46 protein-coding genes and 1 other RNA gene (1 of these 47 running past the window's edge) are annotated in these 57,671 nt (G+C 65.6%); 28 read left to right on the plus strand and 19 right to left on the minus strand.

The window, feature by feature from the left end; genetic code table 11:
• Positions 1-289 precede the first annotated feature (289 nt).
• From AC3WG5_RS12205 to aauR, 8 genes are all read left to right on the plus strand, one after another.
• Entirely contained in the window at positions 290-1,435 is a 1,146-nt protein-coding gene (locus AC3WG5_RS12205; RefSeq protein ID WP_008953804.1) for an ABC transporter ATP-binding protein, read from the plus strand.
• A gap of 10 nt (positions 1,436-1,445) precedes the next feature.
• Positions 1,446-2,366, plus strand: a complete 921-nt coding sequence (locus AC3WG5_RS12210) for an ABC transporter permease subunit (protein WP_492568882.1) — start codon at positions 1,446-1,448, stop codon at positions 2,364-2,366.
• Positions 2,359-3,258, plus strand: a complete 900-nt coding sequence (locus AC3WG5_RS12215) for an ABC transporter permease subunit (RefSeq protein WP_482582538.1) — start codon at positions 2,359-2,361, stop codon at positions 3,256-3,258. Before AC3WG5_RS12210 ends, AC3WG5_RS12215 begins: the two co-directional genes overlap by 8 nt.
• Positions 3,259-3,436: 178 nt before the next feature.
• On the plus strand, positions 3,437-4,819 hold the full coding sequence (locus AC3WG5_RS12220; protein WP_492568883.1) for a sensor domain-containing protein: 1,383 nt from the start codon (positions 3,437-3,439) through the stop codon (positions 4,817-4,819).
• Positions 4,820-5,404: 585 nt separating this feature from the next.
• Positions 5,405-7,294, plus strand: a complete 1,890-nt coding sequence (speA, locus tag AC3WG5_RS12225; RefSeq protein ID WP_492568884.1) for an arginine decarboxylase — start codon at positions 5,405-5,407, stop codon at positions 7,292-7,294.
• Between the two features lie 464 nt (positions 7,295-7,758).
• Positions 7,759-9,060, plus strand: a complete 1,302-nt coding sequence (locus AC3WG5_RS12230) for a dicarboxylate/amino acid:cation symporter (RefSeq protein WP_482582530.1) — start codon at positions 7,759-7,761, stop codon at positions 9,058-9,060.
• Positions 9,061-9,195: 135 nt separating this feature from the next.
• Complete coding sequence (locus tag AC3WG5_RS12235) at positions 9,196-11,058, plus strand: sensor histidine kinase (RefSeq protein ID WP_014086741.1); 1,863 nt, start codon at positions 9,196-9,198, stop codon at positions 11,056-11,058.
• Complete coding sequence (gene aauR, locus AC3WG5_RS12240) at positions 11,051-12,376, plus strand: two-component response regulator AauR (protein WP_014086742.1); 1,326 nt, start codon at positions 11,051-11,053, stop codon at positions 12,374-12,376. The genes AC3WG5_RS12235 and aauR overlap by 8 nt, the downstream gene beginning before the upstream one ends.
• Before the next feature lie 51 nt (positions 12,377-12,427).
• Here the strand turns inward: aauR and AC3WG5_RS12245 are convergent, their stop codons facing one another.
• On the minus strand, positions 12,428-14,581 hold the full coding sequence (locus tag AC3WG5_RS12245; protein ID WP_492568885.1) for a methyl-accepting chemotaxis protein: 2,154 nt from the start codon (positions 14,579-14,581) through the stop codon (positions 12,428-12,430).
• A 241-nt stretch (positions 14,582-14,822) separates the two neighbouring features.
• Between AC3WG5_RS12245 and mmuM the strand changes: the two genes are divergently transcribed.
• Positions 14,823-15,788, plus strand: a complete 966-nt coding sequence (gene mmuM, locus AC3WG5_RS12250; protein ID WP_492568886.1) for a homocysteine S-methyltransferase — start codon at positions 14,823-14,825, stop codon at positions 15,786-15,788.
• Positions 15,789-16,049: 261 nt separating this feature from the next.
• On the opposite strand, the gene kdpE is transcribed toward mmuM, so the two are convergent.
• From kdpE to kdpF, 7 genes are all read right to left on the minus strand, one after another.
• On the minus strand, positions 16,050-16,733 hold the full coding sequence (gene kdpE / locus AC3WG5_RS12255; RefSeq protein ID WP_492568887.1) for a two-component system response regulator KdpE: 684 nt from the start codon (positions 16,731-16,733) through the stop codon (positions 16,050-16,052).
• A 2-nt stretch (positions 16,734-16,735) separates the two neighbouring features.
• Complete coding sequence (locus AC3WG5_RS12260) at positions 16,736-19,408, minus strand: DUF4118 domain-containing protein (protein ID WP_492568888.1); 2,673 nt, start codon at positions 19,406-19,408, stop codon at positions 16,736-16,738.
• Between the two features lie 13 nt (positions 19,409-19,421).
• On the minus strand, positions 19,422-19,997 hold the full coding sequence (gene kdpC, locus AC3WG5_RS12265; protein WP_492568889.1) for a potassium-transporting ATPase subunit KdpC: 576 nt from the start codon (positions 19,995-19,997) through the stop codon (positions 19,422-19,424).
• Positions 19,998-20,097: 100 nt separating this feature from the next.
• A complete protein-coding gene (gene kdpB, locus AC3WG5_RS12270; protein WP_492568890.1) occupies positions 20,098-22,221 on the minus strand; it encodes a potassium-transporting ATPase subunit KdpB in 2,124 nt (707 codons plus the stop codon).
• 18 nt (positions 22,222-22,239) lie between these two features.
• Positions 22,240-22,315: non-coding RNA, sX9 sRNA (locus AC3WG5_RS12275), on the minus strand.
• A 62-nt stretch (positions 22,316-22,377) separates the two neighbouring features.
• A complete protein-coding gene (gene kdpA, locus AC3WG5_RS12280; protein ID WP_492568891.1) occupies positions 22,378-24,165 on the minus strand; it encodes a potassium-transporting ATPase subunit KdpA in 1,788 nt (595 codons plus the stop codon).
• On the minus strand, positions 24,162-24,254 hold the full coding sequence (kdpF, locus tag AC3WG5_RS12285) for a K(+)-transporting ATPase subunit F (protein WP_492568892.1): 93 nt from the start codon (positions 24,252-24,254) through the stop codon (positions 24,162-24,164). Before kdpF ends, kdpA begins: the two co-directional genes overlap by 4 nt.
• A 499-nt stretch (positions 24,255-24,753) precedes the next feature.
• Here kdpF and AC3WG5_RS12290 point away from each other — a divergent pair, with 499 nt between their 5' ends.
• The 3 genes from AC3WG5_RS12290 to AC3WG5_RS12300 all read left to right on the plus strand — a co-directional run bounded on the left by AC3WG5_RS12290 (position 24,754) and on the right by AC3WG5_RS12300 (position 31,555).
• On the plus strand, positions 24,754-26,625 hold the full coding sequence (locus AC3WG5_RS12290; protein ID WP_492568893.1) for a methyl-accepting chemotaxis protein: 1,872 nt from the start codon (positions 24,754-24,756) through the stop codon (positions 26,623-26,625).
• Between the two features lie 633 nt (positions 26,626-27,258).
• Positions 27,259-29,385, plus strand: coding sequence for an HDOD domain-containing protein (locus tag AC3WG5_RS12295; RefSeq protein WP_492568894.1), 2,127 nt, complete (start codon positions 27,259-27,261; stop codon positions 29,383-29,385).
• Between the two features lie 40 nt (positions 29,386-29,425).
• A complete protein-coding gene (locus AC3WG5_RS12300; protein ID WP_492568895.1) occupies positions 29,426-31,555 on the plus strand; it encodes a putative bifunctional diguanylate cyclase/phosphodiesterase in 2,130 nt (709 codons plus the stop codon).
• Between the two features lie 215 nt (positions 31,556-31,770).
• Here AC3WG5_RS12300 and AC3WG5_RS12305 read toward each other — a convergent pair whose 3' ends face one another.
• Positions 31,771-32,967, minus strand: coding sequence for an MFS transporter (locus AC3WG5_RS12305; protein ID WP_492568896.1), 1,197 nt, complete (start codon positions 32,965-32,967; stop codon positions 31,771-31,773).
• Positions 32,968-33,171: 204 nt separating this feature from the next.
• Here AC3WG5_RS12305 and AC3WG5_RS12310 point away from each other — a divergent pair, with 204 nt between their 5' ends.
• Both AC3WG5_RS12310 and AC3WG5_RS12315 read left to right on the plus strand, forming a co-directional pair.
• A complete protein-coding gene (locus AC3WG5_RS12310; protein WP_492568897.1) occupies positions 33,172-34,083 on the plus strand; it encodes a LysR family transcriptional regulator in 912 nt (303 codons plus the stop codon).
• A 216-nt stretch (positions 34,084-34,299) separates the two neighbouring features.
• Positions 34,300-35,430, plus strand: a complete 1,131-nt coding sequence (locus AC3WG5_RS12315) for a succinylglutamate desuccinylase/aspartoacylase family protein (RefSeq protein ID WP_492568898.1) — start codon at positions 34,300-34,302, stop codon at positions 35,428-35,430.
• Between the two features lie 16 nt (positions 35,431-35,446).
• Here the strand turns inward: AC3WG5_RS12315 and AC3WG5_RS12320 are convergent, their stop codons facing one another.
• The 3 genes from AC3WG5_RS12320 to AC3WG5_RS12330 all read right to left on the minus strand — a co-directional run bounded on the left by AC3WG5_RS12320 (position 35,447) and on the right by AC3WG5_RS12330 (position 37,390).
• Positions 35,447-36,037 (minus strand): uracil-DNA glycosylase family protein, encoded by a 591-nt coding sequence (locus AC3WG5_RS12320; RefSeq protein ID WP_492568899.1) that lies wholly within the window; start codon positions 36,035-36,037, stop codon positions 35,447-35,449.
• Positions 36,038-36,043: 6 nt separating this feature from the next.
• Positions 36,044-36,928 (minus strand): DMT family transporter, encoded by an 885-nt coding sequence (locus AC3WG5_RS12325; protein ID WP_482582502.1) that lies wholly within the window; start codon positions 36,926-36,928, stop codon positions 36,044-36,046.
• A gap of 102 nt (positions 36,929-37,030) precedes the next feature.
• A complete protein-coding gene (locus AC3WG5_RS12330) occupies positions 37,031-37,390 on the minus strand; it encodes a putative quinol monooxygenase (RefSeq protein ID WP_492568900.1) in 360 nt (119 codons plus the stop codon).
• Between the two features lie 322 nt (positions 37,391-37,712).
• Between AC3WG5_RS12330 and AC3WG5_RS12335 the strand changes: the two genes are divergently transcribed.
• Together AC3WG5_RS12335 and AC3WG5_RS12340 are read left to right on the plus strand one after the other, a co-directional pair.
• Positions 37,713-37,916: a hypothetical protein gene (locus tag AC3WG5_RS12335; protein ID WP_008953833.1), complete on the plus strand. Its 204-nt coding sequence runs from the start codon at positions 37,713-37,715 to the stop codon at positions 37,914-37,916.
• Positions 37,909-38,547: a 3'-5' exonuclease gene (locus tag AC3WG5_RS12340; RefSeq protein WP_492568901.1), complete on the plus strand. Its 639-nt coding sequence runs from the start codon at positions 37,909-37,911 to the stop codon at positions 38,545-38,547. The genes AC3WG5_RS12335 and AC3WG5_RS12340 overlap by 8 nt, the downstream gene beginning before the upstream one ends.
• 202 nt (positions 38,548-38,749) lie before the next feature.
• On the opposite strand, the gene def is transcribed toward AC3WG5_RS12340, so the two are convergent.
• The 7 genes from def to prpB all read right to left on the minus strand — a co-directional run bounded on the left by def (position 38,750) and on the right by prpB (position 48,193).
• Entirely contained in the window at positions 38,750-39,262 is a 513-nt protein-coding gene (gene def, locus AC3WG5_RS12345; RefSeq protein WP_492568902.1) for a peptide deformylase, read from the minus strand.
• Between the two features lie 139 nt (positions 39,263-39,401).
• Positions 39,402-40,124, minus strand: a complete 723-nt coding sequence (locus AC3WG5_RS12350) for a substrate-binding periplasmic protein (RefSeq protein WP_492568903.1) — start codon at positions 40,122-40,124, stop codon at positions 39,402-39,404.
• A gap of 248 nt (positions 40,125-40,372) precedes the next feature.
• Positions 40,373-41,824, minus strand: coding sequence for a bifunctional 2-methylcitrate dehydratase/aconitate hydratase (locus tag AC3WG5_RS12355; RefSeq protein WP_492568904.1), 1,452 nt, complete (start codon positions 41,822-41,824; stop codon positions 40,373-40,375).
• Between the two features lie 174 nt (positions 41,825-41,998).
• Entirely contained in the window at positions 41,999-43,186 is a 1,188-nt protein-coding gene (gene prpF / locus AC3WG5_RS12360) for a 2-methylaconitate cis-trans isomerase PrpF (protein WP_492568905.1), read from the minus strand.
• An 84-nt stretch (positions 43,187-43,270) separates the two neighbouring features.
• Positions 43,271-45,883 carry a Fe/S-dependent 2-methylisocitrate dehydratase AcnD gene (gene acnD / locus AC3WG5_RS12365; protein ID WP_492568906.1) on the minus strand — a complete coding sequence of 871 codons (2,613 nt, stop codon included), beginning with the start codon at positions 45,881-45,883 and terminating at the stop codon, positions 43,271-43,273.
• A 198-nt stretch (positions 45,884-46,081) separates the two neighbouring features.
• Complete coding sequence (gene prpC, locus AC3WG5_RS12370; protein WP_014086759.1) at positions 46,082-47,230, minus strand: bifunctional 2-methylcitrate synthase/citrate synthase; 1,149 nt, start codon at positions 47,228-47,230, stop codon at positions 46,082-46,084.
• An 87-nt stretch (positions 47,231-47,317) separates the two neighbouring features.
• On the minus strand, positions 47,318-48,193 hold the full coding sequence (gene prpB, locus AC3WG5_RS12375) for a methylisocitrate lyase (protein WP_482582491.1): 876 nt from the start codon (positions 48,191-48,193) through the stop codon (positions 47,318-47,320).
• A 369-nt stretch (positions 48,194-48,562) separates the two neighbouring features.
• On the opposite strand from prpB, the gene rpoE reads away from it, so the two are divergent.
• The 12 genes from rpoE to AC3WG5_RS12435 form a co-directional block, all read left to right on the plus strand.
• Positions 48,563-49,162: an RNA polymerase sigma factor RpoE gene (gene rpoE, locus AC3WG5_RS12380; protein WP_008953842.1), complete on the plus strand. Its 600-nt coding sequence runs from the start codon at positions 48,563-48,565 to the stop codon at positions 49,160-49,162.
• Between the two features lie 2 nt (positions 49,163-49,164).
• A complete protein-coding gene (locus AC3WG5_RS12385) occupies positions 49,165-49,668 on the plus strand; it encodes a sigma-E factor negative regulatory protein (RefSeq protein ID WP_014086761.1) in 504 nt (167 codons plus the stop codon).
• Entirely contained in the window at positions 49,668-50,627 is a 960-nt protein-coding gene (locus tag AC3WG5_RS12390; protein WP_482582489.1) for a MucB/RseB C-terminal domain-containing protein, read from the plus strand. Before AC3WG5_RS12385 ends, AC3WG5_RS12390 begins: the two co-directional genes overlap by 1 nt.
• An 8-nt stretch (positions 50,628-50,635) precedes the next feature.
• The gene (locus tag AC3WG5_RS12395; protein ID WP_482582487.1) at positions 50,636-51,103 is read left to right on the plus strand and encodes a SoxR reducing system RseC family protein; all 468 of its coding nucleotides are present in this window, start codon (positions 50,636-50,638) and stop codon (positions 51,101-51,103) included.
• Entirely contained in the window at positions 51,085-52,506 is a 1,422-nt protein-coding gene (locus AC3WG5_RS12400) for a DegQ family serine endoprotease (RefSeq protein ID WP_482582486.1), read from the plus strand. Before AC3WG5_RS12395 ends, AC3WG5_RS12400 begins: the two co-directional genes overlap by 19 nt.
• Entirely contained in the window at positions 52,503-52,742 is a 240-nt protein-coding gene (locus tag AC3WG5_RS12405; protein ID WP_008953847.1) for a glutaredoxin family protein, read from the plus strand. The genes AC3WG5_RS12400 and AC3WG5_RS12405 overlap by 4 nt, the downstream gene beginning before the upstream one ends.
• A 63-nt stretch (positions 52,743-52,805) precedes the next feature.
• Entirely contained in the window at positions 52,806-54,599 is a 1,794-nt protein-coding gene (gene lepA, locus AC3WG5_RS12410; RefSeq protein WP_008953848.1) for a translation elongation factor 4, read from the plus strand.
• Positions 54,600-55,574, plus strand: coding sequence for a signal peptidase I (lepB, locus tag AC3WG5_RS12415; RefSeq protein WP_492568907.1), 975 nt, complete (start codon positions 54,600-54,602; stop codon positions 55,572-55,574).
• Positions 55,575-55,586: 12 nt separating this feature from the next.
• Positions 55,587-55,973, plus strand: a complete 387-nt coding sequence (locus AC3WG5_RS12420; RefSeq protein WP_492568908.1) for a DUF4845 domain-containing protein — start codon at positions 55,587-55,589, stop codon at positions 55,971-55,973.
• Positions 55,970-56,686 carry a ribonuclease III gene (gene rnc, locus AC3WG5_RS12425; protein WP_492568909.1) on the plus strand — a complete coding sequence of 239 codons (717 nt, stop codon included), beginning with the start codon at positions 55,970-55,972 and terminating at the stop codon, positions 56,684-56,686. Before AC3WG5_RS12420 ends, rnc begins: the two co-directional genes overlap by 4 nt.
• Positions 56,683-57,573 (plus strand): GTPase Era, encoded by an 891-nt coding sequence (gene era / locus AC3WG5_RS12430; RefSeq protein ID WP_008953852.1) that lies wholly within the window; start codon positions 56,683-56,685, stop codon positions 57,571-57,573. Before rnc ends, era begins: the two co-directional genes overlap by 4 nt.
• A gap of 2 nt (positions 57,574-57,575) precedes the next feature.
• Positions 57,576-57,671, plus strand: the start of a protein-coding gene (locus tag AC3WG5_RS12435; protein WP_008953853.1) for an antibiotic biosynthesis monooxygenase family protein. The gene runs 255 nt beyond the window's last position; the window shows 96 of its 351 coding nt (coding positions 1-96); its start codon is at positions 57,576-57,578; its stop codon lies beyond the right edge, outside the window.

The following is a 57,671-nucleotide window of genomic DNA, read 5'->3' on the forward strand; positions in this document are numbered from 1 at the left end:
GCCGTGCTGCCGGGCGAGGGGGGCTGCCAGACTGGCATGGCGTTCGCTTATTGATTTCCATATGACCCCGGCAGATTAAAATGCGCCCTTTTGGGGCGGTTTTGGTATTCTTTCCCGGTTTAAGTGGAGGTGCATGCCGCCTGGTCGGCACGCGACGCCAGGCAAGAACGCAGGTGTACCGAATCCGGTAACAGACGATAACCAGCACCCCGACGAGAGCGGGGGCATTCGATGAATCGGCGTATCGACGGCGGTGGTCCGACGTGCGCCAGAGGGAGATTTGACCATCATGATGGATGCTGTCGCACAGCCCAAGACGGCGGCCGGGGCTCAGGTTGACGAGAAGCCCTATCTGCAGATATCCGGGATCGTGAAGAAGTTTGGCGATCACTTCGCCGTCGATCATGTCGATCTCACCATTCGCCGTAATGAAATCTTCGCCCTGCTGGGGAGCTCAGGCTGCGGCAAGTCCACGCTGCTGCGCATGCTGGCCGGCATGGAACGGCCGACCGCCGGCAAGATCATCCTCGACGGCCAGGACATCACCGCTCTCGCGCCGTACGATCGGCCCATCAACATGATGTTCCAGAGCTACGCGCTGTTCCCGCACATGACGGTCGAGCAGAACATCGCGTTCGGCCTCAAGCAGGACAAGCTACCCAAGGACCAGATCGCCGCACGCGTCACGGAGATGCTCGATCTGGTGCAGCTGCGCAAGTTCGCCTCGCGCAAGCCCTACCAGCTCTCCGGCGGCCAGCAGCAGCGCGTGGCGCTGGCGAGAAGCCTCGCCAAGCGTCCGAAATTGCTGCTGCTGGACGAGCCCTTGGGCGCGCTGGACAAGAAGCTGCGTCAGCAGACCCAGCTGGAGCTGGTCAACACGCTGGAAACCGTCGGCGTGACCTGCATCATGGTGACGCACGATCAGGAAGAGGCCATGACCATGGCCTCGCGCATCGGCATCATGAGCGAGGGCCGGCTGCTGCAAGTGGGTACCCCGACCGAAATCTACGACTTCCCGAATTGCCGCTTCACCGCGGAGTTCATCGGCGAAACCAATATCTTCGGTGGCCAGGTAGTGGTGGACGAGCCGGACGGCGTGGAAATCGAGTCCACCGAACTGGGCGGGCGCGTCCGGATCGATCACGGCATCACCGGGCCCAAGGGCATGCAGGTCTGGGCCAGCATCCGTCCCGAGGACGTGCGGCTCGATCGTGGCGAATTCACCCCGGCGCCGAACGCGGCGCGCGGCAAGATCGAGGACATCGCCTACCTGGGCAGCTACTCGATCTATCACGTGCGGCTGCCCAGCGGCAAGGTGGTGAAGTCGGTGGTGCCGTCGTCGCGCTGGTACGAGGCGGGCGAAGAGCCGCCGACCTGGGGCGAGAGCGTGAACATCCGCTGGCGTCCCGACTTGCCAGTCGTCCTGACCATGTGAGGGAAGGGTGATGACTATGCTGCGTTCCATTCTCGAGCGTTTCAAGCCGGGTAAGGGGGCCGTGATCTCGGTGCCTTACTTGTGGCTGCTGGTGTTCTTTCTGGTGCCGTTCCTGATCGTGTTGAAGATCAGTTTCGCCGATCAGGATCTGGCGATCCCGCCGTTCACGCACCTGCTCAAGTACGACGGCGACATGAGCACGCTGAACATCGCGCTCAACCTGTCCAATTTCCTGTTCATCTTCACCAACGAGCTGTATCTCGACACCTATGTGTCGTCGCTCGAGGTGGCGTTGTTCACCACGCTGGCCTGCCTGTTGATCGGCTACCCGATCGCCTATGCCATCGCCCGTGCCAACCCGGCCATCCGCAATGTGCTGCTGATGCTGGTGATGCTGCCGTTCTGGACCTCGTTCCTGCTGCGGGTGTACGCCTGGATGGGCTTGCTCCAGCCCAACGGCATCATCAACAACCTGCTGATGTCGATGGGGCTGATCAGCCAGCCCCTGGAGATGTTCCACAACCAGTTCTCACTCTATCTGGTGATGGTGTACGCCTACCTGCCGTTCATGATCCTGCCGCTCTACGCGCACCTGGTGAAAATGGACGTGACCCTGCTGGAAGCGGCCAACGATCTGGGGGCGCGACCGCTCAAGACCTTCTGGACCATCACCTTGCCGCTGTCCAAGAACGGCATCGTCGCCGGCGCGATGATGGTGTTCATCCCGGCGGTGGGCGAATTCGTGATTCCGGAACTGGTGGGCGGGCCGGACGTGCTGATGATCGGCAAGGTGTTGTGGAACGAGTTCTTCGACAACAATAACTGGCCGATGGCCTCGGCGGTGGCGACCATCATGGTGCTGTTCCTGATCGTGCCGATTGCGCTGTTCCACCGCTATGAAACCCGTCAGCTGGAGGGGAAAAATGTATAACGGCAATCCGCTGCCCAAGACGCTCAAGGGGGTGTTGCTGCTGGGTTTCCTGTTCCTTTATGTGCCGATCGTCAGCCTGATCATCTATTCGTTCAATGCCTCCAAGCTGGTGACGGTGTGGGGCGGTTTCTCGACGCGCTGGTACGTGTCGCTGATGCAGAACGATCAGATCATCTCGGCAGTGACGCTGTCGATCAAGATCGCGCTGGCCTCCGCGACGGCGGCGGTGGTGCTGGGGACCATCGCCGGTTTCGTGCTGGCGCGCTTCGGGCGTTTTCGCGGCAGCACCTTGTTCGCCGGCATGATGACGGCGCCGATGGTGATGCCGGAAGTGATCACCGGCCTGTCGATGCTGCTCTTGTTCATCTCGATGCAACAGTTCTTCGGCCAACCTTCGGAACGCGGCTTCTTCACCATCTGGGCCGGTCATACCACGCTGTGCATGGCCTACGTCGCCGTGGTGGTGCGCTCGCGCCTGATCGAGATCGACAAGAGCCTGGAAGAGGCGGCGATGGACCTGGGGGCGCGCCCGATGAAGATATTCTTCCTGATCACGCTGCCGCTGGTGTCGCAGGCCATCGCCTCGGGCTTCCTGCTGTCGATCACGCTGTCGCTGGACGACCTGGTGACGACGTCCTTCCTGTCCGGGCCGGGGGCGACGACATTGCCGATGGTGATCTTCTCCAAGGTGCGTCTGGGCCTGAACCCGGAGATCAACGCGCTGGCGGCGATCACCGTGCTGCTGGTGGGGATTTTCGTGCTGGTTGCCAACTATCTGATGCTGAGCGCCCAGCGCAACCGGGCGCGTGCCATGGCCGCGGCCATGCGCGAAAACGACGCGCCGACCCCGCCTGGCAGCGGGGCGGGAGGGGCGGTGGCGACGGCCCCCTGATGGCTGGTCCGGAGGCGGGCGGATTCGCAAGAGTCTGTCCGCCTTCTTGCTTGGGAGCGGCGGATCGTGCGTGGCGGGGAGGATTCCCTGGTAGTGTGCGATGGCCGGCGCTAAATTGGCGGCACCGGACATCGATCGATTCCTAACGCTTTACCTTTTCAGGCAATATGCTTAGCTCATGGACACAAAAAACGGTGCGCCCTTGGCAAGCTTCATCGACCTTCTGCTCGACGCCATCTGTATCGTCGATATCGAGGGGCGCTTTGTTTTCGTCAGCGCCGCCTGCGAGCGCATCTTTGGCTATACGCAAGCGGAATTGATCGGCAAGCCGATGATCGAGCTGGTGTTGCCGGAAGATCGCGCCAGAACGCAGGAGGCGGCCCGCCAGATCATGGCGGGGGATGCCAAGCCGCATTTCGAGAATCGCTATGTGCGCAAGGACGGCCAGGTGGTCCACATCATGTGGTCGGCACGCTGGTCGGAGGCCGACCAGGTGAGGGTGGCCGTGGCCCGTGACATTACCGAGCGCAAGCGGGCGGAGTCGTTGCAGACGGCGCTGTACGCCATTTCCGAGGCGGCGCATGGGGCCGAGGATCTGCTGGCCTTGTTTCAGCATATTCGGCAGGTTGTCGGCAACCTGCTGCCGGCGCAGAAATTTTCCGTGGCGCTGTACGACGCGGGGCAAGAGCGCCTGAGTTTTCCGTACCATGTCGATGCCCGCAATCATTCCCCGGTGCCGCGCAACCCTGCCACTACCCTGCTGTGCGAAGAGGTCATCCGTACCGGGCAGCCGCTGCTGCTGGCCCCCGAGACGGCGGATGCCTTGCCACCGCCTCTCAGGGCCGCGGTTTCTACGGATGCCGCCTGCTGGCTGGCGGTTCCGCTCAACTCGCTCAAGGGCATCATCGGCGCCCTGGTGCTGAAGAGCTATGCTGATGGCGTGCGTTACACCGAGAAAGACAAGGAGTTGCTGCAGTTCGTCTCGGCCCAGATTGCCACTGCGATCGAGCGCAAACAGCTGCATGCCAGACTGCAGCAGATGGCGCAGTACGACGAATTGACCAGCCTGCCCAACCGCCGCTTGCTGTATGGCCGCCTGAAAGCGGCGCTGGCAAGGGCGCGGCGCGAGCAGGGACGCTTGTCCCTGCTGTATCTCGATCTGGACAAGTTCAAGCAGGTGAACGACAGCTTTGGCCACGCCACCGGCGATCTGCTGCTGCAAGAGGTGGCCCGGCGGCTCAGGCAGTGTGTGCGGGAGAGCGATACCGTGGCGCGTATCGGCGGCGACGAATTCGTGGTGCTGCTGGAGAGCATTGCCTTGCCGGAGCACGCCTGGCTGGTGGCCGAGAAAATCCGCAGCGCCCTCGATCATCCGCTGAACCTCGACGGCCGGCACCTGCGCATCCTGCCGAGTATCGGGATCGCCCTGTTTCCCGAGCACGGCGACGAGGAGCAGCAGCTGCTCAAGCATGCCGATGACGCCATGTATCGCGCCAAGAAGACGGCGGAGGGCGCTGCGCAACAGCTCGACGACGGCGCACGGGCCGAGTCATCGGTCTAAGCGCGCTGGCGATTCCCGAGGGTGTGGGCCGTCATCGCCGCAGTTGAGGTCATGCCAGGGGAACACTGCCGCGCTACGCGCGTCAAACACGGGCCAAAGGGTGGAGTGATGCTGCTTTCATCGTCCTGACATCGTCCGGGGCTAACCTGGCGGGGGGGCCGGGCGCTGGGTGACGGCGGCAGCAAGCCTCTGTTTTGTCTGCCGCCGTTGCACGGCTTGCCGGCACTTGGCGAAGCTGGTTTGACACGCATCGCCGGTCTCCGTGCCGATGGGAAGGGGGGCGTGGCATGACCCTGTATTTCCAGTTGCTTTCCGCTTCGGCGCGGTATCGGGCAGCGTCGGCGGCCTCTTGTGGCGGCGTCTCGAGCGGCTCTCGGGGGCGGCTGTGGCGCGATGGCGGCGCCGGCTCAAAATTCTCCTTGTCATCGTGCGTGATGTTGCTAAAATCCGCGCTCGTTTTGCATCGCAATAACGCACAAAAAGATTGTTTCGCTCCGACATCCCAGGCCCACATAAAAGCTCGCAAGCCCGAAAGCCGCGCACTAAGGAGCGGGGTTCTCCATCGAATCATTGAAGGAAAAACTCATGGCTTGGTCTGTGGCTGAGAGCCGGAGCCTGTACGGCATCCGGCATTGGGGGGCGGGGTATTTCGAGGTTGGGGACGACGGCCACGTCAAGGTCCGCCCCAATACCCGTCAGCAAAACTGCGAAATCGATCTGTACGACCTGGTGCACGCGCTGTCCGACAAGGGGCTCGACCTGCCGCTCCTGGTGCGCTTCCCGGACATCCTGCAAGACCGCGTGACCCGGCTGTGCGGCGCGTTCGACAAGGCCATCGCCGACGTCGGCTACGGCAGCCAGTACACCGCGCTCTATCCGATCAAGGTGAACCAGCAGGAGGCGGTGATCAAGAGCATCATCGCCACGCCGAGTGTCTCCATCGGGCTGGAAGCCGGCTCCAAGCCGGAGCTGATGGCGGTGCTGGCGCTGGCGCCCAAGGGCTGCACCATCACCTGCAACGGCTACAAGGACCGCGACTTCGTGCGCCTGGCCCTGATCGGGCAGAAGCTCGGCCACCGCGTCTTCATCGTGATCGAGAAGGAGGTCGAGGTCGACCTGGTGATCGAGGAGGCGCAGAAGCTCGGCGTGCGTCCGCTGGTCGGCGTGCGCGTGCGGCTGTCGTCGCTGAATTCCGATAACCAGTGGGCCGACACCGGCGGCGAGAAGGGCAAGTTCGGCTTGTCGGCATCGCAGCTGATCGACGTGGCGGGCAAGATGGACGCTGCCGGCATGGCCGATTGCGTGCGCCTCCTGCACTTCCACATGGGCTCGCAGATCGCCAACATCGCCGACTATCGCCTGGGCTTTCGCGAAGCGATCCGCTACTTCGGGGAACTGCGCGATCTGGGGCTGCCGATCGACCATGTCGACGTCGGTGGTGGCCTGGGGGTCGATTACGACGGCACCCACTCGCGCAACGCCAGCTCGATCAACTACGACATGGAAGAGTACGCGCACGTGATCGTGTCGATGCTGGCCGAGTTCTGCGACGAGAACGGCCTGCCGCATCCGCGCATCATGTCCGAGTCCGGGCGTGCCATGACCGCGCACCACGCCGTGCTGATCATGAACGTGACCGACGTCGAGCGTCTGCCGGAAAGCGTGCCGGAACTGGACGATCTGGACATGCTGGCACAGCCGGTGCGCAAGCTCTACGAGCTGACCCATCTCACCGACGCCGAGATGGTCACCGAAACCTACCACCGCGCCAGTCATTACGTGGCCGAAGTGGCCGAGATGTACGCCGAGGGTCGTCTGCGCCTGAAGGACAAGGCGACCGCGGAGCAGCTCTATTACGCGCTGTGCCGCCGCCTGCACGGGCAGTTGCAGCTGACGCACCAGCGCTCGCAGCGCCAGGTGTTCGACCAGCTCACCGACAAGATGGCCGACAAGTACTTCTGCAATTTCTCGGTGTTCCAGTCGCTGCCGGATACCTGGGCCATCGACCAGGTGCTGCCGATCATGCCGGTGCATCGTCTCGACGAGCAGCCGACGCGGCGCGCGGTGCTGCAGGACCTGACCTGCGACTCGGACGGCAAGATCAAGCACTACGTCGATCAGCAGAGCATCGAGTCGACCATGGCGGTGCACGCGGTGAAGCCGGGTGACGAGTACCTGATCGCGACCTTCCTGGTCGGCGCCTACCAGGAGATTCTGGGCGACATGCACAACCTGTTCGGCGACACCGACTCGGTCAACGTGTTCGTGCGCGAGGGCTGCCGCCTGGAGTTTTCGGGCGTGGAGGAGCACGACACCATCGAGGACATGCTGCGTTACGTGCACCTGTCGCCGGAGGAAATCCTCAATCGTTACGAGGAGAAGGCGCGTGCCGCCAAGCTGTCGGCCGACGAGCGCAATACCTACTTCGCCGAGTTCTGCCGCGGACTGAAGCAGTCGTCCTACCTGTCGGTCTGATCGCCCCGTTTTTCCCTTGCCAAAGGTTGGCCGAAGCATCGTCTTCGGCCAACCTTTTTTCGTTTGGGCGGGCAGGAAAGCCGCCGCCGCCGCCCGGTCCACCCGTTCGGATAACCGAACAGCGCCGAAGACGCCATTCCGCCCATCCGTATCCATGCCGATGTCGTTAAAAAAAACTCAATAAAAACAGTATGTTGCGAATTGTATCCGGGCCGTCCGGCTGGCACGCTTCGTGCAATATAAGGAGCCGCCGGCCAGGGTGACACCCACCAACCCTGGCGGGCCAACAACAAAACGATTTCCGGCCGCAGCGCAACAGCGCGCGCGCAGGGACCACCAAACGGTCCACCCCGGTCGCTCAGGCCGGATGGACGAGCAAAGGCGGGGACGGTTGGCAAGACCGCCCCCAACGCCCTGGCCACGACGATGGCCGCGGGGGCAGACCTTCACTGGAGAGGCATTTAGTGAAACTCAATAGACTGACCACCTTCATCCTGGCCGCCATGGTGCTGGGTATCCTGACCGGCTACGTATGGCGCGAGATGGCCACCGACGAGGCCGCGATCAAGTCGTTCGCCGACAACATTTCGATCCTGACCGATGTCTTCCTGCGACTGATCAAGATGATCATCGCCCCGCTGGTGTTCTCCACCCTGGTGGTCGGTATCGCCAAGATGGGCGACACCAAGACCGTCGGCCGCATCGGCGCCAAGACCATGGCGTGGTTCATGACCGCATCGTTCTTCTCGCTGAGCCTGGGCCTGGTCATGGTCAACCTGCTCAAGCCGGGTGTCGGCCTGGGTCTGCCGCTGCCGGACGTGCACGCTTCCAGCGGCATCGAGGCGGGCGCCATCACGCTGAAGGATTTCGTCACCCACGCCATTCCGAAGAGCGTGGTCGAGGCGATGGGCAAGAACGAGATCCTGCAGATCGTGGTGTTCTCGGTGTTCTTCGGCTGTGCCGGCGCCGCCATTGGCGATCGTGCCAAGCCGGTGGTCGACATGCTCGACTCCGTGGCGCACATCATGCTCAAGGTGACCGGCTACGTGATGAACTTCGCGCCGCTGGCCGTGTTCGCCGCGATTGCCGCCATGGTGGCCAAGGAAGGCCTGGGCATTCTTGCGACCTACGGCACCTTCATGGCCGAGTTCTATCTGTCGATCGGCGGGCTGTGGCTGGTGCTGGTCCTGGCCGGCGGCCTGTTCCTCGGTCGTCGCGTGCTGACCCTGATGAAGATGGTGCGCGAGCCGGCGCTGCTGGCGTTCTCCACCGCCAGCTCGGAAGCCGCTTACCCGAAGACGCTGGAGCTGCTGGAGCGCTTCGGCTGCTCGCGCAAGGTGGCCAGCTTCGTGCTGCCGATGGGCTACTCGTTCAACCTTGACGGTTCGATGATGTACTGCACCTTCGCCACCATCTTCATCGCCCAGGCCTACGGCATCCATCTGACGCTGGCCCAGGAAATCACCATGATGCTGATTCTGATGGTGACCTCGAAGGGCATGGCCGGCGTGCCGCGCGCCTCGCTGGTGGTGATCGCCGCCACGCTGTCGCAGTTCAACATTCCGGAAGCCGGCCTGCTGCTGCTGTTGGGCATCGACCACTTCCTCGACATGGGCCGTTCCGCCACCAACGTGATCGGTAACGCCATCGCCGCCAGCGTGGTGGCCAAGTCCGAGGGTGCCCTGGGCGCCGGCGAGCTGGAAGGCGAGGACGACGATACCGATCCGGACGCCGAGGCCGACGACCTGGCACCGGCGCGTGCCTGATCCCCGCACCTAGCGTCATCCCGAACGGCCTCCTGCGCGAGGCCGTTTTCCTTGCAGGGCTGTCCTCGCCGACGGCTCTGTGATAGAACGATACAAGATCGTCTTCGCCGAATCCTCCGAATCGACCCCATCGTTATGCTGCGCATTCCCAAACGTTTTCTGCCCTACCTGCTGGCCGTGGTTTTCGGGCTGATGCTGGCCATCGGCTACATCACCTACCGGGTGAGCGAGAACAGCGGCATCGAGGCGCTGGCCGACAGCGGCACGCGCCAGCTCGAGCTGCACGCGCGCGGGCTCGAGAGCGAGATCGACAAGTACAGTTTCGTCCCCAACATCCTCGGGCTGGAGGAGCGCATCCTCAATGTGCTGACCTCGCCCGATCCGTTTCCCGGTCCGCAGAATCTGGCCAACCGCTACCTGGAAGAGCTGAACCAGCAGACCTCGACCAGCACCATCTACGTCATCAACACCGAGGGGCGGGTGCTGGCGTCGAGCAACTGGCGCCGCGCCGACAGCTACGTCGGCGAGGACCTGTCGTTTCGCGACTATTTCCAGGAAGCGCTCAAGGGCGGGCAGGGGCGTTCCTACGGCGTCGGCACCACGCGTGCCGAGCCCGGCTACTACCTGGCGCAAGGGCTGAAGAAGGACGGCAAGATCATCGGCGTGGCGGTGGTCAAGGTGCGGCTCGACCAGCTCGAACCGAGCTGGCAGTGGGCCGACACCGACGCCTTCGTCAGCGACGAGAACGGCGTTATCATCCTGGCCTCGGAGCCGGAGTGGAAGCTGCACACGCTGAACCCGCTGTCGCCGGCACGGCGCGAAGAGCTGGCGCGCAGCCTGCGCTACTACTGGGCGCCCTTGCCCTTGCTGCAGGTGGCGCAGCGCCGGACCCTGGACGTGGGGCTGGAGCGCTGGGCGCTGCAGATGCCGGGTGGCGTCAAGGGGGTGAACCGCCCCACCGACTTCCTGGCGCAGACGCGCAGCCTGAAAGATACCTCGTGGAAACTGACCCTGCTCACCCCGCTCAAGACGGTGCGCAAGACGGCGCTGAGCAACGCCGCGCTGGCGGTGGCGGGCTTCGTCATCCTGGTGATCCTGCTGGTGGCGTGGAACGAGCGGCGCAAGGTGCTGGCGGCGCGCTTCGCCGCGCGCGAGGCGCTGGAGCGCGCCAACAGCCAGCTCGAGCGCAAGATCGCCGAGCGCACCGCCGACCTGATCGCCAGCAACGACCGCCTCAAGGCCGAGATCCGCGAGCGTCAGCTCGCCGAGAACACGCTGCGCAAGGCGCAGGACGGGCTGGTGCAGGCGGGCAAGCTGGCGGTGATCGGGCAGATGTCGACCAGCATCGCGCACGAACTCAACCAGCCCCTGGCGGCGCTGCGCACGCTGTCGGGCAACACCATGAAGTTCCTGGCGCGTGGCAAGCTGGAGACGGCTTCGGCCAACCTGCAAACCATCAACGAGCTGGTGGAGCGCATGGGCAAGATCACCACCTCGCTGCGCTCGTTCGCGCGCAAGTCGACCGAGCCGATCGGCGAGGCTAGCGTGCTGCAGGCGGCGGACGCCGCGCTGTTCCTGCTGCAGCCGCGCCTGGCCAGCCCGCCGGTGAAGGTGGTGCGCGAGCTGGACGACTGCCGCGTGCTGATCGACCAGACCCGGCTCGAGCAAATCCTGGTCAACCTGATCGGCAACGCGCTCGACGCGATGCAGGCCAGCCCGCGACGCGAGTTGCAGCTCTCGTTGCGCCTGCTTGGCGAGAACTGCCGGCTGTCGGTGCGCGACAGCGGGCCGGGCTTGCCGGAGGAAGTGCGCTCGCGCCTGTTCGAACCGTTTTTCACCACCAAGCCGGAAGGGCGCGGGCTGGGGCTGGGGCTGGCGCTGTCGGCCGGCATGGCCACCGAGGTCGGCGGCTCGCTGATCGCACAGAACCCAGACGGCGGTGGTGCCGAATTCATCCTGACGCTGCCGCTGGCGGCAGTAAAGCAGAACCATGACTGAAGAAGAATTGTTATCCGTCCTGATCGTTGAAGACGATCCTACCGTGCGCCTGGGCTGCGAGCAGGCGCTGCAGCTGGAAGACATCCCGGTGATCGGCGTGGACAGCGCCGAGGCGGCGCTCAAGCATGTCGGCCCGGATTTCGCCGGCATCGTCATCAGCGACATCCACCTGCCCGGCATGGACGGCATGGCGCTGATGCGCCGCCTCAAGGAGCAGGAGCGCGCGCTGCCGGTGGTGCTGATCACCGGCCACGGCGACGTGACGCTGGCGGTGCAGGCGATGAAGGACGGCGCCTACGATTTCGTCGAGAAGCCGTTCTCGCCCGAGCGCCTGGTGGACGTGGCGCGGCGTGCGCTGGAGCAGCGCCGCCTGACGCTGGAGGTGGCGGCGCTGCAGCGTCAACTGCACGGCCGCACCGCGCTGGAGCAGCGCCTGATCGGCCGCTCGCCGGCGATCCAGCAGCTGCGCCAGCTGATCATGAACGTGGCCGATACTTCGGCCAACGTGCTGATCCACGGCGAAACCGGCACCGGCAAGGAGCTGGTGGCGAGCTGCCTGCACGAGTACAGCCGGCGTAACGCGCACAACTTCGTCGCGCTCAACTGCGGCGGCCTGCCGGAAAACCTGTTCGAGAGCGAAATCTTCGGCCACGAGGCCAACGCCTTCACCGGCGCCGGCAAGCGCCGCATCGGCAAGATCGAGCACGCCAACAAGGGCACGCTGTTCCTCGACGAAGTGGAAACCATGCCGATCAACCTGCAGATCAAGCTGTTGAGGGTGCTGCAGGAACACAAGCTGGAGCGGCTGGGCTCGAACCAGCTGGTGGACGTCGATTGCCGCCTGATCGCCGCCACCAAGGAAGACCTGGAGCTGCTGGGGCAGCAGGGGCGCTTCCGTTCCGATCTCTACTACCGCCTCAACGTGGTGACGCTGGAGCTGCCGCCGTTGCGCGAGCGGCGCGAGGACATCCCGCTGCTGTTCGAATCGTTCCTGCAGCAGGCGGCGCTGCGCTACGGCCGCGAGGCGCCCGAGGCCGATCGCCAGACGCTGTCGCGGCTGATGGCGCACGACTGGCCGGGCAACGTGCGCGAGCTGCGCAACGTCGCCGAGCGCTTCGCGCTGGGCCTGCCGGTGTTCAAGGGCGCCGCCTCCGGCGACACCCCGCCGCCGAGCCTGGCCGAGGCGGTGGAGGCGTTCGAGAAGGCGATGATCGCCGAGGTGATGCGCCGCCACGACGGCAACCTGAGCCAGACTAGCGTGGCGCTCAACATGCCCAAGACCACGCTGTACGACAAGGTCAAGAAGTACGGGTTATAAGCACTGACAGGGTTGGCCGAAGCCGAGGCTTCGGCCAACCCGAGCCCCCCCTCAGGCCCCCTGGCCGCTGACCTGGAACTTGCCGGTGAGCATGGCCAGTTCGGCGATGGTGTGGCGCGTCTGTTCCACGCTCTGGGTCAGCGCCTGCTGCGCCAGCTGCATGCTGCCCGCCACCGAACCGATGGCGTGGGTGTCGCTGGCGTGCTCCTGGCCGCTGTGGGTCAGGGTGCGGATGGTGTCGATCAGGCCATCGACGATCTCCCGCACCTCGCGGTTCTCCCCGGCCGAGGCTTCGGCCAACCTCAATCCCTCTTCGAGATGGCTCATGCCGCCTTGCATGGTGTCCACCGCGGCGGCGGCCTGGCGCTGCACCTTCTGGATCATCTGGTCGATTTCCTCGGTATTGCGGCTGGTGCGCTCGGCCAGCTTGCGCACTTCGTCGGCCACCACGGCAAAGCCGCGCCCGGCCTCGCCGGCGCGCGCCGCCTCGATCGCGGCGTTGAGCGCCAGGAGGTTGGTCTGGTCGGCGATCTCGTGGATCAGGCTCACCACCCGGCCGATGTCGCGCGTGCTGTTGCCCAGGTCGTTGATGATGTCGGCCGAGGCGCCGACGGTCTGGCGGATGGCCAGGGTCCGGCTGCTGACCTCGGCGAGCTGGCGCCGCGCCGCCTCGGCCTGCTGCGCCATCGCGGTCTGCATGCTGCCGGCGTGATGGTTGGCGTCGTCCAGCGCCGTCATCTGCTGGGCCAGGCCTTCCCGCGTCTTGTCGACGGTGCTGAACACCTGGCCCGCCGCCACCGCGGCGCCGGTATTGTGTTCGGCCATGCGGCGGTTGTGCTCTTCCAGGTGGCGGCTGACGCGCACCAGCCGCGCCAGCGTGGTGTCGAGATGGTCGATCAGGCTGTTGACCCACTGCGCCATCACCCCGGTTTCGTCGGCCGACAGCTGCTGGCGGTCGATGCGCAGCGTCAGGTTGCCGCCGCCCTCGGCGACGTTGCGGATCATGCCGGAGACGCCGCGCAGGCGCAGCGCCAGCGGCCGGGTGCAGAGCTGGCGGAAGGCCGTGGCGCCGGCCAGCAGCAGAGCGCCGTAGCCGGCAAGGCGCAGCCACAGCGGCAGGCCGTCGAGTGCCGAAGCCCCCAGCGTGGCCGCGCCCAACGCCAGCTGGATCAGCAGGAAACCGCGCATCAGCTGGTAGCTGATCGGGCGGTAGCGGTAGACCTCCTCCAGATCGGCCTCGCACATCATGCCCCAGGTGTCGGGGGAGCCGGGCAGCTGGAAGGTGATTCCCTTGCCAACCACCGGGATGTGGCGGTAGTCGGCATAGCCGGGGTAGGTGACGAACAGGTTCTGCCCCTGGCGGATGGTTTCGCGCACGCCCGGGTGGAGCTGGCCGGTGGCGGGGTCGTTGAAGGTCAATTCGAACTCGGTGTGCTCGCGCACGCTGACCGTGCCGTAGTCGGTCTTCACCCCGTCCTTGAGGTTGTCGCCACCGGTGAAGGCGCGGTCTTCGAAGCGCGAGCGCGACAGCGCGGTGCCCGGGGCGATGCCGGGGTCGAAGACGGAGCGGACCATGAACAGGTAGTTGTCGCCCGATTCGTGGAAGATGTGGCCGGCCTCGCGCTGGATCAGGTCGCCCAGCACGTCGTTGGGCACCCGTGCGCACAGGCAGCCGAGGGTGTCGCCGCCGCGGCGCAGCGGCAGGTAGAACATCATCGTCACCGCGTCGTGAAAGCGCGAGCTGCGCGCCCCCAGCGCGCGCGTCTCGGCGTCCAGGTAGGGGCCGTGCAGCCAGCGTTGCTGCAGACCCTTGTCGAGCGCCGCCGCCCTCACGCCCTGCTGGCCGCAGCGGCGTGGGGCGGTGGACGCCAAGACGCGGTTGGCGGGCGACACCACGAACAGCTCGGTGACTTCGACCAGACTCTGGTAATAGCCGCCCAGCAGCGCAGGCCAGTCGGCGGCGGGCTGGCTTGCCAGCTGTTCGCTCAGACCGGCCAGCGCCTGCCAGTGCTGCTCGGTCCATTGCGTCAGTGCTCTTACCCGGGTGCGGGCGAAGCTGTCGAACACGTGTTCCATCGTCGCGTAGCGGTCGCGGCTGAGAAAGCACGACCAGCGCATCGCGAGCTTGCCGGTCTTGCCGAATAGCGGCAGCCAGCGGCGCTCGGCCGCGCTCAAGTTCATCTGTCCGCTCTGTAATGACGACATGGTTTTCCCCCTTGGCTTGTTGTTGCTGCGACAACAAGCAAAATCGGTTCCCGTGCTATTCCAAAGGCGTAGTTCATTTGGCGTATTGCGAACTCTTCGATTATGAAAAATGGGCAGTTATGGTGCATGCCATGGTGCACGGCTGGTGCGGCGCACCACGAGCGGGCGTATCGGCGATGGATTGAGCGTCCCCGTCATTGAACGCATAATTCCTCATCTTCCAACGCAGACCACGATAATCATGACTTCCCCAACCACCGACCCCGTCGCCGCCATCCTGGCCGACTATCCGGTGCTGATCCTGGACGGCGCCCTGGCCACCGAGCTGCAGCAACGCGGCTGCGACCTCAACGACCCGCTGTGGTCGGCGCGCGTGCTGATCGAAGAGCCCGAACTGATCCGCCAGGTGCACGAGGATTACTTCGCCGCCGGCGCCGACGTCGCTACCACCGCCAGCTACCAGGCCACCTTCGAAGGTTTCGCCCGGCGCGGTTACGACGCCGAGGCGGCGGCCGCGCTGATGCGCCGCGCCGTCACGCTGGCGGTCGAGGCACGCGATGCCTTCTGGAGCGACCCGGCGCACCGTCAGGGCCGACCGAAACCGCTGGTGGCGGCCTCGGTCGGCCCGTACGGCGCGATGCTGGCCGACGGCTCGGAATACCGCGGCGATTACGGCCTCGGCGAACAGCAGCTGATGGATTTCCACCGTCCGCGCCTCAAGGTGTTGCTCGAGGCCGGCGCCGATCTGCTGGCGTGCGAGACCATCCCCTGTCAGGTCGAGGCGCGCGCCCTGGCGCGGCTGCTGGCCGAGGAATTCCCGTCCGCCCGTGCCTGGATCAGTTTCAGTTGCAAGGACGGCGAGCATACTTGCCAGGGCGAGAAGCTGGCCGATGCCGTGGCGGAGCTCAATGAGGTGGAGCAGGTGGTGGCGGTGGGGGTGAACTGCACCGCGCCCGAGTTCATCCCGGCGCTGGTGGCCGCCGCGCAGGGCGCCAGCACCAAGCCGCTGTTGGTCTACCCGAACTCCGGCGAGCATTACGACCCCGAGCACAAGTGCTGGCACGGCCACGCCGACGCCAACCGTTTCGCCGAGGCGGCGCGCGGCTGGCACCAGGCCGGGGCTCGCCTGATCGGCGGCTGCTGCCGTACCACGCCGCAGGACATCCGCGCGGTGGCGGAGTGGGCGCGGCCGTCCGCCGGACACTGAGCCCCGCGACGGCTTGGCGGGGGCATCGGGCCATTTGGTCCAGGCAGGCTGTGCCATACGAGAAACCCGATCGATTTGATCGGGTTTTTTGTTGCGGGCCGGCGGCGGCGTCAGTGTCTCGTAGCCTGTTTACGCTCTCGCCAACGAAAGCGAGACAAGGTAAAAGCGGCCGAGGAGGCGGAGTTTGCACGTGGTCAATGAGCATTCCGAAGACGTTTTCGACGCCGTATCGCCGCAGCGCAGCAGATCGTCAACCGGTTCTCAGGTCTGCAGCCGGTAGCCCACGCCCAGCTCGGTGAGCAGGTGCTTGGGCTGCGACGGGTCGTCTTCCAGCTTCTGGCGCAGGTGGCCCATGTAGATGCGCAGGTAGTGCGGGCGCTCGATGTAGTCCGGGCCCCAGGTGTCGAGCAGCAGCTGGCGGTGCGTCAGCACGCGGCCCTGGCCCTTGATCAGCGCCGAGAGCAGGCGGTATTCGACCGGGGTCAGGTGCACCTCGGTGCCGGCACGGCTGACGCGGCGCTGCGGCAGGTCGACGCAGACCTGGCCGAAGCTGACCCGGCTCTGCCCCGCGGCGGCGGTGGCGCCGCGCCGCAGCTGGGCGCGCAGCCTGGCCAGCAGTTCCGGCACGCCGAAGGGCTTGACCAGATAGTCGTCCGCCCCCTGATCGAGCGCGGCCACCTTTTCCTCTTCCTGGTGGCGTGCCGACAGCACCACGATGGGCACCGCCGACCAGCCGCGCAGCTCGCGGATCACCTCGCGCCCGTCCATGTCCGGCAGGCCGAGGTCGACGATCACCAGCTCGGGCTGGCGCGTGGCGGCTTCGATCAGGCCGCGCTGGCCGCTGTCAGCTTCGAACACGGCAAAACCTTCCGCCTCTAGCGCGGCGCGCAGGAAGCGGCGGATTTGCGGGTCGTCCTCGATGATCAGCAGGCGGCGGTCGTTCATTGTCATTCCAGTACGTCGGGTGGGGGCGGGGGGGCGCCCAGCGGCAGGCGGAAGGTGAAGCGGGCTCCGCCTTCCGGGCGGTTTTCGGCGCGGATCTGGCCGCCGTGGGCGTCCAGTATGGTACGGCATAACGCCAGGCCCAGCCCGACGCCGGGGATGGCCGATTCGCTCTGGCCGCGCGTGAACTTGTCGAACAGCCGGGTGGGGTCTCCGGGCGGCAGGCCGGGGCCGTTGTCGCTGACGCTGACCGCGAGCCACCGGCCGTCGACACGCGCGGAGAGCCGCACCTCGCTGCCTGGTGGGGTGTATTTGGCGGCGTTGTCGAGCAGGTTGACCAGCACGCGCTCGATCAGCAGCGCGTCGAACTCGCACAAGGGCAGCTCGGGAGGCAGGTCGGTGACGATGGCGTGGCGCGCCAGCGGAATGCTCATGTGGCGCAAGGCGCTGCCGGCCACTTCCTCGATCGATTGCCAGTCCTTCTTCAGCGTCACGCCCTCGGCCTGCAGCCGCGCCATGTCGAGCAGGTTGCCGACCAGGCTGCCCATGCGGCGCGCCTCGTCCTGCAGTGATTGCAGCAGCTCGTGCCGCGCACTGTCGGCCAGGTCGTCGCGCTGCAGGGTGTCGGCGACGCCGATCAGCGAGGTCAACGGCGTGCGCAGGTCGTGCGACAGCGTGGTCAGCAAGGTATTGCGCAGCCGGTCGGATTCCATCGCCAGCAGCGCGTCCTGCGCCACTTCAACGTAGTGCACCCGTTCCAGCGCCAGCGCGATCTGCGCCACGCAGGTGTCCATCAGGCGGCGCTCTTCCGGGGCGGGCTCTGCTTCGTCAGCGACGAAGGCCAGCACGCCGCGCGTGCGCATCGGTGCCTTGAGCGGCAGGTAGCGCGCCGGGCTGGCCGGCAGCGTGGCGGTGCCGCGCCCGGCCGGGACCTGGTGGTCGTACACCCATTGCGCCACTGCGGCGTCCACCGCCAGCACCGCTTCGGCCGGCGCGCCGGCCGGCCGTATCCGCTCGTGCTGGTCCGGCAGCAGGATCACGCTGTCGACGCGGAACATGTCGCGGAAACCGAGCTCGGCGATTTCGACGATCTGCGCCGTGGTCAGCGCGGCGGAGAGTTCGCGGGCGAGGCGGGCGAGCTGGGCGGTGCCTCGCTCGCGCCGTTGCGCCGCCACCGCCTCGAAGCGCAGCCGCGCCGCCAGTTGGCCGATGATCAGCGCCACCGCCAGCATCAAGCTGAAGGTGAACAGGTACTGGGTGTCCGCCACCGTGAACGAGAAGCGCGGCGGCACGAAGAAGAAGTCGAAGCCCAGCACCGCCAGGCAGGCGGCCAGCGCGCCCGGGCCGCGGCCGAAGCGGATCGAAATCAGCACCACGGCGAGCAGGTAGACCATCACCACGTTGGCCGGGTCGAACACTTTCAGCAACAGCGCGGCGGGCAGGGTGGTCAGCGCCGACAGGAAGGCGGCCCAGCCGTAAGCGCGCCAGTCGATGGGGCCGCGCGGGGCTGGCTTGGCTGGCGTCGTGGTGGCCGGGGCGGGCTCGGCGCTGACCAGGTGGATGTCGAGGTCGCGGGCGTGCCGGCCCAGCCGTTCCAGCAGCGTGCTGCCGGTCAGCCGTTGCCAGCGGCTGGGACGCGGCTGGCCGATGACCAGCTTGCCGGTGTTGCGGCTCTGGGCGTAGGCCGTGACCGTCGCGGCCAGGTCGGAACCGGCCAGCGCGACGGTTTCCGCGCCCAGTTCTTCGGCCAACCTCAGCACCGCCAGGGTGGCCTGGTGCGCCGCGTCCGACCGGCGCTGCAAGGCCGGGGTTTCCACGTGCAGGGCGATCCAGTCGGCCTTGAGCGCGGCGGCCAGGCGGGCCGTGGCGCGCACCACCTTCTCGGCCTGGTCGTCGGCGCCGACGCAGGCCAGGAGCCGCTCCTTCACCTGCCACACCCGTTCGATCTCCTGATCGGCGCGGTAGGCGCGCATCTGGGCGTCGACGCGGTCGGCGGTGCGGCGCAGCGCCATTTCCCGGAGGGCGATCAGGTTGCCCTTGCGGAAAAAGTTCTGCCGCGCGTTGGCGGCGGCTTCCGGCATGTAGACCTTGCCCTCGTGCAGCCGCACCAGGAGTTCGTCCGGCGGCAGGTCGACCAGCGTCACCTCGTCGGCGGCGTCGAATACCCGGTCGGGCACGGTTTCGCGCACGCGGATGCCGGTGATGCTGCCGACCACGTCGTTGAGGCTCTCCAGGTGCTGCACGTTGAGCGTGCTGTAGACGTCGATGCCGGCCGCCAGCAGTTCTTCGACGTCCTGCCAGCGCTTGGCGTGGCGGCTGCCGGGTACGTTGGAATGCGCCAGCTCGTCCACCAGCAACAGCGGCGGGCGGAGGGCCAGCGCGGCGTCGAGGTCGAACTCGGCCAGGGTGCGGCCGCGGTAGTCGATGGCGCGCGACGGCAGCAGCGGCAGGTCGTCGAGCAGGCGCGCGGTTTCGGCGCGGCCGTGGGTCTCGACGATGCCGGCCAGCACCGCCTCGCCTTCGGCCAACCTTTGCCGCGCCGCGCTCAGCATGGCGTAGGTCTTGCCGACGCCGGCGCAGGCGCCGAAGAAGATCTTCAGCCGGCCGCGCCGGGCGGCCTCCTCGTCGCGACGCAGCTCGTCAAGTAGGCGGTCGGGATCGGGACGGTCGTCGTTCATGGGGTCGGTTTCATCATGGACGTTGCTGGTCCAGGGCCAGGTTGAGTTTCAGCACGTTGACGCGGGCTTGGCCGAACATCCCCCATTGTGGGCCCTCGGTATGCTGGGCCACCAGCCTGCGCAGCGCGGCGGCGCTCAGGCCACGGGCGCGGGCCACGCGCTCCACCTGATAGTAGGCTGCCGCCGGCGAGATGTCCGGATCGAGCCCGCTGGCCGAGGCGGTGGCCAGCTCCACCGGCACCGGGCCGGTCTGTTCGGGGTGGGCGGCGCGCAGTGTGGCGACGCGTGCCTTCACCGCGTCGAGCAGCGCCGGGTTGGTCGGGCCCAAGTTGGAACCACCCGAGGAACCGGCGTTGTAAGGCATCGGACTGGTGGCCGAGGGCCGGCTCCAGAAGTAGCGCGGGCCGCTGAACGATTGGCCGATCAGTGCGCTGCCGACTACCTCGCCGCCGCGGTGGATCAGGCTGCCGGCGGCCTGTTCGGGAAAGAACAGCCGGGCGAGCCCGGTGACGGCGGCCGGGTAGACGAGGCCGGTCAGCACGCTCAACAGCAGGAACAGCGTGAGAGCCGGGCGGATCAGGGTTTTCATGGTGGTGATTTCTCCAGATTGGTTTAGAGAGAGGAGGGCGCTGTCTCCGTCTTGGGCATGGCCGAAGCGAAGTGCACGTCGCCCTCCTGGGCCGGCTCGCTTATGCCAGGCCGAGCACGCCCAGCGCCACGTCGATCAGCTTGATGCCGACGAAGGGCACGATCAGCCCGCCCAGTCCGTAGACCAGCAGGTTGCGCCGCAGCAGGGCGCCGGCGCCGAGCGCGCGGTATTTCACCCCCTTCAGCGCCAGCGGGATCAGCACGATGATGATCAGCGCGTTGAAAATCACCGCCGACAGGATGGCCGAATCCGGGCTGTTGAGCCGCATCACGTCCAGCACCTTGAGCTGCGGGTAGGTGGCGGCGAAGGCGGCCGGGATGATGGCGAAGTACTTGGCCACGTCGTTGGCCACGCTGAAGGTGGTCAGCGCGCCGCGCGTCATCAGCATTTGCTTGCCGGTCTCGACGATCTCAATCAGCTTGGTCGGGTTGGAATCGAGGTCGACCATGTTGCCGGCCTCCTTGGCCGCCTGCGTGCCCGAGTTCATCGCCACCGCCACGTCGGCCTGCGCCAGCGCCGGCGCGTCGTTGGTGCCGTCGCCGGTCATCGCCACCAGCTTGCCCTCGGCCTGGGTGTCGCGGATCAGCTTGAGCTTGTCTTCCGGGCGTGCCTCGGCGAGGAAGTCGTCCACCCCGGCCTCGGCGGCGATGGCGGCGGCGGTGAGGCGGTTGTCGCCGGTGATCATCACGGTCTTGATGCCCATGGCGCGCAGCTCGGCGAAGCGCTCCTTGATGCCGCCCTTGACGATGTCCTTGAGCTCCACCACCCCCATCACGCGTTTGCCTTCGGCCACCACCAGCGGCGTGCCGCCGCGCCGGGCGACCTCGCTGGCGGCGTCGTTCACCGCCAGCGCCCACTGACCGCCCAGTGCTTCCACGTGCGCCTTCACCGCCTCGGCCGCGCCCTTGCGGATCTCGCGCAGGGCACCCGCCGCCGGAATGTCCACGCCGGACATGCGGGTCTGGGCGGTGAACGGGATGAAGTGCGCGTCGTGCAGTTCGCGTCCGCGCAGGCCGAAGCGCTCCTTGGCCAGCACCACGATGGAGCGGCCTTCCGGGGTCTCGTCCGAGAGCGAGGCGAGCTGCGCCACGTCGGCCAGCTCCTGTTCTGTCACCCCCGGCGCCGGCAGGAAGGCGCTGGCCTGGCGGTTGCCGAGCGTGATGGTGCCGGTCTTGTCCAACAGCAGCACGTCGACGTCGCCGGCCGCCTCCACGGCGCGGCCGGAGGTGGCGATCACGTTGGCCTGCATCATGCGGCTCATGCCCGCCACGCCGATGGCGGAGAGCAGGCCGCCGATGGTGGTCGGGATCAGGCACACCAACAGCGCCACCAGCACGGTGATGCCGACCGGGCTGCCGCCACCGGCGGCCTTCACGCTGTAGAGCGAGAACGGCAGCAGCGTGGCGCAGGCCAGCAGGAAGATCAGCGTCAGCGCCACCAAGAGGATGGTCAGCGCGATCTCGTTCGGCGTCTTCTTGCGGCGCGCCCCTTCGACCATGGCGATCATGCGGTCGAGAAAGGCCTCCCCGGGGTTGGTGGTGACGCGCGCTACCAGCCAGTCGGACAGCACGCGCGTGCCGCCGGTGATGGCCGAGAAATCGCCGCCGGATTCGCGGATCACCGGGGCCGATTCGCCGGTGATGGCCGACTCGTCCACCGACGCCACGCCGTCGAGCACCTCGGCGTCGGCCGGCACGGTGTCGCCGGCCTCGATCAGCACGATATCGCTGCGGCGCAGGCTGGCCGAATCGATCACCGTGACCTTGGCGTCGTGACGCGCCTCCGCCAGCTGCTTCGCCACCACGTTTCTGCGCGAGCCGCGCAGCGCCGCGGCCTGGGCCTTGCCGCGGCCTTCGGCCAACGCTTCGGCGAAGTTGGCGAACAGCACGGTGAACCACAGCCAGGCCGCGATGCCGAGGATGAAGCCGGCCGGCGCCTCGCCCTGGCCGGCGAGCGCCTGCGCGCCGAGCACGGTGGTCAGCACGCTGCCGACCCACACCACGAACATCACTGGATTGCGCAGCTGGGCGCGTGGCGACAGCTTGCGGAACGACTCGACAATGGCCGGCTTGACCAGCGTCGGATCGAACAGCGCCAGCGCCCGGGCGTGGCGTTGCGTCGGCGTGTGTTGCGGGAGGGATGAGGGTTTGGTCATATCGTTCATTTGGTTTCTCCTGGAAGCTGTTCTCAACGTGTAACGAGCGGTCGTCAGCGAGGGGCGGCTGGAGCGTAGGAACCGGAATGGACACGTAGTCCATGAGGATTCCGAGCACCTCCCAACCCGAGATCACGGCCGCGTAGTAACGTTGAGGACGGCTTCTCAATGGCCGAACAACTGCAGCTGCTCCACCACCGGACCCAGCGCCAGCGCCGGGATGTAGGTCAGCGCGCCGACGATGATCACGGCCCCCACCAGCAGCACCACGAACAGCGGGCCGTGCGTCGGCATGGTGCCGGCCGAGACCGCCAGGCGCGGCTTGGCCGCCAGTTTGCCGGCGATGGCCAGCACCGCGACGATCGGCACGAAGCGGCCGAACCACATCGCCAGCCCCAGCAGGATGTTGTAGAAGGGGGTGTTGGCGGACAGGCCGGCGAAGGCCGAACCGTTGTTGTTGGCGGCCGAGCTGAAGGCGTACAGCGCCTCGCTGAAGCCGTGCGCCGCCGGGTTGGCCAGACCGGCCAAGCCATCCTTGCTCAGCACCGCGACGGCGGTACCGCCCAGCACCAAGAGCGGGGTGATCAGGATGGCGATCGATACCATCTTCATCTCGAAGGCTTCGATCTTCTTGCCGAGGTACTCCGGGGTGCGACCGATCATCAGCCCGGCCAGGAACACGGCCAGCATGGCGAAGATCAGCATGCCGTAGAGTCCCGAGCCGACCCCGCCGAACACCACCTCGCCCAGTTGCATCAGCCACATCGGCACCATTCCGCCCAGCGGCAGCAGGCTGTCGTGCATGGCGTTCACCGCGCCGCAGCTGGCGGCGGTGGTGATGGTGGCGAACAGCGTCGAGGCGACGATGCCGAAGCGGGTTTCCTTGCCCTCCATGTTGCCGGCCGCGCCATCCACGCCGATCTGGGTCAGGAGCGGGTTGGCGTGCATCTCCGACCACTGCACCACGGCGAACATGGCGATGAAGATCAGCGTCATCGCCGCCAACAGCGCCACGCCCTGGCGCATGTCGCCGACCAGACGGCCGAACATGAAGCACAGCGCCGCCGGGATCAGGAAGATCGACAGCATCTGGGTGAAGTTGGACAGCGGTGTCGGGTTCTCGAACGGATGCGCCGAATTGGCGTTGAAGAAGCCGCCGCCATTGACGCCCAGCATCTTGATCGCTTCCTGCGAGGCCACCGGGCCCATGGCCAGGGTCTGCTTGTCGGTTTTCAGGGTGTCCAGTGCCGGCTTGCCGGCGGCGTCGAGCACGGGCTGGCCGTGCGCGTCGGTCTTCGGCTGCTGGTAGGTGACCGGCTCGGTCAGCTTGACGTCCTGGTAGGCGCTGAAATTCTGGATCACGCCCTGGCCCGCCAGGAACAGCGCGAACAGCAGCGACAATGGCAATAGCACGTAGCCGGTGGCGCGGCCGAGGTCGAGCCAGGCGTTGCCGAGACCGGCCGCCGAACGCCGCACGAAGCCGCGGATCAGCGCCACCACCACCGCCAGCGCCGTCGCCGCCGACAGGAAGTTCTGCACCGTCAGCGCCAGCATCTGGGTCAGGTAGCTCATCGTCGTCTCACCCGCGTAACCTTGCCAGTTGGTATTGGTGACGAAGGAGACGGCGGTGTTGAAGGCCGAGCCGGCCTCCACCGCCGTCATGCCAGCCGGGTTGAAGGGCAGGCCACCTTGCCGGCGCTGCACGGCGTACACCGCGAGCACCCCGGCGATGTTGAACAGCAGGATGGCCGTGGCGTAGCGCCACCACGGCATGTCCTCGTCCGGGTCGCTGCCGATCAGCCGGCACAAGCCGCGCTCGAAGCGGCCGAGCCAGGCACAGCGGGCGCTCAGGCGGCCGTCCAGCACGACGGCCAGGTAGCGCCCGAGCGGCCAGGCCAGGGTCAGCAGCACGATCAGGTAGAGGCCGAGCTGCCAGAGGGGAGAGGCGTTCATCCCAGTTCCTCCGCATTGAGCAGGGCGTACAGCAGGTAGGCCAGCAACAGCACGGCAATCAGCCCTGCCAGGGCGTACAGGGTGTTCATTTCTTGGCCTCCAGGTGGCGACAGGCGCTGACCAGAAGCAGCGCCAGCGCGCTGCATGCCGCGATCAGGGCCAGGTAGATCAAGTCCATGGTGGTCTCCATGACGGAATGGGTAGGGACGGTTGAAGCTTAGGGAAGGGGGCGTAAACGGCGTGTCGTAATGCGGGGGCGGGATATAAAAAAAACGTAAATGGCATGGCGGGCCGCGCCGGCCGGCACTGACAGCGGATGCACACTCAGCCAGCAGGGGGCGGCAGGGTGAGAGGGCCGTGCGCTGTCGCGAAAAAGCACTGGTAATCCGCACCTGCGGGGTTTATATGAAATTTGTATTAACTGTCGCGTGATTTTGTAAGCAGTTTTTGTATACTGTGTCCGCTCGACTGCGCCAAAGCGAAGCAAAGCGGGCAAGAAACAGCAATCAGGGGAACGCGGCAGCGTGCGAGGCGGGATGACACCGCCCTGCTGTCGTGAAGAACAATAGCCGTAACGAGACACACACTATGAAATCCTTACGTACTCGCATGATGGTCTTCGTCATCGCCGTGGTCGTGCTGCTGTCGGCACTGCTCACCGGCGCGGCCTACTGGCAGATGCGCAGCAGCCTGCTGGAGTCGATCCGCAACGAGATTCATCAAGCCGCCAGCGGCAAGGCCAGCTTTGTCACCGAATGGGTGCAGTCACGCCAGGCTGTCGTTGCCGCGGTACTGCCGCACTTTGGCCAGGGGGAACTGAAGCCGGTACTCGACCAAGCGCATGACGCCGGCGGTTTCGACGACATGTACCTGGGGCAGCCGGACAAGACCATGACCCAGTTCAGCAAGGCCGTGCCGGTGCCGCCGGGCTACGACCCGACCGGCCGCCCGTGGTACAAGGCCGCTGCCGCCTCCGAAGAGGCGATCGCCTCGCCGCCCTACATCGATGCCGCCACCAAGCGCCCGATCATCACCTTCGCCAAGGCGCGCCGCGACGGCGGCAACGTGGTGGCGGTGGCGGGCGGCGACGTCACGTTGCAGCGCGTGGTCGATGAAATCGTTTCGGCCAAGCTGCCCGGTGACGGCTACGCCTTCCTGATGACCCAGGATGGCCTCACCATCGCCCACCCGGCGCCGGATTCCGGCCTGAAGAAGATCACCGACGTGATGCCTGGCTACGATCCGGCGGCCGTCAGCAAGGATGGCCAGATTCAGGAAATCAGCCTGGGTGGCAAGACCTACCTGAGCACGCTCTACCCGGTCGGCAAGACTGGCTGGCTGCTGGGCGTGATGGTGCCGCTGGCGGCCGCCACCAGCCAGCTCGACCACTTGCTGCTGCTGATGGTCGGCCTGCTGGCGGTGGGCGTGGTGATCGCCTCGGTGGTGGTGTACGGTGGCGTGGCACGCATGATGTCCGGCCTGTCGCTGATGCGCGACGCCATGCGCGACGTCGCCAGCGGCCACGGCGACCTGACGCTGCGCCTGCCGGTGAAGTCGCAGGATGAAGTGGGCCAGATCGCCGAAGCCTTCAACCAGTTCATGGCCAAGCTGCGCGAGATGTTCCTGACCGTGCGCCACGAATCGCAGGCGCTGGCCGACGACGCCGCCCAGCTCAACCGCGTGGCCGAGCAGATCGCCGACGATTCGCGCGTGCAGTCGGGTGAACTGTCGGCCACGGCTGCCACCATCGAAGAGATCACCGTCAGCATCAACCACATCGCCGACCACGTCGGCGAGACCGAGACGCTGGTGTCCGAATCGCGCCAGAACTCGATCGAATCGCATAAGAGCATGGCCGAAGTGGCGCACGAGGTGGAATCCATCGTGCACTCGGTGGAGTCGCTGCAGCAGGTGATGAACGGCTTGTCCGGCCAGTCCGAAGAGATCAAGGGCATCGTGGCGGTGATCCGCGACATCGCCGACCAGACCAACCTGCTGGCGCTCAATGCGGCGATCGAGGCCGCGCGTGCTGGTGAGCAGGGCCGCGGCTTCGCCGTGGTGGCCGACGAAGTGCGCAAGCTGGCCGAGCGTACCGCGGTGGCCACGGTGCAGATCGCCCAGATGATCGACCGCGTCATGGAGCAGACCGGCCAGGCCATCGCCCACGCCGACACCACCAACGCCCGCGTCGCCACTGGCGTGGCGCTGTCGCGCGAGGCCGCCGGCAAGGTCGAGCGCATCAAGGGGCACGCCGAGGACATCTCGGTGCGCATGAGCGAGATCACCTCGTCCACCTCCGAACAGGGGGTGGCCACCAACGAGATGGCGCGCAGCGCCGAGCGCGTCAACGCCATGGCACAGCAGACCGACGCTTCGCTGCAGGATGCGCTGAAGACCATCCAGACGCTGGCGCAGCGTGGTGACGAGCTGCGCAGCCTGGTGTCGAAGTTCAAGCTGTGACGATGTCCTAAAAACGCTAACCCAGTCTGAATGACTCGCCCCGGTTTGCCGGGGCAGTTGGAGCAAAAGCAGCGGGGATAATCCGAACCGGTTTCTCTCGATTAGCGAACGCGGTACGCATGGCCATGGAGCGATCCATGGCCATTTTTCTTTCCTCTCTCCACTCCCTGTCGGCAACCAGCCTGCCTATATCAGCCGTGGCGAAAACAGCGCCCAAGACATTCAATAGGCTATGGCCCTGAGGATTCAAGGCCGTTCGGTTTTCATCCGCCGGCAACGCCATCACGATCACCCTGATGGTTATAAATAAATGAATTTTTCATAAAAATATGCAGGTTAAAAATCAGGAAAATAGATAATCGGATTTTTCAAAAACCATTATTTATGCAAATGGGTTTTTGGGGCGGTGGCGATGAGAAACACGAATACTGGGAGGGATTGAATCAGGAAATAGGCAATTTAATTTGCGATGTGTATAAATATAAAAATCGGATATGCTGTTCTCCTGCTCCCGGTTTATGGTTGCGCCGATTATGATAAATGAAAATGCCGGATGCAGTTCGAGCCCAGGTGTGTATCTGAGTCTGTAAGCGGCTGGTGGTTGGGCTGCTGCAAAGGGAGGTCGTGACGACGATGGATAGACTGCTCGCCACCAAGGGGGGGGACCCAAGCGCAGCCGGCTCGGCGCAGCGTGACATTCGCGGCAAGCTCATGCTTGCGCGCTTGCCCACGATGTCGCCCATCCTGGTGCAACTGTTGGATTTGTGCCAGCGCGATGATCTGAACTTGTCCGATCTGTCGGCGTTGATCGGTCGTGACGCCGGCATGGTCGCGCAGATATTTGCGCTATCCACCTCGGCCGCATTCCAGGGCCGCGCTCGCCCGGCCACGCTCGATCAATGCCTTTCCCTGCTTGGCATGAATACCATCAAGACGCTCGTGATCAATGGGTCGGTCATGCAGGTTTTCAACCGCCTGGTAGATTGGCAAGAAGTCGATCTGGGCGAATTCTGGGGCCACTCCCTGCGCACGGCGTTGATCGCCCGCGAACTGGCACGACGGATGCATTACCCCAGCCTGGAAGAAGCCTATCTGGGGGGCTTGGTGCATGACATTGGCCGCCTGGCTTTGCTGGCAACGGTCCCGGAGGATTACCAGAGCATCTTCCGCGACTACCAGGATGGCGAATCGCTGTGTGCGGCGGAGCATGCCGCGTTTGGGCTCACCCACGTCGAAGTGGGCGCCTGGATGGTGGAAAAATGGCAGCTGGATTCGTTTCTTGGCGACAGCGTGCTGTATCACCACGAGCCGTTCGAGCGCATGGTGTCGGCCCCGCCGCTGGTTCGCATCGTTCTCCTCGCCGATTACCTGGCCGCTTTCAACAATCCGGAACAACCTCAGCCCGATGCTTCCGTCGTGGCGCTATGCGGCGCGCGGCTCGACGATCTGCCCGCCATGCTCGCAGCCGTCCAGCGTGACCTGCTGAGCATCGCCGAACAGCTGGGTATACGCCTTGCCGGTCCCAAGGAGGGCGAGCAGGCTTCTCAGGCCGATGCCCTGCTGGCCGCGCGCCTTCAGGACATGCTGCTGGTCAATCAGGCCCTGGGCCAAGCCGGCGGTAACGCCTCGGCCATGCAGATGGCGGTGCAAGCGCTCAAGATTCTGTTCGATCTGGACGCGGCGCTTTGCTTCGAAGCGGTCGAGGGGGAAAGCGAGCGGTTCCACGCCAAGCCGTTGGCTCACCATTCGGCCAAGCTGGCGCAACTGGAGTTCGTCCGTGGCAGCAGCACCTCTTTGCTGGCACGGGCCTTGGATGGCATGCCGCAGCTGGTCATGCGCCAAGGGCAATTGCCCTTGCTCGACGACCAGGTGCTGCGCAGCCTGGGCGGAGAAGGCATGCTGCTGCTGCCGCTGCGTACGGCCTCTGCCCGGGTTGGCGTGCTGGTGGCCGTGATCGACAGCGCGGATCGGGCTGCAGCGCTGGCGGCCAAGCTGCCCTGTCTCGCGGTTTTTGGGCGCTTGAGCGCAGATCGCATTGCCATGCAGCTTCGCTCCGGCAATGCCGCGGCGCTGGGCGGCGGGGAGGCTGGCGCGGACAGCCGGCTCAATCGACTGGTGCATGAACTCAACAACCCGCTGGCGATCATCCGGAATTACGTCTCCATCCTCGAGGCAGCCAGTGCCGGCAAGGGCGCGCCCCAACCCGAGCTGGCCATCGTGCGTGAGGAAATCGACCGGGTGGCTCACATGCTGCGCGCCGCACGCGAACAGCAGGCAGAGGGGGAGTCGGCGCGGGGGCCGGTCAAGCTCAACCGTATCGTGGAGGATCTGGCGACCTTGTTCCGAGGGTCCATTCCGTTTGCCGGCTTGGTCGATATTCGTCTCGATTTGGCCGAGGCGCTCCCGGACATCGTGTCCGACCGTGACCGGCTCAAGCAACTGCTGGTGAATTTGATCAAGAATGCCTTGGAGGCGATGCCGCAAGGCGGGCACGTGACGCTCTCGACGGCCGCCTGGGGCTTGGGCGAGGCAGGGGCGTCCCATGTCGAAATCCGGGTCGAGGACAACGGCCCCGGCATTCCCAAAGAGGTGCTCGCTCAGCTCTACCAACCGGTGGCGAGCCAGAAACCCGGCTCTCATCAAGGGCTTGGGCTAGCCATCGTGGGGCAGCTGGTGCGCGATCTGAACGGCTTGATCAACTGCCGTTCGGATCAGCAGGGAACGCGTTTCCAGGTATTGCTGCCGTTCGACCGGCAGTGACGAGAGTGCAGGCCCGTTTTCGATCTGCGCCAATGGCGGTATGGGTAGGCAAGGGGGCAAAGTGGCAGAGAATCACTTCGGTACAAACGCAAAATTATTGGTCGTGGACGATGAACCCCGCATGCGGGAAAGCCTGTGCCTGCTGTTGCAGGGGCGGAATTACGACGTGCGCGCCTGCCACGACGGCCAGTCGGCCCTGGAACAGCTCATGGCCGGCGGCGTGGATTTGATGCTGCTCGATCTGCACCTGGGCGACATGAACGGGCTCGACCTGCTGGAGATGATCCGGCGTGCCGGCATCGATACCGAGGTGCTGGTGGTGAGCGGCGACACGGCTTTCGATTCCGCCGTTTGCGCGTTGCGCAGCGGAGCAAGCGATTATGTCTGCAAGCCCTATGCCGTGGAGGAGCTCATGCACCGGGTGGAGCTGGCCCTGCAGCGCCGCAGCCTGGCGCGTGCCAACCTGGCTATGGCGCAGCAGCTGCACACCTCGGAGCGCATGCATCGGTCCCTGGTGGAGGCGTCGCCCGACCTCATCTTCACGCTGGACGAGCGTTTTTGCTTTACGTTTGCCAATGAACGTAGCCACGGCTTGATCGGCTATTCGCCGCAGGAACTGCTTGGCCAATCGCTGCTCGACCTGGTCTTGCCGGTGGATGCCGAACGGGTCCGCTATGTGCTCGAGCATCGGACGGGGCAGCGCGCCATCGAGTTTCGCATCGTCAGCAGGGGGGGCGAGATTGCCGAGCGGCACTTCGAAGCCAGCCTGGTGCCGGTGGCGCTCGACTTGCCGCAGCTGTCGAGCCGCCTGTATGGCGTGGCGCGCGATGTGACCGACAAAAAGCACGCAGAACACCGCATGGCCTACCTGGCCTACCACGATTTGCTCACCGGCCTGCCCAACCGCGCCCTGTTCCGCGACCGGCTCGGGTTGGCGATCATGCAGGCCAAGCGCAAGGGGCGCCAGGTGGCGGTCCTGTTCGTCGATCTGGACCGCTTCAAGCTCGCCAACGATACCTTCGGCCATATCAAGGGCGATGAGCTGCTCAAGCAAGTGGGGCAGCGTCTGCAATGCGTCTTGCGCGAGTGCGACACGCTGGCCCGGCTGGGCGGCGACGAATTCACCATCCTGCTGCCGGACCTGAGCGGCAAGGAGGATGCCGCACTCCTCGCGGGCAAGCTGGTCAAGGAGGTTGCCGCGCCGTTCAGCATCGACGGCGACGATGTGTTCCTCACCGTCAGCATCGGCATCGCGGTGTTTCCGGACGACGGCGACGACATCGAAACCCTGCTGCGTCATGCCGATATCGCCATGTACCAGGTCAAGGCCCAGGGCAAGAATGGTTTCGGCTTCTTCCTGCCGGTGATGGACGCCGCCGCCAGCCAGCGCCTGAGGATGGAAAACGAGGTCCGGCGCGCCCTGGAGCTGGAGCAGTTCGAGCTGTACTACCAGCCGCAAGTCGAATTCGACAGCCGCCGGATCATCGGCTGTGAAGCCTTGATCCGCTGGCAGCACCCCACCCGCGGCTTGGTTCCGCCGGGGGCCTTCCTGGGGGTGATCGAAGAGATCGGGTTGATGAAGCCGCTCACCTACTGGGTGATCGAGCGTGCCTGCCAGACGCTGCGTGAATGGAAACTCGCCGGCCTCGAGCTGTCGCGCATGTCGGTCAACGTGCCGCCCGAGGTCTTGGTCGACGACGATTTCTACGACTACCTGATCGCGACGGTAGACCGCTACGGTATCCGTCGCCAGAGCTTCGAAATCGAGATCACCGAGAACGCTTTCATCGCCGATCAGCAAGCCATGTCGCTGAAACTGGCGGGGTTGGCCGAAGAGGGCATCCGCGTGGCCATCGACGATTTCGGCACGCAGTATTCGTCGCTGAGCTACCTGCGCCATTTGCCGGTGACGACGCTCAAGATCGATCAGTCGTTCGTGCGCGAAATCGAAGCCGGCAAGGAGGATTCGCCCATCGTGCGCGCCATCGTCGCCATCGCCACCGGGCTCAACCTGAACCTGGTGGCCGAAGGGGTGGAAACCGAGGTCCAGGCGGACTATCTCGGCAGCCTGGGCGCGGTGGAGATGCAGGGCTATCTGTTCGGCAAACCCATGCCCGCGTCGGATTTCCGCCGGCTGTTGCACCAGGAAGCCGCGGTGATGTCGGTCTAGGTGAGCCGCTTCGGCCAGTCCGGGCGGCTCACGCATGCAACATTGCCGGCAGAAACGGGGCATCTGTTTTGGCGCGAGACGCCCCGGTCCCCCGCTGGGTGACCTACCGTGCTGGCCCGCAGCGGCTGGCAGCCCATGACGTCGAACGGCCGGTTCCCGGCCGACACTGCCCGATAATCCCTCCGCCCCCACGGTCGTGCCGATAGGGACGTTCCTCATGCCCTCCCTTTTTGCCGCATGCAGGACAGCAGGGCCAGGACGGGGAAGGCGCTGCCAGCCAGGCTGACCCATGCCCAGCCGCCATGCTGATACAGGATGCTGGCGATGGCTGAGCCGGTGGCTCCTCCGACGAAAACGCTGGTCATGTAGAGCGCGTTGAGTCGATTCCGGATGGCCGGGTTGAGTGCGTAGATCTCGCGTTGCCCCAGCACCATGCTCGTTTGCACGCAGAAGTCCAGCACGACCCCCGTCACCACCAGGCCCGCGACCCCCAGCGAAGGAACAAGCAGTACGGGCAGAAAGCTCAAGGCTCCGACCGCGAGCGCCGCCAGGGTGGCGGGACGCGTATGTCCGGCATCTGCCAGGCGGCCGCTGATGGGGGCGGCGATGGCGCCGATGGCGCCAACCAGGGCGAAAATGGCGATGTGCGATTGGTTCAGCCCGTGGTGCTGGGTCAGTTCGAGCGGAACGGAGGTCCAGAACAGGCTGAACGTCGCGAACATGCACGCCTGGTAGAACGAGCGCTGACGCAGGACGGGTGTGCTGGCCATCAGCGTTGCCAAAGAGCGCAGCAGCTGGCCGTAGCTCGCTTTATGGTCCGGTTGGCGACTGGGCATGGTGGCGGCCAGCAGCAGGGTGATGGCGGCCATCAGGATCGAGGCCGTGCCGAACACGGCGCGCCAGCCGAAGTGGTCGGCCATGAAGCTGGCGAGCGGGCGTGCCAGCAGGATGCCGAGCAGCAGCCCTCCCATGATGCCGCCGACCACGCGTCCCCGCGATGCCTCTGGCGACAGGTGGGCCGCCAGTGGAATCAGCAGCTGAACGGACACCGAGCTGAATCCAAGCAGCAGCGAGACCAGCAGAAACAGGCTTGGCTGTCGCGCCAGCGCGGTGGCGGCCAGGCTGACGATCGAGAGCATGGCGGTGCCGATCAGCAGGCGCCGGTTTTCGAGCAGATCACCCAACGGCACCAGAAAGAACAAGCCGAGGGCATAGCCGATCTGCGTCAGCGACACGATCAGGCTGGCGGTCTGGCCGGACAGGTGGATGTCTGGTGCAATCAAGCCGATGATCGGCTGGGCGTAGTAGATGTTGGCAACGATGGCGCCGCAGCAGAAGGCGAACAAGGCGATCATGGTGCGGGTCATGGCCATCGGCGTACCCGTCGGCACGGTTTGCTGCAGTGTTTTCATAGCAGGTTCTCCCTGACGGCGGGCGCGTAACGAGAGGGAGTCCCAGGCGTGAAGGTGGCGGGTGAAGCAGGGATGTCGTGCTCGATGAATTCCATGGACAGCTCCTTGGGCAAGATGATCATGCCGCAAGCTTAGTTGTTGTCATTGGCGCGTTGAATGCCTATAAATCGCAACCTGGCATTGCATTTTTCGCAAAGGATCGGCATGGATAAATTGCTGGCATTGAGAACGCTGGTGGAAGTGGCCGAAACGGGAGGGTTTTCCAAGGCCGCTCGGCGGCTCGGTGTGGCGACATCGTCGGTGACGCGGCTGATGGACGCGCTGGAACAGTCGCTGGGGACCGTCCTGCTCACGCGCACCACCCGCCAAGTGCTGTTGACCGATGCCGGGGCCAGTTACCTCGAGCAGGTATCCCGGCTCCTTGCCGATCTGGAGGAGGCCGACAGCAGCATTGCCGACGGCAGGGAAGAGCCGATGGGCTCGTTGCGGGTAGCCGTTCCCGTGACCTATAGCCGCCTCTGCCTGGGGGGAGCGCTTTCCGGTTTTATGGCTACCTATCCGCGCGTGAAGCTGGACCTCGTGGTGTCGGATGCGTATCAGGATCTGGCGGTGGAGCGTCTCGACCTTGCCGTCAGGATCGGGCTGCCGAATCGGGACGAGCATCTGATCGTGAAGAAGCTGGCGGAGAATCGGCGCTTTCTGGTGGCGGGTCCTGACTATCTGGAACGGCACGGCACGCCGCGTGCGCCGATCGAGCTGGCGTCACATGCCTGCCTTCGCTTTGCGTACCGGCCGGGGCGTCAGCGCTGGACATTCCGGTCGGACGCTCGGAGTGAAGTGGTCGAGGTCGACGGTCCGTTCATCACCAACAGCCTGGACATGCTGCACGAAGCCGTGCTTGGCGGCCACGGCATCGCGTTGCTGCCGGAGTGGGTCGTGCAGCAGGATATCCGCGCGGGGCGCGTGCTGCGCTTGTGCGACGCGTGGAGCGTGACGCCGCAGCAGGGCGACGCGTATGTGTACGCCGCCTATTTGCCCAACCGCCGCCACTCGCGCAAGGTCCATGCCTTCATCCAGTACCTGGAGGAATGGCTGCGGGCCCAGCATCAAGGTTAGGGCGGAATCGGGCAGCAGCCGCGCCGGCGGCGAGCAAGGCCTGGTGCCGCCCCTGACATCCGGTGCGTGGGCATGTCTTCGTGGCGGGGGCCAGATAATTGCTGTGGCGCCGGGCGTTCCTGCCGGCCTATCGCGGCGCTCTCGTCTTCAACGACAGCGGCAAGTTCGGGTATGGTTCCGGTATTGCCGTTAACCAGGCCTGTCCCATCCCTGATCATGAAACGTATCGAACATTCTTTGCTCTCCCCTGGTCTCGGCTCCAGCCGGCAGTTGTGCAGCCTGCATTTCGGCAGTGCCGGACAGGGGCAGAAGGTCTATATCCAGGCCGCGCTGCACGCCGACGAACTCCCCGGCATGCTGGTAGCGTGGCATCTCAAGGCGGCCCTCCTGGCGCTGGAAGACGCCGGTCACCTGCACGGCGAGGTGGTGCTGGTGCCGCAAGCCAATCCGATCGGCCATGACCAGACCCTGCTCGGGCTGCAGTTGGGCCGTTTCGAGATGGCTAGCGGCGAGAATTTCAACCGCAATTACCCGGCCCTGCTCGAGGGGGTCTACCGGCGCGTGAAGCCGCACTTGTCCGGTGACGCCGCAACCAATACCCGGCTGATTCGTGCCGCCATCCGCGCCGAGCTGGCGGTCTGGCCGGTAAGTACCGAACTGCAGAGCCTGCGGCACCGCCTGATGTCGCTGGCGGCCGACGCCGACATCGTGCTCGACCTGCATTGCGATTTCCGCGCTGCGCTGCACGTCTATACCGGCACGCCGCTGTGGCCGCAGTGCGAGCCGTTGTCACGCTACCTCGGCTCGCAGGCGCAATTGCTGGCGACCGAGTCCGGCGGGGATCCGTTCGATGAGGCCTGTAGCCGTCTCTGGTGGGAGTTGCAGGAGAAGGCGCGGCAGGACGGTCTCGACGTGCCGATCGAGTTGGCAGCGCTGGTTGTGACGGTGGAGTTGCGTGGCCAGGGCGACGTCCGGCATGAGCTGGCGGAGCGGGATGCGGCGGCGATCCTGGAGTTTCTGCGCTACCGCGGCGTGATTACCGACCGCCCGGCGGCCGAGCTGCCGCCGCTCGATTATCCGGCGACACCGCTGGCCGGATCGGAGAATCTTTGCGCTCCGCACTCCGGGGTCGTGACCTTCCTGGTCGCCCCGGGAACCCGGGTGGAGCCGGGCCAGCCGGTGGTGGAGGTGATCGACCCGCTGAATGACCGGGTCAGCGTGCTGAGCTCGGCGCATGGCGGCATGGTGTACGTGCTGGAGAGCCGCCATTTCGCCACCACTGGGATGGTGCTCGCCAAGGTGGCGACGCCCCACGCCTTTAAGACCGGGTCGCTGCTGTCGGCCTGAGAGGGTGAGCCGTGCTTCAGTCCGCCAGCGCCGCGTGCACCGCCGCGCGCAGCGCCGGCACTACCTCGTCGTCGAACCAGGGGTTGCTGACGAACCAGCGCACGTTACGCGGGCTGGGGTGGGGCAGCACGAAGAACTCCGGCTGGTACTCGCGCCAGGCCTTGACGGTGTCGGTCAGGGTCTTCTTGCGCCGCTTTCCCAGGTGCCAGGCCTGGGCGTATTGGCCGATCAGCAGCGTCAGGCGGATGTCGGGCAGCTGTGCCAGCAGGCGCTGGCGCCATAGCGCGGCGCATTCCGGCCGCGGCGGGGCATCGCCGCTGCCGTGCTTGCCGGGGTAGCAGAAGCCCATCGGCACGATGGCGAGCCGGCCCGGGTCGTAGAAGGCGTCGCGGTCCAGGTCGAGCCAGCGCCGCAGGCGGTCGCCCGAGGGGTCGTTGAAGGGCAGGCCGGTTTGGTGCACGCGTACGCCGGGGGCTTGCCCCACCAGCAGGATGCGTGCCGTCGCTGCCGCCTGCAGCACCGGGCGCGGCCCCAGCGGCAGCTGCGCTTCACAGTGGCGGCAGGCGCGGATCTCCGCCAACAGCGTGTCGAGCCCGTGGTCGTCCATGGCGTTTCAGCGTCCGGCTTGGCGCTTGCCGGCGATCACCAGCCATACCCCGCCCAGGATGGCGATCGAGGCCAGCACCAGGCGCAGCGTGACCGGTTCGCCCAGCAGCACCACGCCCCCCGCCGCCGCGATCACCGGCACGGTGAGCTGCACCGTGGCCGCGCCGGTGGCGGTCAGCCCGCGCAAGGCGGTGTACCACACGGCGTAGCCGACCCCCGAGGCCAGCGCGCCGGAGAGCAGCGCGTAGATGGCGCCGGCGGTGTCCCATGAGGCCGCCGGCATCAGCAGCAGGCTCAGCGAAATCGCCAGCGGCACGGCACGCAGGAAGTTGCCGGCGGTGACGCGGGTCGGATCGCCCGCGCCCTTGCCTAGCAGCGAGTAGGCGCCCCATGCCACGCCGGCCAGCAGCATCAGCACGGCTCCCACCAGCGGCGGCGCCGACAGGCCCGGCAGCAGCAGGCCGGCCAGCCCCGCCAGCGCGAGCAGCAAGCCGGCCAGTTGGCGGGTGCTCAGGCGTTCGCCGCGCGCCAGTCCGATCCCTATCATCGTGGCCTGTACCGCGCCGAACAGCAGCAGAGCACCCGTCGCCGCCGACAGGCTGACGTAGGCGAACGAGAACGCGGCGGCGTAGAAGAACAGCGCCAGCGCCGAGCGCCAGCGCCCGTTGCCGCTGCCGGTCGCCGTGCGCAGACGCACGATCAACCACAGCACCAGGGCCCCGGAGGCGATGCGCAGGGTGGTGAAGGTGGCCGGGTCGATGCTGGTGTGCTTGAGCGCCTGGCGGCAGAGCAGGGAGTTGCCGGCAAACGCCGTCATGGCCAGCAGCGTGAGCAGGACGACGCGCTGGCGCGAAAGGGAGGGGGCGCCGGTGGCGGCAAAGCTGGTCGACATGGGGGTTCCTCGGAATGAAGAGTGTCCCCATTTTAGGCGGAGTTTGCCGCAAAAGGTTGGCCGAAGCGACATGGGCTTCGGCCAACTTTGGTACGGGGTGGCCTAGCGGCGGAAGCCACCGACCGGGCTCAGGTAACTGGGCTTGATATCCGCCAGCGCGGCCTGGAGTTCGGCACTGGGGTGGCCGTAGAGGTTGAGGCGGGTCGGTGTCAGCAGCGCCAAGAAGCGTTCGGCGAAGTGAGTGCCGAAGTTGTCCAGGTGGGTCAGCGCCGCCGCCGAGTCACGGTAGCGTTCGTAGATGTGGCAGGTCGTGCCGTCGCTGCTGACGTTCCATTCGTAGTTCAGCGCATCGGGCTCGTTGGCGCCGGTCGCCTCGACCATCTCGGTCATCAGGTGGTCGAAGGCCTCGCGCTGGCCGGGCTGGATGGCGAGTTCCAGCAGCCAGTACACTTCCTGGTTCATCTCCATGCTCCTTGTGCTTCTTGTGACTGCCGGGGTTGAGGGAGGGGGCAACGGCCGGTTGCGGCCCGTACCGGAACCTGCAGTAAACATAGTTCAAGAAACACAGCGCTGCGCCAGGATGAAACGCGTTTGGCGGGTCGGCTCCCGAGGGGAGGCGTTGCACCGCCCAAGGTTGGCCGAAGCCCGGGCGATGCGGCCACCGCACGGTTATCGCCTGGCCGGTCGGGTCGGCGGGGGCGGGGCATCTCGGCGGCTCCGCTCGCGCCGGATCGCGTACAATGCCGCATCGTTTTTCGACATTTCTTTTAGGACGCGAATCGCCATGGCAAAAAAAGACAAGGATCTCGACGCGGAAACCCAGGCGCTGCTGGAGTGGTGCGCCGAAGTCGAGGCCCTGCTGGTGGCCGCCGGAGCCACCCCGCGCGAGGCGCAGGAGCACATCGAAGAGCAGGCCGAGTGGTACACCGACCAGTTCTACGACGGGCTGACGCCGGAAGAGGCGGCCAAGGCGGCGTTGAATGACTGAACGGCAGGACAAGGGAGGCCTGGAGCGCGTCGCCGTGATCGACTTCGAAACCACCGGGCTCAGCCCCGGTGGCGGCTGCCGTGCCACCGAGATCGCCGTGGTGCTGCTGGAAAACGGCCGGGTGGCGGGCCGCTTTCAGAGCCTGATGAACGCGGGGGTGCGGGTGCCGCCCGACATCGAGCGCCTCACCGGCATCAGCAACGCCATGCTGAAGGCCGCGCCGCCGGCCGACGCCGTGATGCGCGAGGCGGCCGAATTCGTCGGCGACACACCGCTGGTGGCGCACAACGCCGCCTTCGACCGCAAGTTCTGGGATTACGAGCTGGGCCAGTTTGGTCGCACGCGGCGGCAGGACTTCGCCTGCACCTTGCTGCTGGCGCGGCGCCTGCTGCCGGCGGCGCCAAACCATAAGCTCGGCACCTTGACGCGCTGGGCCGGCCTGCCGGCGACCGGGCAGGCGCACCGGGCGCTGGCCGACGCCGAAATGGCCGCCAACCTGATGGCGCACCTGACCCGGGTGCTGCGGCTCCAGCACGGCCTGGATCGGGTGTCGCACCAACTGCTGTGCGGTTTGCAGAAGGTGGCGGCCAAGCAGGTGCCGGAGTATCTGCGGCGGGCGGCGGCGGCCTGACGCGCTCGTTTGTTTCAGCTCCAAAGCCTCACGGCCAGCCTCGGTGATCTCAAGGCTGGCCGTGAGGCTTTTTGTCGTGGGGAAGAGGACGGTTGGCGTCGCTGGCACAACCCCGGGCCGTAGTCCTGGCCAGGTGCGCTGCCGCAAAGTGTGCTGTATGGCGAAGCGGCACAATCCAGCCAGGGGATGCGGGGAGCGGCTCTTATTCGGTTGGCGGCGCGGCGGGAGACGTGTCGTCGGCGCCGGGGGGCAGGTGGTCGATGAAGAGCGTGCCGTTCAGATGGTCGACTTCGTGCTGGATGATGCGGGCGTGAAAGCCCTCGGCGCGGCCTTCGACCAGGCGGCCCTGGATATCCTGTGCCCGGTAGCGGATGGCCTGCCAGCGCGGCACCCGGCCACGCTGGCCCGGCACGCTGAAGCAGCCCTCCCAGTCTTCCTCGATGTGTTCGGCGTCGGGACGGATTTCCGGGTTGATCAGGACCGTTGGGGAAATCGCCGGCGCGCCCGGGTCACGCTCGCCGCCGCCGTAGGCGAACACGATCACCCGTAACGGCACGCCGATCTGCGGCGCCGCCAGCCCGACACCGTTGCCGGCGTACTGGGTGTCGAACATGTCCTGCACCAGTTCATGCAGTGCGGGCGTGTCGAACTCGGTCACGGCGGCGGCATGCTGGCGCAGCATCGGGTGCTCTTGGGGCAGGAAAGGTCGCTTCATGGTGTTCTCTAGGTTGATTGGCGCCTGCGGGCCGGGGGGCGGCGTATCTGGCGCTGACGATAGCGCGAAAACTCGCCGTTTGCAGCAACCCCCTCTGTTTTGCCGGCGCGGCATGGCCGGGGCGAGGCCGGCCTTGGGGTCAGCGATACTTGCGGTAGATCCGGCTGACCGTGTCGTTGCGGCGCAAGGCATCGATGGCGGCATCGACTTGCGGCAGGCTGACCGAACCCTGCCGCGACAGGGCGCAGCCGGCCTGGTAGCGCCGCAGCACCAGCGGCGGGTACAGCGTCGCCGCGTCCAGGCCGAGCTTTTCCTGGTAGCTCAGATAGAGTCTGTTCACCACGGCGTGGCGGGTGCGGCCCGCCTGCAGCTTGTGCAGGTTGCTGCTGGCATTGGGGGCGTCATCCCGGACAAAGCGCGGGCCCAGCCGGGCTTCCAGCTCGGGATAGCGAAAGCCCAGGATGGTGCCGATGGGTTGCCCCGCCAGCGCCGCTATACGCCTTGGGCGTATGGCGTGGCGCGAGGTGATGACGACGTCGGCGTTGGGCAGGAAGGGCTGGGTCCAGTCGAACGGGCCGGGCAGCCAGGCCGGCAGGTACATGCAGATCAGGTCGGCCTGGCCGCTTTCGAGTGCTGCCGGTATGCGCTGGCGGGGCAGCACCAGGAAGCGCGGCCGTTTTCCCAACTCCTTGGCGAGCGCCCGTCCCAGGTCGTGGTGGATGCCGCGCCATACCCGCGTGCCGCTGATCTCGGCCTGCGGCATCTCGGTGCTGTCGTCCAGCAGGATGACCAGCTCTTTCGGGTCGGCGGCGGCCGCTTGTCCTAGCAGCAGCCCTGCCACTAACACCAGGCTTCTTTTCATGGGCGATCCGCTGTTGTGTCGTGGTTGCTCTTGGGGGAGAGATCGGTTGTGTGGCGTGAATCTAGCATACGGCTTCCGGCGCCGGAACGCGGCCGGTACAAATACCGTTGCGGCCCGCGTGACGGGCCAAGGCGTGATCACCGCACCGTTCCGCAGAGGGCTTTGCGGGGACGGGGAGGAAGCGGAGGGTGTCGTCTTCCGCCAACCTTGGCACCGAGCCTGGCCGCAGGCGCCGCCGCCAGGGGACATCAGATCACCCATAAATCGGTGAAAGCGTTCACCGCCGTTGTCAGCAGCGTTTCCTGATCGCGGCACAGCGCGAAGATGGCCGTCTGTTGCTGGGCCGGGAAGCGGTGTGCCAGGTGGGTCCTGAACTTGTTCTCCAGCAGCGGAATGCCCTCCGCCCGCCGCCGCGGGTGGCCGAGCGGGTATTCGCACACCGCTTCGTCGAACACGCTGCCGTCGTTCAGGGTGACGGTAAGCGCGTTGGCGATGCTGCGCTTGTCGGGATCGTGGTAGTCGCGGGTGAAGGCCGGGTCTTCCACGCAGCGTATCCGGGCACGCAAGTCGTCGATGCGCGGGTCGGCGGCGACGTCGTCTTCGTAGTCGGCGGCGCTCAGGCGGCCGAAGATCAGCGGCACGGCCACCATGTACTGGATGCAGTGGTCGCGGTCGGCCGGGTTAGCCAGCGGGCCCTGCTTGTCGATGATGCGCAGGCAGGCCTCCTGGGTGCGGATGGCGATATGCCTGATGTCGGCGGCGGACTTGCCCTGCCGGGCCAGCTCGCCGTGCAGCGCCAACGCGCATTCCACGGCGGTCTGCGCATGGAACTCGGCCGGAAACGCGATCTTGAACAGCACGTTCTCCATCACGTAGCTGCCGTAGGGGCGCGGGAGCGTGAACGGCTGGCCCCGGAACAGCACGTCGTAGAAGCCCCAGCCCTTGGCGCTCAACACGCCCGGGATACCCATCTCGCCCTTGAGGCTGAAGCGCGCCAGGCGCACGCCGCGGCTGGTGGCGTCGCCCGCCGCCCACGATTTGCGGGAGCCGGTGTTGGGGGCGTGGCGATAGGTGCGCAGACTCTGGCCGTCGACGAAGGCCTGGCTCACGGCGTTGACGATTTCCTCCTTGCTGCCGCCCATCAGCTTGGCGCATACGGCGGCGGAGGCCACCTTTACCAGCACCACATGGTCCAGGCCGACCCGGTTGAAGCTGTTCTCCAGCGCGAGGCAGCCCTGAATCTCGTGCGCCTTGATCATGCCCTCCAGCACGTCCTTCATCATCAGTGGCGGCTGGCCTTGGGCGACACGCTCGCGCGAGACCCAGTCGGCGGTGGCGAGGATGCCGCCCAGGTTGTCGGACGGATGCCCCCACTCGGCGGCGAGCCAGGTGTCGTTGAAATCGAGCCAGCGGATCATCGTGCCGATGGTGAACGCGGCCTGCTCCGGGTCGAGCTGGAACTGGGTGCCGGGCACCCTGGCGCCGTTCGGCACGATGGTGCCCGGCACGATCGGCCCCAAAAGCTTGGTGCAGGCCGGGTAGGACAGCGCTTCCAGTCCGCAGCCCAGGGTGTCCATCAGGCACAGGCGGGCGGTGTCCCAGGCTTGGGGAGAGGTGATGGTGTAATCGGCGACGTAGTCGGCGATGTCGAGCAGCACCTGATCGGCATCGGGGCGCGCGTTGGAGAGATGGGCAGACATGCGTTCCTCCTGGTGCGGGTGCCGTCGAACCGCCGCTTCATGTGCTCGGGGAGGGCGAGCGGGCACAAGCCGGGTTGTTGCCGCCGCATGGAAAGCCGGCCCGCTCATCCGCCCCGGCCGGGTTGGCCGAAGCCGGATCAACCGGCCGTCGCTGTACTGCAGTTTAGCTCGCGCTCAGAACGCGTCACCCGGTACGCGCACCCAGCCTTCCATCAGTACGCGCGCGCTGCGGCTCATGATGGCCTTGGTCACGGTCCACTGGCCATCGATCTGGCGTGCCTCGGCGCCCACGCGCAGCGTGCCCGAGGGGTGGCCGAAGCGCACCGCGTTGCGTTCGCCGCCGCCGGCCGCCAGGTTGACCAGGGTGCCGGGGATGGCGGCGGCGGTGCCGATGGCCACCGCGGCGGTGCCCATCATGGCGTGGTGCAGCTTGCCCATGGACAGCGCGCGCACCAAGAGGTCGACGTCGCCGGCCTTGATCTGCTTGCCGCTGGAGGCGGTGTAGTCTTTGGGCGGCGCCACGAAGGCGATCTTCGGGGTGTGCTGGCGCGTGGCGGCCTCTTCCGGGGTCTTGATCAGGCCCATGCGCAGCGCGCCGGCGACGCGGATGGCTTCGAAGCGGGCCAGCGCCGCCGGGTCACTGTTGATGGCTTCGCGCAGCTCGGTGCCGGTGTAGCCGATGTCGGCGGCGTTGACGAACACGGTGGGGATGCCGGCCGCGATCATGGTGGCCTTGAAGGTGCCGACGCCGGGCACGTCCAGATCGTCCACCAGATTGCCGGTGGGGAACATGCTGCCGCCCTCGTCACCGTCGTCGGACGGGTCGAGGAATTCCAGCACGATCTCGGCCGCCGGGAAGGTCACGCCGTCCAGCTCGAAATCGCCGGTCTCCTGCACCTGGCCGTTGGTCACCGGGACGTGGGCGATGATGGTTTTCTGGATGTTGGCCTGCCAGATGCGCACCACGCACACGCCGTTGTCCGGAATGCGCGCCGGGTCGACCAGGCCGGCGTGAAGGGCGAAGGCGCCGGCGGCGGTGGAGAGGTTGCCGCAGTTGCCGCTCCAGTCGACGAAGGCCTTGTCGATGGCGACCTGGCCGTAGAGGTAGTCCACGTCGTGGTCGGGCTGCGTGCTCTTGGACAGGATCACGCACTTGCTGGTGCTGGAGGTGGCGCCGCCCATGCCGTCGATGTGGGCGGAGTAGGGGTCGGGGCTGCCGATCACGCGCATGAACAGCTTGTCGCGCGCCGCGCCCGGCACCTGGCAGCGTTCCGGCAGGTCCTGCAGGCGGAAGAACACGCCCTTGCTGGTGCCGCCGCGGATATAGGTGGCGGGAATCTTGATCTGGGGTTGGTGAGCCATGAGCTGATTGTCCTGATGAAACCGGGGTGGCGGTTCGGCCAACGTTACCGCCTAACCGGGGCAACGTTGGCCGTCTGCTGATGCTTACGCTGCGGTCGAGGCTTCGAGGAAGTCCTGCGCGAAGCGCTGCAGCACGCCGCCGGCCTCGTAGATCGACACTTCTTCCGCGGTATCCAGGCGGCAGGTGACGGGCACCTCGACGCGCTCGCCGTTCCGGCGCTGGATCACCAGCGTGAGGTCGGCGCGCGGTTTGCGCTCGCCGATCACGTCGAAGGTCTCGGTGCCGTCGATGCCCAGGGTCTTGCGGTTCACGCCCGGCTTGAACTCCAGCGGCAGCACGCCCATGCCGATCAGGTTGGTGCGGTGGATGCGCTCGAAGCCCTCGGCCGCGATGGCTTCCACCCCGGCCAGACGCACGCCCTTGGCGGCCCAGTCGCGCGAGGAGCCCTGGCCGTAGTCGGCGCCGGCGATGATGATCAGGGGCTGCTTGCGCTCCATGTAGGTTTCGATGGCTTCCCACATGCGCATCACCTTGCCCTCCGGCTCGACGCGCGCCAGCGAGCCCTTCTTCACCTCGCCGTCCACCACCGCCATCTCGTTCACCAGCTGCGGGTTGGCGAAGGTGGCGCGCTGCGCGGTGAGGTGGTCGCCGCGATGGGTGGCGTAGGAGTTGAAGTCCTCTTCCGGCAGGCCCATTTTCGCCAGGTATTCGCCGGCGGCGCTATTGGCCAGGATGGCGTTGGACGGCGACAGGTGGTCGGTGGTGATGTTGTCCGGCAGCACCGCCAGCGGACGCATGCCCTTGAGCGTGCGCTCGCCGGCCAGCGCGCCCTCCCAGTACGGCGGGCGGCGGATGTAGGTCGACTGCGGGCGCCAGTCGTAGAGCGGGCTCTTGGCTTCTTCCACGGTGCCCAGGTCGAACATCGGGATGTAGATCTGCTTGAACTGTTCCGGCTTCACGCAGCGCGCCACGATGGCGTCGATTTCCTCGTCGCTCGGCCACAGGTCTTTCAGCGTGATGGCCTGGCCGTCCTTGTCGTAGCCCAGCGCGTCCTGCTCGATGTCGAAGCGCACGGTGCCGGCGATGGCGTAGGCCACCACCAGCGGCGGGGAGGCGAGGAAGGCCTGCTTGGCGTAGGGGTGGATGCGGCCGTCGAAGTTGCGGTTGCCGGACAGCACGGCGGTGGCGTACAGGTCGCGCTCGATGATTTCCTGCTGGATCTTCGGGTCCAGCGCGCCGGACATGCCGTTACAGGTGGTGCAGGCGTAGGCCACGATGCCGAAGCCCAGCTTTTCCAGCTCCGGCAACAGGCCGGCTTCTTCCAGATAGAGCTTGGCCACCTTGGAGCCGGGCGCGAACGAGGTCTTCACCCACGGCTTGCGCACCAGGCCCAGCGCATTGGCCTTTTTCGCCAGCAGGGCGGCTGCCACCACGTTGCGCGGGTTGGAGGTGTTGGTGCAGCTGGTGATGGCGGCGATGATCACCGCGCCATCCGGCAGCAGACCCTGGGCTTCCTCGGCGCGAGCCGCCTGCAGCTTGGCCTCGTCGGCGATGCCGCGTTCGTGCAGGGCCGAGGTCGGCAGGCGCTTGTGCGGGTTGGACGGGCCGGCCATGTTGCGCACCACGCTGGAGAGATCGAACTCCAGCACGCGCTCGTACTCGGCGCGGGCCAGGCTGTCGCCCCACAGGCCGGTGAGCTTGGCGTAGTTTTCCACCAGCGCCACCTGCTCCGGTTCACGGCCGGTGAGCTTCAGGTAATCGATGGTCTGGTCGTCGATGTAGAACATCGCGGCGGTGGCGCCGTATTCCGGGCACATATTGGAGATGGTGGCGCGGTCGCCGATGCTCAGCTTGGCTGCGCCTTCGCCGAAGAACTCCACCCAGGCGCCGACCACGCGCTCCTTGCGCAGGAACTCAGTGAGCGCCAGCACGATGTCGGTGGCGGTGATGCCGGGCTGGCGCTGGCCGGTGAGTTTCACCCCGACGATGTCCGGCAGGCGCATCATCGAGGCGCGGCCCAGCATCACGGTTTCCGCTTCCAACCCGCCCACGCCGATGGCGATCACGCCCAGTGCGTCCACGTGCGGGGTATGGCTGTCGGTGCCGACGCAGGTGTCGGGGAAGGCCACGCCGTCGCGCGCCTGGATCACCGGCGACATTTTTTCCAGGTTGATCTGGTGCATGATGCCGTTGCCCGCCGGGATCACGTCCACGTTCTTGAACGCGGTGCGCGTCCAGTCGATGAAGTGGAAGCGGTCCTCGTTGCGACGGTCTTCGATGGCACGGTTTTTCTCGAACGCCTCCGGGTCGTAGCCTCCGCATTCCACTGCCAGCGAGTGATCCACGATGAGCTGGGTGGGGACCTCCGGGTTCACCTTGGCAGGGTCGCCGCCTTTTTCGGCGATGGCGTCGCGCAGGCCGGCCAGGTCGACCAGCGCGGTCTGGCCCAGGATGTCGTGGCACACCACGCGCGCCGGGTACCAGGGGAAATCCAGGTCGCGGCGGCGTTCGATCAGCTGCTTGAGCGCGTCGGTCAGCAGCGCCGGGTCGCAGCGGCGCACCAGCTGTTCGGCCAGTACGCGCGAGGTATACGGCAGCGTGTCGTAGGCGCCGGGCTGGATGGCGTCGACCGCGGCGCGCGTGTCGAAGTAATCCAGGGCCGTGCCGGGCAGGTGTTTGCGGTATGCGGTATTCATGGTGTCGAGGCCCGAGGGTGATGTTCTGTGTCAGCGGGGCGGCTCGCCGGCCACCTCCGCCCGTGTTTCAGCCAGCCCGCCGGCGCAGCCGTGCCGGCAGGTGGCGGCCATCCGCTCCCGGCATTCTCGCCCGCCTAGAGGGGGCCGTGAGAATGCCGGCGCCGGGCGGGCTGTGGCGCGCCCGGCAGGCGGGGTGTGTCAGCGCTGAGCCAGCGGCACGAAAGACTGATCTTCCGGGCCGACGTAGTTGGCCGAAGGACGGATGATCTTGCCGTCGATGCGCTGTTCAATCACGTGCGCGCTCCAGCCGCTGGTGCGGGCGATCACGAACAGCGGGGTGAACATCGCGGTCGGCACGCCCATCATGTGGTAGCTCACGGCGGAGAACCAGTCGAGGTTGGGGAACATCTTCTTGATATCCCACATCACGCTCTCCAGGCGCTCGGCGATGTCGAACATCTTGGTGTCGCCAGCGGCGACGGACAGCTCGCGTGCCACTTCCTTGATCACCTTGTTGCGCGGGTCGCTGATGGTGTAAACGGGATGGCCGAAGCCGATCACCACTTCCTTGCGCTCGACGCGTGCCTTGATGTCGATCTCGGCCTCGTCCGGGTTCTCGTAGCGCTTCTGCACTTCGAACGCCACTTCGTTGGCGCCGCCGTGTTTCGGGCCGCGCAGCGCGCCGATGGCGCCGGTGATGGCGCTGTACATGTCGGAACCGGTGCCGGCGATGACGCGGGCGGTGAAGGTGGAGGCGTTGAACTCATGCTCGGCGTACAGGTTGAGCGAGGTATGCATGGCGCGTACCCACTGCTCGGAGGGCTTCTGGCCGTGCAGCAGGTGCAGGAAGTGGCCGCCGATGGAGTCGTCGTCGGTTTCCACCTCGATGCGCTTGCCGTTGTGGCTGAAGTGGTACCAGTAGAGCAGCATCGAACCCAGGCTGGCCATCAGGCGGTCGGCGATGTCGCGCGCGCCGGCCATGTTGTGATCGTCTTTTTCCGGCAGGGTGCAACCCAGCGCGGAGACGCCGCTGCGCATCACGTCCATCGGGTGGGCGGCGGCCGGCAGCGCTTCCAGCGCGGCCTTTACCGAGGCCGGCAGGCCGCGCAGGCTCTTCAGCTTCTTCTTGTAGCCGGTGAGCTCGGCCTGGTTCGGCAGCTTGCCGTGCACCAGCAGGTAGGCGACTTCTTCGAATTCACAGTGGGCGGCCAGGTCCAGGATGTCGTAGCCGCGGTAGTGCAGGTCGTTGCCGCTGCGGCCAACGGTGCACAGGGCGGTGTTGCCGGCGGCCACGCCGGAGAGGGCGACCGATTTCTTCGGCTTGGCGGTAAGAACGACTTCACTCATTTCCTTCTCCTCTAAATGTAACGGCAATACGGGGCGGCCTGCGGCTTGTTGTCGGGCGTCTTCGGCCAACCTGATGTGGTCTGTGGTTTACTTTTCCTGGCTGAACAGCGCGTCCAGCTTCTGCTCGTAAGCGTGGTAGCCCAGATGGTCATAGAGCTCCATGCGCGTCTGCATCTTGTCGATCACGTTTTTCTGCGTGCCGTCCTGGCGGATCGCGCTGTACACCTCCAGCGCCGCCTTGCTCATGGCGCGGAACGCCGAGAGCGGGTAGAGCACCAGGCTCACGCCGTTGGCGCCGAGTTCCTGCGTGGTGTAGAGCGGGGTGGAGCCGAACTCGGTGATGTTGGCCAGTACCGGCACTTTCACGGCGGCGGCGAACTGCTTGTACATCGCCAGATCGGTCATCGCCTCGGGGAAGATCATGTCCGCACCGGCCTCGACGCAGGCCACGGCGCGCTCGATCGCGGCGTCCAGGCCTTCCACGGCCAGCGCATCGGTGCGGGCCATGATCACGAAGCTGTCGTCACGGCGCGCATCCACGGCCGCCTTGATGCGGTCGACCATCTCGTCCTTGGACACGATCGCCTTGTTCGGGCGATGGCCGCAGCGCTTCTGCTGGACCTGGTCTTCAATGTGCACCGCGGCGGCGCCGGCCTTTTCCAGGCTGCGGATGGCGCGGGCGATGTTGAACGCGCCGCCCCAGCCGGTGTCGATATCCACCAGCAGCGGCAACTCGGTGGCCTCGGTGATGCGGCGTACGTCGATCAGCACGTCTTCCAGCGTGGTGATGCCAAGATCAGGAATGCCGCACGAGCAGGCCGCCACGCCGCCGCCCGACAGGTACAGCGCCTTGAAGCCGGCGTGCTCGGCCAGGCGGGCGGCGTAGGCATTGACGGCCCCCATCACCTGCAACGGTTTTTCCTGCTCCACGGCCTGTCTGAAACGGTTTCCCGGGGTGTGCATCGCGCGTTCTCCTTGCGTCGTCATGGGGTGATGGCTGAATTCTAGCAAGTGCTTGGTTGGTGTGTAAAGGGCGCCGAGCACACAATGGCAAATCCCTTAAACAGAGGGTAGACGGTGACGCGGGCGGGTGCCGGACAAAACAACGCGCCGCCGCGTTCTCCCCCACTGACGAGGCGTTGCCCTCGCCGGCGCGGCGGGGGCAACGCCTCGAGCCGGGGCTTTCCGCCGTTTTCGTTTGGAGGCATCTCTGCTATGTTTCGCTCAGCACCACCAGTGGGAACTCATCACCCACCCTCTGGTCTAGACCGTGTCCGCCATGTGAAATACACCAAATAAACCGGTGGGCAATTCAGGGAGCATTACAACGACATGAGTGATCGTGAAATCGATCAACAATTGGTGGAGCGTGCACAGCGAGGTGAAAAAAGAGCGTTCGATCTACTTGTCAGCAAGTATCAGCGCCGTTTAGCTCGGCTGTTGTCGCGGTTTCTACGCGACAGCGCAGACATCGAAGACGTGACACAGGAGGCCTTCGTCAAGGCATACCGCGCCTTGCCGTCGTTTCGCGGCGAGAGTGCGTTCTATACCTGGCTATACCGGATCGGCATCAACACCGCCAAAAATTTCCTGAGTGCCAGCGGGCGACGCCCGGTCATCAACAGCGAAGTGGAGGATGAAGACGGTGAAAGTTTCGACATGGCGTCGCAACTCCCCGACTTCAACACCCCCGAATCGGAGTTGATGAACAAGGAAATCCTGAACACGGTGAATGCAGCGGTAGAGGCATTGCCTGAGGAACTGAGGACGGCGATTTCGCTGCGGGAAATGGATGGTCTGTCCTACGACGAAATCGCCAAGGTGATGAATTGTCCCATCGGTACGGTTCGTTCGCGCATCTTCCGGGCGCGCGAAGCAATCGCAACCGAGCTTAGGCCGCTGCTCGACACGGCCAAGAATAAAAGGTGGTAAGCATGAAAGAATCATTATCCGCACTGGTGGATAACGAACTCGACGGACCAGAGGCCTCCAAGCTGATCAGTGCCGCCAGTACCGACGAGTCGTTGAAGGAAGCATGGGATGAGTATCACCTGATCGGTGATGCCATGCGCGCCTCCGGCCTGAACAGCATCAACGTGCGCCATAGCGTCGCGGCACGCCTGGCCGAGGAGCCGACCGTGCTGGCGCCGCGGCGCTGGTTACGACAGGGCAGCGTGCGCACGGTCGGCGCGGTGGCGCTGGCCGCGAGCATGAGCTTTGCCGCCGTGGTGGCGTGGCAGCAGCTGGCGGTCAACGGCCAGGGCGCCGCCATGGTCGCGGAGAAGGGGGTGCCGGTGCAGGTGGCTCAGCAGGTCGAGCCGGCCAACGGCCCCATGGCGCGCGACAACGGCGCCGACCCTTATCTGCTGGCGCATCAGGAAATGGCCTCCGACCCTGATGTGGTGAAAGTCTCGCTGGGCAACGGAGTTCGCCATTGATGCGGCTGAAGCACCTGACTGCCATTGTGTGTATTGCTCTGCCGGCATTGGCGCATGCCGCCGATGACTGGCAGACCCTCAAGAAATCCGCCCAGGCCAGCCGTAACCAGGTCCTGACCGGAACCTATCTGCACCAGATGAGCGGTGTGGTGGAAACGTTCCACATCGTGCGCGGTGCGGGAACGGAGGGCGTGATCGAATTGCGCCAGTCGCTGGACGGCACGCCACGCGAGATCGTCCGCAACGGCAGCGAACTCACCGGTTACGGGCCGGACAAGAAGGCGCTGATGGCCGCCAAGGTCAGTGCCATGCGGCTGTTCCCGGCCTTGCTGCCGGACGACATGGCCGGCGTCGCCGAGTCCTACACGCTCAAGCGCCTCGCCGGCGATCGTGTCGCCCAGCGCGAATGCGACTGGCTCGAACTCAAGGCCAAGGACCGCGCGCGCTACGGCCTGCGCCTGTGCCTCGATCGTGCCAGCCTGCTGCCGCTCAAGATCATGACGCTGTCGCCGGCACAGGAGCCGGTCGAGCAGTACATGTTCACCGAGATCGACTTGGCGGCGCCGAAGGATCGCAACCAGTTCAAGCCGCATTACCCGCTCAGCCTCCCCATCCGCAACGCCAGCACCTCGGTGCCGCCGAGTGGTGCCGGGATGGAAGGCGTGGAAGTCAGCGGCTTGCCCAGTGGCTTCCGCCTGATCCGTGCCCTGCAGCGCAGCCTGCCGGGGCAGGCCGAACACGCGGTGCGGCACCTGGTGTATACCGATGGTTTGGTCATGCTGTCGCTCTTCATCGAGCCGGCTGGGGCTGAGCCGCGCGCCGAACGCGTGAGTACGCTGTACGGCGCCGTGGCCATGGCCTCCGGCAGCCAGGGCGGCATGCAGCTCACGCTGGTGGGCGATCTGCCGGAAGCCAGCATGATGTCCTTGCTCAAATCGATTCGAGTCGTACAGAAATAACAACAACGATGGTAGAAACGCAGGCCAGGGTGCTCGCCACCGAGCAGGCATTCGCTTTGGTGGAGCCCCGTCCCCATTCCTCGTGCCGCCACTGCGATCCGGTCGCCGGCTGCCGCGCCCTGTCACTTTCCCGCACCATCGGTTCGACCGACCGCCGCGTGCGCGTCCACAATCCGTTGGGCGCCGAGGCCGGCGACTGGGTGCTGGTGACTGTGCCGCGACAGCGCGTGTCCATGGCGTCTTTCCTCGTGTATCTCGTGCCGCCGGCGGGACTGGGCGTCGGGCTCTCGTTCGGCGCCGGCGCGAGCGAGCCGGTGTCGCTGTTGGCCGGCGCGGCGCTGTTCGTCATCGGTCTGTACGCGGTGCGGCGCGAGCTCCGGCGTCGCCGGCGTTCGCCCCTGCTGCAGCCGACCATCACGGCCATCTATCCCTCAGAACCCTTGATGCTGGAGAAACCATGTCGGTCCAAAAACTGATTGCCTCTGCCATGCTGGCAGCTGTTGTGGTGTCGGGTCCGGTGTACGCCGCCGAGGCGCGCGTGCTGCCCGACTTTACCCAGATCGTCGAGCAGGAAGGCAAGGCCGTGGTCAACATCAGCACCACGCAGACGGTGCGCGAGACCATCAATGCCGTACCCGAGGAATTCAATGGCGATCCGTTCTTCGAGTTCTTCCGGCGCTTCGCTCCGCCGCAGCAGCAGGAGCGCAAGGAGCGCTCGCTGGGCTCGGGGTTCATCGTGTCGGCAGACGGTTATGTCATGACCAACTCGCACGTGGTGGCGCGGGCCGATGAAATCACCGTCACGCTCGGTGACAAGCGCACCTTCAAGGCGCGACTGGTCGGTTCCGATGCGCGCACCGACGTCGCGCTGCTGAAGATCAATGCCAGCCACCTGCCGGTGGCGCATATCGGTTCTTCGGCCAACCTCAAGGTCGGGGAATGGGTGCTGGCGATCGGCTCGCCGTTCGGCTTCGAAAACTCGGTCACCTCGGGCATCGTCTCCGCCAAGGGGCGCAGCCTGCCGGACGAGAACTACGTACCGTTCATCCAGACCGACGCCGCGGTCAACCCAGGCAACTCCGGCGGTCCGCTGTTCAACCTGAAGGGCGAGGTGGTCGGCATCAACTCGCAGATCTACAGCCGCTCCGGCGGCTTCATGGGCATCTCCTTCGCCATCCCGATCGACGTGGCGGTCAAGGTGGCCGACCAGCTCAAATCGGAAGGCAAGGTCAGCCGCGGCCGCATCGGCGTCGCCATCCAGGAGTTGAGTCCGGAGCTGGCCGCATCGTTCGGGCTTGCCAGCGCCAATGGCGCCCTGATCAACTCGGTGGAAAAGGACGGGCCGGCCGACAAGGCGGGTCTGCGGGCCGGCGATATCGTGCTCAAGATCGACGGCCAGCCCGTCGAGTCGTCGGCCGACATGCCGCGCCTGATCGGTGCCATGCGCCCGGGCAAGCCGGTGGCGGTGGAAGTCTGGCGTAACCGGGCGCGCCGGGTCGTCACCGTGGTGCTGGCCGAACTCAAGGACGAGGCGCCCAGCATTGCCGAACGTGAATTCCGCCAGCCGCAGAAGCCGGCCGAACCGCAGGGGGAAAACCTGTCTGCCATCGGCTTGTCGCTGGTCGAGCTGACGCCGGTGCAACTCAAGCGTCTCGGCATCGACTACGGTCTCCTGGTGCGCAAGGTGTCCGGCCCGGCCGAGCGTGTCGGCATGGCGGCGGGCGACGTCATCGTCGGCGTCGGCAGCGAGCCGCTGAAGAATCCTCGCCAGCTGCGCGAAGCGCTCAACGCCGCGCGCAAGGGCGGCACGGTCGCCCTGCAGGTGCTGCGCCGCGGCGTGACGCTGTTCGTGCCGTTGACCGTGGAGGAGGGGAAATGAGGCTGACGCTGTACTTCCGCGAGTATTGCAGCCTGTGTCACCAGATGCTGGCTGAACTCCAGCCGTGGCAGCAAAAGCACGGCTTCGCGCTCGACGTGATCGACGTCGATGCCGACCCGGTGCTGGAGGAGCGCTTCAACGAACTGGTGCCGGTATTGATGGATGGCGAGCACGAAATCTGCCATTACCATCTTGATACTCAGCGGCTGGCTGCACATCTTGGCGAAATCGGCTAAAATCCGCGCCAGTGTGAGTTGTCAAGGGCACGCCAGCGTGCCCTTAATTTTTGCTGGATACCGATGAAACATATTCGAAATTTCTCGATCATTGCCCATATCGACCACGGCAAATCGACCCTGGCCGACCGTTTTATCCAGTTCTGCGGCGGCCTGGAAATGCGTGAAATGAGCGCACAGGTACTCGACTCGATGGATATCGAGAAAGAGCGCGGCATCACCATCAAGGCGCAGACCGCGGCACTGCAGTACAAGGCGCGCGACGGCCAGGTCTACAACCTGAACCTGATCGACACCCCGGGACACGTCGACTTCAGCTACGAAGTCAGCCGCTCGCTGTCCGCCTGTGAGGGCGCGCTGCTGGTGGTCGACGCCTCGCAGGGCGTCGAGGCGCAGACCGTGGCCAACTGCTACACCGCTATCGAACTGGGGGTGGAAGTGGTGCCGGTGCTCAACAAGATCGACCTGCCGGCCGCCGAACCCGAGCGCGTGAGTCAGGAGATCGAAGACATCATCGGCATCGAGGCCATTGATGCGGTGCGTGCCTCAGCCAAGTCCGGCATCGGCATCGAAGACATCCTGGAAACGGTGATCAGCAAGATCCCGCCGCCGGAAGGCAATCCGGATGGCCCGCTCAAGGCGCTGATCATCGACTCCTGGTTCGACAACTACGTCGGCGTGGTAATGCTGGTGCGGGTGATCGACGGTTCGCTGAAACCCAAGGACAAGATCAAGTTCATGGCCACCGGCGCCGAGCATCTGTGCGAGCAGGTCGGGGTGTTCACGCCCAAGTCGGTGCAGCGTCCCAGCCTCAGCGCCGGCGAAGTGGGCTTCGTCATTGCCGGCATCAAGGAACTGAAATCGGCCAAGGTCGGCGACACCATCACGCTGGTCAACAACCCGGCCAGCGAGGCGCTGCCCGGCTTCAAGGAAGTCCAGTCGCAGGTGTTCGCCGGCCTCTACCCGGTGGAATCGCACGACTACGACTCACTGCGCGACGCCCTGGAAAAGCTGCAGCTCAACGACGCCTCGCTCAAGTTCGAGCCGGAAGTGTCGCAGGCGCTGGGCTTCGGCTTCCGCTGCGGCTTCCTCGGCCTGCTGCACCTGGAAATCGTGCAGGAACGTCTCGAGCGCGAGTTCGACATGGACCTCATCACCACCGCGCCAACGGTGGTGTACGAGGTGCTGATGAAGGACGGCACGGTCATTGAGGTGGAAAACCCCTCCAAGCTGCCGGACCTGTCCAAGATCGACGAAATCCGCGAGCCGATCATCACGTCGACCATCCTCGTGCCGCAGGACTACGTCGGCGCGGTGATGACGCTGTGCAACCAGAAACGCGGTGTGCAGCGCAATATGCAGTACATGGGCCGCCAGGTGATGCTGACCTACGAGCTGCCGATGAACGAAGTGGTGATGGACTTCTTCGACAAGCTCAAGTCCACCAGCCGCGGCTACGCCTCGCTCGACTACGAATTCAAGGAATTCCAGGCGGCCGACCTGGTCAAGCTCGACATCCTGGTCAATAGCGAGAAGGTCGATGCCCTATCGCTGATCGTGCACCGCGCCACCAGCCAGTACCGCGGCCGTGAACTGGCGTCGAAGATGCGCGAACTGATCCCGCGCCAGATGTTCGACATCGCCGTGCAGGCCGCCATCGGCAGCCACATCATCGCGCGCGAGACCATCAAGGCGCTCAGGAAGAACGTGCTGGCCAAGTGCTACGGCGGTGACATCACCCGTAAGAAAAAGCTGCTGGAAAAACAAAAAGCCGGCAAGAAGCGCATGAAGCAGGTGGGCAACGTGGAAATTCCGCAAGAAGCCTTCCTCGCCATTCTTCAAGTGGGAGACAAGTAAGTGGGGGCCAATCTGTTCTGGGTGTTCGTGGTCGTGGCCGCCATCGGCCTGATGCTGATCGTCTTCAGCGGTGGCAGGCGAGAAGCGGCCGCCAAGGACTGGCCGGCCCCGATCCAGTGGGGCTACCTGGCGCTGGTGGTCGGCGGCTTCGGCATTCTATCCAACGCCATGAGCTTCACCGCCGTGATGCTGGTGTTCGTGCTGATCACCGGCGTGGTGTGGGGGCTCGATAAGCTGCTGCTGGCCAGGAAGAGAATGGCCGAAGGGCGCGAGGTAGGGCATTTCGTCGACTACGCGCGCGGCTTCTTCCCGGTCATCTTCGTGGTGTTCGTGCTGCGTTCCTTCCTGGTCGAGCCGTTCCAGATCCCCTCCAGCTCGATGCGGCCGGGACTGGTGGTCGGCGACTTCATCTTGGTCAACAAGTTCTCCTACGGCATCCGCGTGCCGGTGTTGAACAACGTGCTGATCCCAGTCAACAAGGTGGAGCGTGGCGATGTGGTGGTGTTCAACTTCCCGCCGCAGCCCAGCGTCAACTACATCAAGCGCGTGATCGGTCTGCCGGGCGACACGGTGGAATACCGCAACAAGCGCCTGACGGTGAACGGCAAGCCGGTTCCGGACGAGAAGGACGGCACCTACGAATACCTGGAACAGGGGCTGGCGATGATCCATAACGACCAGTTCCACGAAACGCTGGGCAACAAGCGCTTCCAGGTGTTGAATATTCCCGAGGCCCCGACACTGAGCCTGAGCCAGGTGAGCGACTTCCCCTTCCGCGACCGTTGTGTCTATGATGACAACGGCTTTGCCTGCCGCGTGCCGGAAGGCCACTACTTCATGATGGGCGACAACCGCGACAACAGCCTGGATGGCCGTTATTGGGGTTTCGTCGCCGACAAGCTGCTGGTGGGCAAGGCGTTCCTGGTATGGATGAACTTCAACGACCTGTCGCGTATTGGTCATACCATTCGTTGACAGGACTTCGACTTGGACAGTCAAGGGGGAGCAATGCAGCGAACTCAACGCGGGTTTACAATCATTTCCACCATGCTGCTGATGGTGTTCATCGGCGGCGTCATCCTGCTCGGTTTCAAGGTGATTCCGGTCTACGCGGAATACTCTGCAGTCAAGCAGGCGGTACGGGATGTGGCAGGTGAAACCTCGGCCAGCGAGTACCAGATTCGTAAAGACTTCAATACCAAGGCCGACGTGGCCGATATCAGTTCGATCCGCGGTCAGAATCTTGAGGTGGTTGCGGGCGCGGGTGTGGTGCATGTCCGTGCCGCCTATCGTCGCGAAGTTCCCTTGTTTGCCAATGTCGGGCTGATTTTTGACTTTGAAACCGAAGCGGGCAAAACCGATTCTTCCCAATGACCGTATCACAGACTGAAGTAAAGTTCGGCCGCCTGTCGGCGGCGTTGGGCTATCGTTTCACTCGGCCGGAACTGCTGCGCCAGGCATTGACGCACCGCAGTTTCGGCTCGCCCAATAACGAGCGTTTCGAATTCATCGGCGACAGCATTCTCAACTATACCGTGGCGCGCATGCTGTTCGACTGCTTCCCGCGCCTGAGCGAGGGCGAGCTGTCGCGCCTGCGTGCCAACCTGGTCAACCAGAGTTCGCTGGCCGAGATCGCTCTGGGGCTGGGCCTGGGCGATTACCTGTACCTGGGCGAAGGTGAACTGAAGAGCGGCGGATTCAACCGCCCCTCGATTCTGGCCGATGCCCTGGAAGCGACCTTCGCCGCCGTCAGCTTCGACAGCGACTTTGCCGCGGCCGAGAACGTGGTGCGCCGTCTGTACGAACAACGGGTGGCCGCGATCGATCCGACCAAGCACGCCAAGGACGCCAAGACCCGGCTGCAGGAAGCCTTGCAGGCCAGAAAGCTGGCACTGCCGAAATACCGTATCCTCTCCCAGAGTGGAGAGGCTCATGAACAATGGTTCAAGGTGGAGTGCGACCTCGGCGAGCTGGCGGTGATCGTCACCGGCGAGGGCGGCAGCCGCCGCGCCGCCGAACAGCAATCGGCCGAAGCCGCGCTGGAACACCTTGAACAGAAACTGCCTTCGGGCAAGAAACGCGCATGACAGACACTCCATTCCACTGCGGCTTCGTCGCCATCGTCGGTCGTCCCAACGTCGGCAAGTCGACGTTGATGAACCACCTGATCGGCCAGAAGGTTAGCATCACCTCGAAGAAGGCGCAGACCACGCGCCACCGCGTCAACGGCATCCATACCGAAGACACCGCCCAGTTCGTTTTCGTCGACACCCCGGGCTTCCAGACCTTCCACAAGGGCGCGCTCAACGAGGTGCTCAACCGCAGCGTGAAGGAAACGCTGTCGGACGTGGACTGCGTGCTGTTCGTGATCGAAGCCATGCGCTGGACCGGTGCCGACAAGGAACTGTTGCCGCTCTTGCCCAAGCACACCCCGGTGATGCTGGTGATCAACAAGCTCGACAAGGCCAAGGACAAACAGGCGCTGATGGAATTCATCGAGACGGTGAAGGCCGACTTTGCCTTCGCCGACGTCGAGGTGGTTAGCGCCAAGCATGGTCAGCGTCTGGCCGAACTGCTCGACAAGGTGCGCCCGCGCCTGCCGGAATCGATGCCGCTCTACCCCGAGGACATGGTCACCGACAAGAGCGAACGCTTCCTCGCCGCCGAGATCGTGCGCGAGAAGCTGTTCCGCTACCTGGGCGAAGAACTGCCGTACTCGATGAACGTGGAGGTCGAGCAGTTCGAACTCGACGGCGCCTTGCGCCGCATCCACATCGCTGTGCTGGTCGACAAGGAAGGCCAGAAAGGCATTCTGATCGGCAAGGGTGGTGAAAAGCTGAAGAAGATTTCGACCGAAGCCCGCCTCGACATGGAAAAACTGTTCGACGGCAAGGTCTACCTGGAGGTGTGGGTCAAGGTCAAGAGCGGTTGGGCCGACGATGTGCGCTTCCTCAAGGAATTCGGTCTTCACTGATCATGCCGGATTCTCTGCCGCTCCCGCCGTATTGGACCGTGATCTTTTCCTCGCAGCGTAGCGAGGCCGAGCAGGGCTACGCCGAGATGGCCGAGCGC

It is taken from the genome of Pseudogulbenkiania sp. FW507-F1 (assembly GCF_058781125.1).

Bases quoted from the DNA above. Each gene is read 5' to 3' on its own strand.
- AC3WG5_RS12245 (WP_492568885.1), bottom strand. From the start codon at position 14,581: ATGTCGTCATTACAGAGCGGACAGATGAACTTGAGCGCGGCCGAGCGC.
- AC3WG5_RS12325 (WP_482582502.1), bottom strand. From the start codon at position 36,928: ATGTCGACCAGCTTTGCCGCCACCGGCGCCCCCTCCCTTTCGCGCCAG.
- lepA (WP_008953848.1), top strand. From the start codon at position 52,806: ATGAAACATATTCGAAATTTCTCGATCATTGCCCATATCGACCACGGC.
- prpB (WP_482582491.1), bottom strand. From the start codon at position 48,193: ATGCACACCCCGGGAAACCGTTTCAGACAGGCCGTGGAGCAGGAAAAA.
- prpF (WP_492568905.1), bottom strand. From the start codon at position 43,186: ATGGCTCACCAACCCCAGATCAAGATTCCCGCCACCTATATCCGCGGC.
- kdpE (WP_492568887.1), bottom strand. From the start codon at position 16,733: ATGAACGACCGCCGCCTGCTGATCATCGAGGACGACCCGCAAATCCGC.
- AC3WG5_RS12390 (WP_482582489.1), top strand. From the start codon at position 49,668: ATGCGGCTGAAGCACCTGACTGCCATTGTGTGTATTGCTCTGCCGGCA.
- AC3WG5_RS12300 (WP_492568895.1), top strand. From the start codon at position 29,426: ATGGGTAGGCAAGGGGGCAAAGTGGCAGAGAATCACTTCGGTACAAAC.
- AC3WG5_RS12330 (WP_492568900.1), bottom strand. From the start codon at position 37,390: ATGAACCAGGAAGTGTACTGGCTGCTGGAACTCGCCATCCAGCCCGGC.
- aauR (WP_014086742.1), top strand. From the start codon at position 11,051: ATGACTGAAGAAGAATTGTTATCCGTCCTGATCGTTGAAGACGATCCT.
- prpC (WP_014086759.1), bottom strand. From the start codon at position 47,230: ATGAGTGAAGTCGTTCTTACCGCCAAGCCGAAGAAATCGGTCGCCCTC.
- AC3WG5_RS12400 (WP_482582486.1), top strand. From the start codon at position 51,085: ATGTCGGTCCAAAAACTGATTGCCTCTGCCATGCTGGCAGCTGTTGTG.
- AC3WG5_RS12210 (WP_492568882.1), top strand. From the start codon at position 1,446: ATGACTATGCTGCGTTCCATTCTCGAGCGTTTCAAGCCGGGTAAGGGG.
- kdpC (WP_492568889.1), bottom strand. From the start codon at position 19,997: ATGAAAACCCTGATCCGCCCGGCTCTCACGCTGTTCCTGCTGTTGAGC.
- rpoE (WP_008953842.1), top strand. From the start codon at position 48,563: ATGAGTGATCGTGAAATCGATCAACAATTGGTGGAGCGTGCACAGCGA.
- kdpF (WP_492568892.1), bottom strand. From the start codon at position 24,254: ATGAACACCCTGTACGCCCTGGCAGGGCTGATTGCCGTGCTGTTGCTG.
- AC3WG5_RS12335 (WP_008953833.1), top strand. From the start codon at position 37,713: ATGGCAAAAAAAGACAAGGATCTCGACGCGGAAACCCAGGCGCTGCTG.
- mmuM (WP_492568886.1), top strand. From the start codon at position 14,823: ATGACTTCCCCAACCACCGACCCCGTCGCCGCCATCCTGGCCGACTAT.
- AC3WG5_RS12405 (WP_008953847.1), top strand. From the start codon at position 52,503: ATGAGGCTGACGCTGTACTTCCGCGAGTATTGCAGCCTGTGTCACCAG.
- kdpA (WP_492568891.1), bottom strand. From the start codon at position 24,165: ATGAACGCCTCTCCCCTCTGGCAGCTCGGCCTCTACCTGATCGTGCTG.
- speA (WP_492568884.1), top strand. From the start codon at position 5,405: ATGGCTTGGTCTGTGGCTGAGAGCCGGAGCCTGTACGGCATCCGGCAT.
- AC3WG5_RS12395 (WP_482582487.1), top strand. From the start codon at position 50,636: ATGGTAGAAACGCAGGCCAGGGTGCTCGCCACCGAGCAGGCATTCGCT.
- kdpB (WP_492568890.1), bottom strand. From the start codon at position 22,221: ATGAACGATATGACCAAACCCTCATCCCTCCCGCAACACACGCCGACG.
- AC3WG5_RS12315 (WP_492568898.1), top strand. From the start codon at position 34,300: ATGAAACGTATCGAACATTCTTTGCTCTCCCCTGGTCTCGGCTCCAGC.
- AC3WG5_RS12295 (WP_492568894.1), top strand. From the start codon at position 27,259: ATGGATAGACTGCTCGCCACCAAGGGGGGGGACCCAAGCGCAGCCGGC.
- AC3WG5_RS12310 (WP_492568897.1), top strand. From the start codon at position 33,172: ATGGATAAATTGCTGGCATTGAGAACGCTGGTGGAAGTGGCCGAAACG.
- AC3WG5_RS12290 (WP_492568893.1), top strand. From the start codon at position 24,754: ATGAAATCCTTACGTACTCGCATGATGGTCTTCGTCATCGCCGTGGTC.
- AC3WG5_RS12320 (WP_492568899.1), bottom strand. From the start codon at position 36,037: ATGGACGACCACGGGCTCGACACGCTGTTGGCGGAGATCCGCGCCTGC.
- AC3WG5_RS12215 (WP_482582538.1), top strand. From the start codon at position 2,359: ATGTATAACGGCAATCCGCTGCCCAAGACGCTCAAGGGGGTGTTGCTG.
- rnc (WP_492568909.1), top strand. From the start codon at position 55,970: ATGACCGTATCACAGACTGAAGTAAAGTTCGGCCGCCTGTCGGCGGCG.
- AC3WG5_RS12340 (WP_492568901.1), top strand. From the start codon at position 37,909: ATGACTGAACGGCAGGACAAGGGAGGCCTGGAGCGCGTCGCCGTGATC.
- era (WP_008953852.1), top strand. From the start codon at position 56,683: ATGACAGACACTCCATTCCACTGCGGCTTCGTCGCCATCGTCGGTCGT.
- AC3WG5_RS12235 (WP_014086741.1), top strand. From the start codon at position 9,196: ATGCTGCGCATTCCCAAACGTTTTCTGCCCTACCTGCTGGCCGTGGTT.
- AC3WG5_RS12350 (WP_492568903.1), bottom strand. From the start codon at position 40,124: ATGAAAAGAAGCCTGGTGTTAGTGGCAGGGCTGCTGCTAGGACAAGCG.
- AC3WG5_RS12205 (WP_008953804.1), top strand. From the start codon at position 290: ATGATGGATGCTGTCGCACAGCCCAAGACGGCGGCCGGGGCTCAGGTT.
- AC3WG5_RS12355 (WP_492568904.1), bottom strand. From the start codon at position 41,824: ATGTCTGCCCATCTCTCCAACGCGCGCCCCGATGCCGATCAGGTGCTG.
- acnD (WP_492568906.1), bottom strand. From the start codon at position 45,883: ATGAATACCGCATACCGCAAACACCTGCCCGGCACGGCCCTGGATTAC.
- AC3WG5_RS12220 (WP_492568883.1), top strand. From the start codon at position 3,437: ATGGACACAAAAAACGGTGCGCCCTTGGCAAGCTTCATCGACCTTCTG.
- AC3WG5_RS12260 (WP_492568888.1), bottom strand. From the start codon at position 19,408: ATGAACGACGACCGTCCCGATCCCGACCGCCTACTTGACGAGCTGCGT.
- def (WP_492568902.1), bottom strand. From the start codon at position 39,262: ATGAAGCGACCTTTCCTGCCCCAAGAGCACCCGATGCTGCGCCAGCAT.
- AC3WG5_RS12385 (WP_014086761.1), top strand. From the start codon at position 49,165: ATGAAAGAATCATTATCCGCACTGGTGGATAACGAACTCGACGGACCA.
- AC3WG5_RS12305 (WP_492568896.1), bottom strand. From the start codon at position 32,967: ATGAAAACACTGCAGCAAACCGTGCCGACGGGTACGCCGATGGCCATG.